The sequence below is a fragment of the Gleimia europaea ACS-120-V-Col10b genome (assembly GCF_000411155.1).
Taxonomy (GTDB): Bacteria; Actinomycetota; Actinomycetes; order Actinomycetales; family Actinomycetaceae; genus Gleimia; species Gleimia europaea_B.
This window is the reverse complement of the sequence record NZ_KE150267.1, coordinates 1-57,671: the sequence shown is the minus strand read 5'-3', so window position 1 is coordinate 57,671 and position 57,671 is coordinate 1. Positions and strand designations below refer to the sequence as shown.

Below are 57,671 nucleotides of genomic sequence, written 5' to 3'. Positions count from 1 at the left end.
GAGGACGGGGCTGAGCGACTCCATGCCCTCCACGTTGATGCCCTCGCTTATTAACTCCAACATCTGACCCGCGCCCGGGAGCTTCGCAATCGCCTCACGCGCGCGCTCGCGAACCTCGTCGGTCAGCAGAAGTTCGCGGGCGGCCGGCGCCCACAGCCCCTCCTTAGCTACGCCTACCGCGCGCTGATCGGCAATTGAGAAGTAGCGGACGTCATCGACCTCATCGCCAAACATTTCGATACGCGTCGGGTACGGATCAATGGGCGCAAAGACATCTAGTATTCCGCCGCGAACCGCCATTTCCCCGCGCTTTTGCACCACTTCTACGCGCTCGTAGCCCAAATTCATGAGGCGGGTAGTAAGGCTGTCAAAGTCAACGGTATCGCCCACATTGAGGCGCACCGGCTCTAAGTTGCCAAGGCCGGAAATAACCGGTTGCAAGAACGCGCGTAACGGCACAACCAAAACTCTGATTGCCCCGGTTCGTGAGCCAACTTCTCCCTCTGGATGTGCGAGGCGGCGCATAACCGCAACCCGGCGAGCCATGGTGTCTCGCTGCGGGCTGAGTCTCTCGTGCGGCAGTGTTTCCCAGCTGGGTAACACTTCCACGCCATCAATGTATCCGCGCAAGTGGGTGGCTAGTTCTTCGCCGTCCCGGCCGGTAGCGGTTACTACAACCAGCGGTTTCGCGCCCTCTTGTAGCGCGGCTTGAGCTAGCAGGGGAGCGCGCATTCCAGCCGAGGCGATGACCGTTGGGTTGCCCCCTTCGTTCAAGGCAAGAGCGGCAGCGGCAAGCGCCTCGTCATCTTCAAGTGCGCCAAGTAGCCCGCGAAGTTTTTTCAAAACAACTCCTTGCGTGCAGCCGGGCTAGGCCGTGTGTAGTTTTTGTTGTGCCTGTTCAAAACCGAGGGTAACTACGTCCTCGATCGCGTCCGCCGCCAAACGCACAGTGACAGCCCATTCGTCCAGGTCTTTCTTAGGAAAATCTGAAAGCACGAACGCAGCGGCGTCCATTCGTCCCGGTGGGCGTCCTACGCCAAACCGTAACCGGTTGTAATCCTTCGTACCGATCGACTGCGAAATGGAGCGTAGCCCGTTGTGTCCGCCCTCGCCGCCACCTCGTTTAAGGCGAAGAGTGTGCGGCTCGATGTCGAGTTCATCGTGCACAACCAGCAGATGATCGGGCTTTACCCCGTAAAACTGCATTAGCTTCGATACCGCATGGCCCGACAGGTTCATGTATGAGTCAGGATATGCAAGAATCGCGGCCGGGCCCGGCCTTCCTCCGGGCAGCATCCCAATGCGCGCATTCGCCACGTATGCTCCAGCGCGGTGTTTGCTAAACGATGCGCCGGCATAGTCAGCTACCGCATGGAGCACAATGCGGCCTGCGTTGTGCAGATTATTTTCGTACTTGGATCCCGGATTCCCCAGGCCAACAATGAGCCACTGATTCGCTGTTTCTTGCACGCCTCCACTCTACCAACTTGAAAAGAAGCGGATATGAAAGAGGTGGCGGGGCTTTACAAATGATCTGCCCCTGCCACCTCTGTTTCGCTAGGTGTTAGCTACGCTTTATGCGTGAAGCCCTGGTTGCCGCGATACCTACAGCTCCGAGGCCAGCCATTAGCGTGACCAGGCCGGCAATGCCAGCGCCCGTCTTGGCTAGTGGCTTGGCGAGCGGTTTGCTTGTGTTCTTGTTGCACTTGTCGTTCAGCATTGCCGTCCAAGACCACTCGGTCTTAGCATCTGGTGCGAACTTGAAGCCATCTACCGGCTCGGCCTTGACCGTGATCGTCTTGCCGTAGGGGTAGACGAACTTGCCCTCAGCGGTAGCCTTGAGTTCCTTACCGTCAACCGTGGCCGTGTACTCCACGCCCTGCATTTCCTTCACCGTCGCGTACGGTTTTGCTGTGCACGAGGATAGATCCGATGCTGAAGGGTTAATGAACTCCGGCGAAACCGGGGTTACAACCTTGTTGTCACCGGGAACCTCACCAGGAGCACCTGACTCAGACGGGGCCGGAGTAGGCTCAGCCTCGCTCGGCTTAGTTTGCTCTGGCTCAGTCGGCTGGGTTTGTTCCGGCTCAGTCGGTTCGGTCTGTTCCGGCTCGGTCGGCTTGGTTGGCTCAGTCTGTTCCGGTTCCGTCGGCTTGGTCGGCTCAGTCTGTTCCGGATCGTCCGGCTCAGGAACGGGGATTGCGAACGTAAGAGTCAGAGCCTCAGCCGTTGCTGCGGCTTCCAAATCCGGACCATTCTTAGCCTTCACTTCAAGCTCGGGAAGTTCCACCTTACCGGCGGCCAACTGCTCCTCAGTTAAAGGCTCAGTAGTAGACCACGTGGTGCTTTCACCCGGAAGCACGCGGGCCAGAGCGGGGCCAACATCCGTAAGCGCAACGTTGCCTGTGTTCGTAGCTGTAGTAGTAATCTTTACGAACCTCTCAACATCCCCAGCGGCATCTTCCTCGTTGAATGTCGCGCTAGCAGCCTCTGCCGTATTCTCAACGCCCGTTGCCTCCTCATCAACTGGAATGCCATTCTCGTCAACGATCATCGCGGTGCGCGTGACAGAAAGTGCAGGCTGACGCTTCTTCAGTTCAACGAGGTCAGAAACTACGGTTACGCTAGCCGTTTCAAGCCCGGAAGAGCTCATCTCCCACCTGCTCACCGGCTGAGCGAAACCATTCTCAACATCTTCTTGACTAATGATGTACTTGGGCGTACCACAGTTGTACGCTCCCTCAGGGGGAAGATTACGCCAACGGCAGTTGCCCGGACCGTCTGGAAGCAGCGGATTGAAGTTCTTTCCTTCAACCGGAATCACAGTGGTAACAACCGGAGATTGGGACTCCACCCGAAAGGTGTACGAAAGCGCTTCACCTACAGTGAAGGGGTTCTCCTCAACGTTTCGTTCCGGGCCAGTCATAGTGGACGTAACATTGAACTTTAGCTTCGGAGCATTCGCATTAGAAACCTTGACCAACAGGTCGCCGCGCACGCGAACGTCACCAGCCGTAAGCACCACATCGCCTCGCGTTTCAACAGCCGGCATGTTGTCTGCAACGTTTAGCTTTAGCGTGATATCAGCTTCCTCACCCGGTGCGATTGGGTGAAGTGCAACAGGCTCTGCGGTGATACCGTTAGCAAACTCAACGGTGGCGTTACCAGCAGGCAGTGGGCGCGTATCATCGTTGCGCACAGTGATGGTGATCTCTGTAGTATTTCCGGCTTCTGCCTCCACCTTCTTTTCATCTGGGAAGGTCATACAGAACGGCTTGAGCCACTCATCATCGATCGTGCCGTAACGAATCTGATTGGCCTTGCCTTCATAGACGAGGCCGAAACGCCCGTCTGCCAGCGCAACCATGTCAGAATACGAGGTCTCGCCCGTTTGGAACCTCTTTGCTACCGGCCAAGTCACGCCATTATCGCAGGAGTAGCGCACGGTGCCGTTCGTGCGGCTAGTTGCGTTAGCGTTAGAGAACAGCAGCTCTTTTGATGCCATCGAACCATCAAACACGTTTGGATTCTTCCGAATAATCGAAGCGTTGTTACGAGGATCCAGAAGCGTATTATCAAGAACTGGGTCAGACCAGGTTTGACCGCCATCTTCGGAGTAGCTGATCCAACGGCCAAAACCCTCGCCGAACTGGCGCGAGTTCATCATGAGACGGCCATCGGAGAGTTCCACGACCTTGTTCTCATCCATCCTGGAACCAACGGGCGTACCCATTTGCCAGGTGTCTCCGTGATCATCGGAGTACACGGAGTAGGCGCGAACAGATCCGTCGCTAAACTTGCCAACAAACTGTTGCACCAGACGCCCCTTGTAAGCGCCGCTCTTAATCTGAATACCGTGGCCAGAGGTGGCAAACTGTCCGGTAATTTCCGCTGGTTTTACCACGTTGGTGATGAGGCGATGCTCCCAGGTTGCACCATTGTCAGCAGACTTGGAAACTTCCGCGCTAATAACGTTACGGTCGTTATCATCGTTGCCGAGGCGAGAGCCCCAAAAGCCTTGATTCTTGGAGAAGACATGGAAGTTAAACAGAAGTTCCTTTTCCTCGTCATAAACGTAGGAGGGATCGGAATAACCAAGGATTGGGTAGGTTTCTTTACCGGCGCGGATCGCGGTTTGCGGCTCCCAGGAAGCCCCGCCATCCGTTGAACGCCGTTGCATGATGCTGTTTGGCCCCGGAGCGTCAGCTGACGTTGGACGCCCATCATAGGAGATCAAGATATCTCCGTTGCTCATCTGCACGATGGCGGGAATACGGTAGTTTGTAAACCCACCTACACCATTGGTTGCGATTACCTGTTCCCCCGCCAAAGCCTCAACCGGCGGAGTCGCGAAAGCCTGACCAACGCCGGTCAGGGCAATAGCTAGCGTGCACACAGATGCACCGAAAGTCGTTGTCCTCATCTTTGAAAACATGCTTCTCCTATGAACATTACGAACACACCCCATTAGGTCTGTTGTCAGACAAGCCTAACGCAACGTTCAGCTCTTTCGAAGGTTTTCCAAGATTTAATACAAGAATTCGAAAAAACGACCTCAGTGCATCCAGCGCCCCTTTTCGCTAAGGACTTTTCCTAGTTAGCCGGAGCCGAGGGCCTTGCGTGCAGGAAGTGTGGCTGATTGAAGTCTTCCTTCGCGAAACGTTTAGTGATCTCATCCATGATCGCACTTGCCTGATGCTTTCGAACCAGTGCGATCGCTGAGCCGCCAAATCCGCCGCCCGTCATGCGCGCCCCTACAGCCCCATACTCCAAAGCAGTTTCCACTGCGATGTCCAGTTCCGGAACTGTAACCTCGTAATCGGCGCGTAGCGATTCATGTGAGGCGGTCATAAGCGAACCAATCAGCCCTAAACGTTCATCTGTCAAAGCCCCGTCCTCAAGTAGCTCAACGAAGTCGAGCGTGCGCGCCGTTTCGGTAATGACATGGCGAGCGCGCTTCTGTTCCTCCTCGTTGAGCGCAGACAGATCCGTATCCCGGGTAAGGCTAGCGAGGTATTCCACGCCGAGCTTTTTTGCGGCGACCTCGCACGTTCCGCGACGGTTCGCATACTGGCCGTCTGCCAGGCGGTGCGGCGCCCGCGTGTCGATAACCAGCATCTCCAGACCAACGGATTCAAGATCGAAAGGAATGTGCCGAATAGAGGCATCTTTTGAATCCAGAAGGATCACTGCCCCGGCGCGGCACCGCATCGACGCGGCCTGATCCATGCCGCCAGTTGGAGCGCCAGCTATCTCGTTCTCAGCACTAATGCAGGCATCAACAAGTTCTTTGCGCCCCTTCGTGGTAGTCATCATCGAAATCCAGTTGTCCGTCTGCGCCATTAGCGCATCCCAAGCCACGGCAACAGCACATTCAAGCGCCGCAGAAGATGAAAGTCCCGCGCCAAATGGCACGCACGAATCGATTGCGAGATCAAGTCCCGGCATCTTGCCCCTCCCCTGTTGTTCGAGGGCCCAGGCCACGCCCACCACGTATGCCGGCCAGCCTTCAACAGGGTTCTTGGAATCGTGCGTATCAACTTCGTCAAGGTTCACCTCGCGCACGCCCTCCTCCTGTGCAGACACGAGGCGAACAATGCGGTCATCACGTTGACTTACCGCAGCATAGGTGCGGTGTGGCAGGGCCATGGGGAGAGCAAAACCACCGTTGTAGTCGGTGTGCTCACCAATCACATTCACGCGGCCAGGCGCCGAGTGGAGGGCCTCGGGGCTGTAACCGTAGGCGCTCTCGAAAAGCTCCGTAGCCTTACGCGTGCCCTCTTCGAGAGTCCATGACTCCATCACAATGTTGCTCATTTTTCGTAGACCTCTCGCAGACGATCTGCTATTTTCTCTGGCGTAGTGTCAGAAATCCACGCTCCCATGCCCGATTCGGAACCACCCAGGTACTTGAGTTTGCCGGGTGCGCGTTGGATCGAATGTAGCTGCATGTGCAGTCGCATGAGTTCGCGCTCCTCCCCCACGGGCGCCTGGTGCCAAGACATCACGTACGGGATTTCCAAGTAGGTCTTTTGGCCACCTTCCTCAATCTCGAAGAACTTGTTTCCCGCTTTCAGCATGCGGAGGTAAAGGTGGGCAAGCTCCTCGCGCTCCTCATCGGTCAGCTCGTACAGCGCTTTGACGTCGCGTTTGGGCATCAGATGCATTTCAATAGGCCATCGTGACGCTGCGGGCACGTACAGCACCCAATGTTCGCTTTCATCAACAATTCGGCGGCCGCTACGTAACTCGGCGGCAAGAACGTCGTTAAACAGGTCGCCACCCGTATTCTCGCGGTACTGCCTCGCCTGGCGGATCATGCTCGCCGTTCGTGGCGTGATGTAGGGGTAGGCATAGATCTGCCCGTGCGGGTGATGAAGGGTCACGCCGATCGCTTCGCCGTGGTTCTCAAAGCAGAAGACCTGTTTAATACCCTCTATCCGTTCGAGCTCCCGGGTGCGATCCGCCCAGGCTTCGATAACTGTGCGCATACGGCTCGGCCCCATATCCACGAGATTACGATTGAGGTCAGGGCCAAAACAGATAACTTCACAGCGGCCCGCAGCTGGCGCTACCTTCCACACGCTCTGCCCGTCCAGGTCACTAACCTCCACGGGTTCGCCCGGAATCTGCATGAGGGAGGGGAAACGGTTTTCAAACACTACAACGTCGTAGTCAGTATCAGGAATCTCTCCATCCTGATAGGCGGCACCCGGACGTGCCGGCGCGAGCGGATTCGCATCCGCCGGGGGTAGGAACGTGCGGTTCATACGGTGTGTGGCAATAACCACCCACTCACCAGTAAGCGGATCCAGGCGCATCGTTGGCCCGGTTACCGGCTTCTCGTTTCCGTCTTCATCTTTGACCGGTGCAAACCTGTTTTGCAGAGGCCTTGGATCATCCAACCGGCGAGTCTTTTCACCACTCACGTAAGGTTCTGAATCATCGAAATAGAAAAAGTCGCGACCATCAGCAAGCTTCGTAGCGGTCTTGCGAACGCGAGCAGCCATCAGTACTCCCAACCATACTTTCGGATTTATTTGCCTCCTAAAAGCCTACCTTCCAACAGGCTTTTCTGACGCTGTTCTTTGAGCTGTCTTTTCCTTTGCATTTGCCTACCAGGTATAGGTATTGCCATCATTTCAAGATATTCAGCGGCTTACCCGCACCCGTCCTCGCCCACAAAAATGAATAAGCCCATACGGTTGTGATAGTAATGATCCGTAAACAGGCGACTACGCGAGGCAAGGAATAAGCATGTACCTTCCCCCCTGCGGCCCCGATGAGGAACTCATCGGCATACTGGTAGCAGTTCCACAGCCGCTTGCAGACGAGATTGACGAGCTTCGCACCCGCCTCAACTTCGATACCGCGACTAGTACCGCACCGCACATCACCCTGGTGCCGCCCACGCCCGTGAAACAAGCTGACCGCGAGCGCATCATGAATCAGCTGGGCGAAGTCGCTGCGAAGCACGCGCCTTTCCGAATTTGCCTGCAGGGAGCGGGTTCGTTCCGTCCGGTGTCTGCGGTAGCGTTCATTAACGTTGTTGTTGGCGGCGCGGCTTTGGCCGTCCTCGAGGATGAGATTCGCGTTGCCACCGGCCTTGCGCCGGCGCGTTTTCCTTTCCACCCGCATGTGACCCTCGCCCACGTTGACCACGAAGAAACGTTGAGTGAGGCTGAGAGGCTTGCCGAGGGGTTTAAGGCCGAGTGGGTTGCCAGCGGGTTTAGGCTGGACCGCGTGGGCGCTGACGGCGTGTACCACTCCCAGGCGCTGTTTAGTTTTACTGCCGGCTAAATTCGGCGGCACGCACGGGCCGCGTGAGCGATTGGGCACATAACCGCAGTGGTAAGTGGATTTGGAAAAGCCGCGCGGCGTATTTTCGGGTAGTTTCAAGCTGTAGACGATTCCGCGCTGGATAGGACAAACAAAATATGGCGAAATCCGTGCTTGATCAGCCAGTAGAAGTTTTGGCACCCAGAGCTCCCGACGCTCCAAACCTTTACGGCCCTACTTTGCAAGAAGTGAAAGAGGCCAGCGGAATAGTGGCCAAAGTTAAGGGGCTCCTAGATTGGTACAACCATTCGCGGGTGGGGCGAGGCATGCGACGCTACACGCTGAAGCGCGGCAATCTTTTGGCAGGCGGCGTCTCTTACACCTCACTATTTTCCATTGCGGCTGCGCTGACCGTTGGCTGGACGATTTTCATGTACTTCCTGGGGGGCAATGATGAACTTCGCGAGGCCGTGTTACATTCCCTCGAGTCGGCAATGCCCGGCCTTATCGACGCTGGCGACGGCACCGGCATGATCGACCCGGATTCGCTTATTCAAACCAATATTTGGTCACTCACCGGCATTGTGGGCCTGTTGGTGTTGGTGTTTTCCGCCTCGAAAACCATGGACGCGCTGAAAATGTCCCTATGGTCAATGTTTGGAATCGTGCGCTTGCCAAGTAGTGCGATAGCAATCAAGATCCGGGACCTATTTGGATTCGCAATCCTCGGTATTGGAGTGGTGGCTACCGCTGCACTCGGCATTTTGATGAACACAGTTGGATCCTGGTTTATCGAGGCGTTGAGTATTGAGGGTGGCGCAGGACGCGCCCTTTTGAACTTGGCCACTCTCCTCGCGGCATTTATTGTGGATACACTCCTCGTAGTTGCTTTGGTGCGTGTCACTGCGGGCGTTCGCGTTCCTAGTCGCGACCTGTGGATTGGTGCGGGCGTTGCGGGCGTGGGCTCAGCAATCTTGCGTTACCTGGGCACAAGCGCGGTTGGTTCCGTGGCAGACAACCCGCTTCTGGCCGCTTCAGCAGCACTGGTCACCCTCATGCTGTGGGTAAACCTCATAGTGCGAATCCTCCTCATGGTTGCCGCGTGGATGGCAAACCCGTTCTACGCGGAGTTCCCGCAGGATCCGAACTACGTGCATGGCGATGGCACACCTAACTACGTCACCATGACAGAGCCGGATACCCTAGATTGGCCGCACAATCCCCTCACGGGAGACATAGCGTTCGATCCGCGTGAAAACCCGGAGTCTTACGAAACCGTCCTCATAGATGAAGTTTGGCATTCACCACGCGCCAAGTGGTTGCGTGCCCGCATTGAAAGTTCAGAGACGAAAGCACAAAAATACCGCGATGAGCTTTTAACTATGGGGCGGCGCCAACAGGTGGGCGAAAAGTAGGGCCCGCCACGGCACGAACCAAATAGGATCGCGTAAAAATGGACGCGCTGAGTTTTGAAAGTGAAACAATGACCTTCTCTCTAGCTTCGATCAACGTTAACGGGATTCGCGCTGCAGTTAAGCGCGGCATGAAAGATTCCCTCGCCGCCACAGCCCCCGATGTGATTGCACTGCAAGAAGTGCGCGCGACAAACGCGATCACCGATGGCCTGCTGGAAGATTGGGAGCTTATCAACTTCGAGTGCGAGATCAAAGGCCGCGCGGGTGTAACCATCGGGGTTCGCCGTGACTCGCACGTGAAACTCCTGGCTAAGACCGCGCGCTTTGGCGCCCACCCGCAGCAGGACGAGGCACTCGCGGTAGACACGGGTCGTTGGCTTGAAGTGGACGTGCAAGATGGGGATCAGACTGTGCGTATCGTCTCCGCGTACCTGCACTCGGGTGAAGTGGGAACGGAGAAGATGGATCAGAAGTATGCTCACCTCGACCTCGTTACGACCCGCATGAGCGAACTACAAGAACTTTCAAACGTGATTATCACGGGTGACCTCAACATCGTTCACACCGAGCTCGACATTAAGAACTGGAAGGGCAACCACAACAAGACAGCCGGCGTCCTCGACTCCGAAATCGCATACGTGGACCGTTGGATTGATTCGGGCTGGGTTGACGTAACGCGCCAGCTAACTGGCCCCGTCCAGGGGCCCTACACGTGGTGGTCTTACCGGGGTAAGGCATTCGACAATGATGCGGGTTGGCGTATCGACTACCACCTGGCCACCCCCGCTATGGCTGAGCGCGCTAAGAGCGTGCACGTAGACCGCGCGCCCGACTACGCCTCCCGGTACTCAGATCACGCTCCCCTGCGCATCATTTACAGCTAAGCGTCTAAGCTACGCATGAAAAAGTCGCCCCGCTTAGGGCGACTTTTTGTTTGGATTTACGAGGGCGCTACTTCCGCTACACCTAACAGCTAGAGCCTTTCAGCAGCCTCAACGACGTTGGCGAGCAAGAGCGCGCGGGTCATGGGCCCCACTCCCCCCGGGTTCGGAGACAGCGCCAAGGCAACCTCATCGACGCCATCCGCAACGTCACCGGCCAGACGTGCCTTGCCATCAACCTCGACGCGGGAGACTCCCACGTCAAGAACCACCGCACCCGGTTTCACCATGTCCGGGGTAATGATGCCCGCGGCACCGGTGGCGGCCACCACCACGTCGGCGCTCCGAACCTTACTGGCCAGGTCTCGCGTACCCGTGTGGCAGAGCGTGACGGTCGCGTTCACATATTTGCGGGTCAGCAAAAGGCCGATGGAGCGGCCCACGGTTACGCCGCGTCCCACCACAACCACGTCTTTCCCTGCCAGATCGATACCGGCCCGTTCCACGAGTTCGATAACAGCGCGCGGTGTACACGGTAGCGGCGAATCTATCTCTTCCGATACGCGAAGCACCAGGCGCCCCAGATTCATTGGGTGCAGGCCGTCCGCGTCTTTCGCCGGGTCAATTGCCTCCAAAATCCGGTTAGTGTCCACACCATTGGGTAGCGGTAGCTGCACGATATAGCCCGTACACGCATCGTCAGTGTTCAAGCGCTCAACGGCTGCCAGAATGTCAGCCTCCGTAGATTCACCGGGCAGATCCACGCGGATGGATTCGATCCCCACTTCCTGACAGTCGCGATGCTTGCCCGCAACGTAGGTATGCGAGGCGGGGTCATCACCCACCAGGATTGTGCCAAGCCCAGGCACAACTCCTCGAGCGCGCAGAGCTTCGACTCGTTCACGTAGTTCAGTTTTGATTTGCGAGGCGGTAGCTTTGCCGTCTAGGACTCTAGCTTTGCCTTCCCAGGGCGCCCTCACTTATCGAGACCTTCGTATAGTGGGAACGCGTCAGTAAGCGCCTTGACGCGGGCACGTAGGCCATCCACGTCCACGTCACCGCCCGACGCGCCCTGCACGAGGGTGGTAGCGATGATGTCCGCGACCTCCTCGAACTCCTTGGGGCCAAAGCCACGGGTAGCGAGTGCGGGTGTGCCAATACGCAGGCCCGAAGTGACTCGCGGCGGGCGCGGATCGAACGGCACAGCGTTACGGTTCACGGTAATACCAACCGCGTGTAGAAGGTCCTCACCCTGCTGTCCATCCAGCTTCGAATCACGCATATCAACGAGAACTAGGTGTACGTCGGTTCCACCGGTAACTAGTGAAATGCCGGCGTTCTTAACGTCTTCTTGGAGCAGCCGATCCGCGAGGATCTTCGCGCCTTCAAGCGTGCGTTGCTGACGCTCTTTAAACTCCTCGCTCTGTGCAATCTTCATAGCAACCGCCTTTGCGGCAATTACGTGCATGAGTGGGCCGCCCTGTTGTCCAGGGAACACCGCCGAGTTGATCTTTTTCCCGAGCTCCGCATCGCGCGACATGATCATGCCCGAACGCGGTCCGCCAATGGTCTTGTGCACCGTGGTGGATACAACGTCTGCAAACGGAACGGGGTTCGGGTGCAGTCCGGCAGCGACGAGGCCGGCGAAGTGCGCCATGTCTACCCACAGGTATGCTCCAACCTCGTCGGCAATTTCGCGGAACTTCGCGAAGTCGAGGACGCGCGGGTAAGCGGACCAGCCGGCGATGATTACCTTGGGCTGCACCTCGAGGGCGATCTGGCGAACCTCGTCCATCTCTATACGCATGGTCTCTTGGTTGACGTGGTAGAAGTGCGGCTCGTAAAGACGGCCCGAGAAGTTAATCTTCATGCCGTGAGTGAGGTGACCGCCGTGGTCGAGCGACAGGCCCAGAATACGGTCACCGGGCTGGGCTATGGCGGCGAGCACTGCCGCATTTGCCTGCGAGCCCGCGTGCGGCTGCACGTTCACGTAAGCGGCGCCAAATACCTCTTTCGCCCGCTCAATCGCGAGGTTTTCTGCGACGTCTACAAACTCGCAACCCCCGTAGTAGCGGCGGCCAGGATAACCTTCCGCATACTTGTTGGTGAGAACGGAACCCTGCGCTTCCAAAACTGCCTTGGGCACAAAGTTCTCCGAAGCGATCATTTCTAGGGTTTCGCGCTGGCGCCCCAGTTCATCATCAAGAACTTTTTGGATCTGTGGATCCACCCGCGCTAGGGACTGCAAGAGTTGAGATGTTGCCATGAGTTCTCCTATTTAGGTTTGTCTTCCAAACACCAAGTGTTTTGATGATCCTTGACCCAGGCGGGCGGCCGTTGAACCAGAAAGACGCTCCCCGGTGGTGGTCCACCTGCGCCAGTCGCGTCGTTTCAAACATAGCGCAAAACAGGCCTGGCCGGGGTACCCGTCCTATTTTCGAACACATTTGCACACAGCTATTTTGCTCCCGAGGGCGCGGCTACTCCAATGGTTCAAATCTGCGGCACAAGGAGGGCACTGCCGCCTACATCACCTTGGTTTTTTCGATCTCTTTGGTCATTTTGTCGATGCTGCCAGCAATAGCATGGCGGAACACGAGCCCAATGAGCAGGTTGGGAACGATGAATAGCAAGATCATTGCAAGGTTTTGTACAAAATCGCCCGCGTAAATGCCGGCCACTGCCGAACGCATCAGGTTGATCGCGTACGTTGCGGGCAACCACGGGCTGATGTTTTGGAACCACCGGGGCAACAGTTCAAGAGGGTAAGCGCCCCCAGCAGCAGAAATCTGGAGTACAAGCAAAACAACAGCTATTGCCTTGCCCCCATTGGAAAGCGATATCACGAGCGTGTAGACGATATTTGTAAAGACGGTGGAAATCACCCATCCCGCTAACATCAGTAGGAACGGGTGCGCGGGTTCAATCTCTACAATCACGATCAGGCCGCCCATCAGCAAGGTTGATTGAGCCATGCCGATCAGCCAGAACATGACGTAGCGCCCCAGGTATTCTTGCGCTCCGGTAAATACCGGTTTGCGGGCGTGCTTAACTGTTTTCTTCGGCTTCCGCCCCGAACGATCCTTATGTTCGCCCTCATCGTCCGCTTCGACCTCGCCAACCTCCTCAACCTGGCCAGGTTCTTGAGGCGTCTCAACTGCTTCGACCTCTTCACTGCTACGTTCAACGCTTTCCAAGTAGCGTTTACCTACGTTCTTAGACACGTCCGTGCGCAAGAACACGCCAGCTAGTAGCGCTCCTACCCACAGCGCGATCACGGTGAACAGCGGCGCTATGCCCACGCCAAAAGACGCCACCGGGAACACAGGAGTGCGTTGCACGGCTACGGGCGATGACAGCAAACGAGCAAAGCCCTGCGGATCAGTGCCTAGTGCTTTGGCGATTTCATTCGTATCGCCCCCTGAGCGGGCCTCGCGAACCTGCTGATTGGCATCGTTCAGACGTTTAACGCTTTCGCGCATGCTCTGCGCTGTTGTTGCAAGCGAGTCATGCGCTCGGCTCATGCCCGCGATGAGGCCTCCTGCACTATCTGACAGGTCCGATTGCACCACCTGCATGTGCGAACGGAAAATCGCCGCATCTTCTCCAGCCGATTCCAGGTTAGCTCGCAAACTGTCGATTTGCGGCTGCAGGTTTTTTGAGAAGCTATCGTGGGCTGCGCTAATAGCTCCCGTTGCTTCTGCAATGGCCTTGCGCGCTGCCTCGCGTGAACCTGAATCGCTAGACCTTCCTGCGCGCAAGTCTTTTGCGATCTGGCTGAGGCGGTCCGAAAGGCTTTGCTGGCGTGCAATCGCCGTATCAAGATCAGCAATCAGCTGGTCGCCTTCCGGCCCAAGAATTCGAGCGACCTCATCTCGAGTCTGTTTGAAACCCTCGATCTGTTTATCGAGCATTACCCGTAGCTGGTCAACTGCCTCCGCACTGCTTTGCGCGGTTGCATCAGCGGAGTTAAGCAATGTATCCAGGCGAGATTCCACTTTTTCAATATTAGAAGCGGCCTGATCCAAAGAGTCACTTAAGCCGGCAGAAATCGTGCCGAATGGATCCGCCGCTCCACTGCCCTTGTTGAGCGAAGAGCCAGTTGCCTGATCGAAAGAATCCTGCACCCCCGCAGCCAGATCGTTTACTCCAGTGGCAAGCGGGATCGTTGAACCAATCAGTGCAGACAACGAATCTACCGTGTCCGCGCCCGCACTCAACTGCGCGGACAGCGACTCCAGGCGGTTCCCCAGCCGATCCAACGCAGCCTGCGTCTCTGCATCATCCAGATACGTAGCAACGTCCTCGGCCATACCAACCGCCACCTCCGCTAATGCTTGCGAAAACGTCGTGTTGATCTGCGCGGTTACTCCCTGCGCTCCCTGCGTGGTGAGGTTTGCGGACAGCGGATTCTTCTTCTCATTGGTGTACAGCGTGATGTTGGCGGGTTTCGCCCCGCCCGCGTAAAACGTGAACATCGAAGTTGAAAAGTCTTCGGGTAGCACAATCGCCGCGTAATATTCGCCCGAGCGAGTGCCTTCCAATGCTCTGTCCTCACTGGTTAGCACCCAGTCAAGCTGGTCGTTAGTAGCAAGCTCTTTCATCACAATGTTGCCCACGTTCACCTTCACGCGTAGCACGTCGCTGGTATACCCCTTATCCGTGCTGGCCACCGCGATTTGGAGGCGATCAGAGTTAGCGAACGGGTCCCACGTTGCAAGCACGTTAAACCACGTGAAAAACAGGGGGACGGTAATGAGGATGACCACGAAGATCTTGGTCATTACCGAAGAGTTGATCTGACGCAGGTCATCGCGCGCAATAAACAGGGCCTGTTTCATTGGCGCGCCTCGCTTTCGGCCCGTTCCCGCTCCGCCTCGCTACGAGGCCGCGCCAGGCTGTCAAAAAGCTCATCTTCACTGAGGTGAGAGAGGTCGTTTGCGCGTTGCAAGGAACTTCGCAACCCCTCGGTGGCAACGAGGGCACCTATGATTACCAGGCCCCAAACGGCGACAAGGCCAAGCAGTGCTGATTTACTTGCAGCGGTCAGACTCGAAACCAGGCTGAGCGCAACGAATCCAAGGACGCCCACAACGGATAGACCGTTGATCAGCACGCGGTAATGCGAGTTGAATCGTTCTTGCCGGTAGGCAATCCGGTTAGAAAACTCCTTGCGGTTTGATAGAAGCGCAATGATGTTGCTGAGCCGGTAGACCGTTCCTTGCAATTGTACGTCTTCGTTAACTACCAGCTCAGTGCGAGCTAGTTCGTTGTAGAACAACTGCGTGAAGTAGCCCAGGTGACGCCGCCCCAGGAAGCCAAGAAGTAACGCCGACGTGCTCATGAGTAGCGGGATCGCCATGAGACGCCAGTAGTGCCCAGCGTAAAACCCACCAATCGTTTCTCGCATGGCGTCGATACCGTAAGAAAATGGTAGCAGTGGATACAGGCCACGGAAGAAGCCGGGCATGAGTTCGATGGGGTAAATGCCGGAGGCTCCCGGAATCTGCAAGACCACTAGCAGGATCGCTAGCGCGCGTCCCACGTGACTAAGCGCCGCAGCAAGCGCATAGATTATGGCGAAGTAGATCGGGCCAATCAGCGTGGCGGTTGCAATGAAAGCCAGAACGTTGGCTGTTTGCACGCCAATCATGAGGCTACCCACACTCACTATCAGCCCCTGCGCCATAGACAGCGCACCTGAAAGCATGAACCGACCCATGTACGCCGATCTCAAGGGAAGCCAGTCAAATCCTTCCTTATCAACTTCCACGCGGAAGATGATTACGAGGATGAGCCCACCAATCCACATCGAAAGGTTGATAAACAGAGCGGCCATTCCCGAACCGTACGAATTAACTTGAAAGACGGGTTGCTGGTCAAACTCCACGGGTGAAGCCAGGTAGCGTCCGATATTCTGCGCGTCCAGACCAATCACGGTTTGGAGCGTCCCCGTTTGGATGGCGGCGGCGAGTGTAGCCACGTCGGTTTGGGCAACTCGAACAGATCCTGCGAGTCCGCCCAGGTTCCCTTTAGCCTGTGCGAGTACCCCTTGGGTGGCACCGATTTGTTCTTCCACCCCATCAACGAGGGAGAACACCTGGGTTAGCGAAGCCCGCGTGGTAGTTATGGCTGAGTCAACGCCGCCCAGGCGTGCAGAAAGGTCAGTTACCTGTGTGGTCAGCTTGCTGACGGCCTCTCCGGCTAGATTTTGAGTCTGGTTAGTAACATCCTGGGTGGCTGCGATTGCGTCATTAAAAGATTTGACCAGCTCATCGAGATCCTTGGTGGCTGTGGCCGCATCCTTACCAGACTGGCTCACCTTGTTCAGCAGGTCTTGGGCATCATCAAGACGGGAGTTCAATTCCTGCGCCGCGTCTTGGGCGGCCGGGATTTGTTCAAGAATCTTCACGCGTTCGCGCACCGCGTCGAGCGAAGCATTTGCCCGCTCAATACCGCCTTGAAGTTGCGGTTGCATTTCGTTTAGCCGGGCCGTGGTATTCGACACCGCCGCTGATGCCGAAGCAGAAGACTGGTTTAACGCTTGCTGAGCGCTCGCGCTGGCTTTCCCCGCAGAGACGGCAAAATCTTGCGCATCAGATACTACGGTTTCCAAAACGGCCCGCGAGTCAGCTAGTGCCTCAGAAATATCAGCAAGGGCCGGATCGGCGGCCGCGAGCGCACTGCGCACATTCCCCATAGTTTGTAGCGAATCGGTTAGGGACACGCTGGCTGCGTCGAGGGTTGCCTGCGCCTGTCCCAGGTCTTCCTCAACGCCTCCTAAAGCGCCGAGCGCACTACTTTCTGCACTGTTGATGTTTGCAGAGACTTTGAGACTCCCGTCGCGCATGCCCTGCACGATAGCTTGCCCCACTTGCTCGCGAAATGTTGAGGTGATTTGAATGTCGAGTTCGTTGGCACCCGCGTCAGTTATTTTGGGCGCGATGGCGCCCTTCTTCTCGTTTACTAGATACTCGATTGTGGGCTGGTTACGTTCCCCAGAGAAAATCTCAACGAGGTCTTCGCTAAAGCTAGGGGGGATAACGAACGTGGCGTACACGTCGCCAGCTCTGATCCGGTCTGTAGCTACGGATTCGTCAAGGAATTGCCAGCCGAGCTGATCGTTGTGCGACAGTTCTTCAACTATCAGATCGCCAACATTGATTTTGCCGGTGAGCGCGGAGTTGGTTCCCTCATCGTTATTTACCACTGCAATCGGCAGATTGCCTGTAGCGGTGTACGGGTTCCAAAACGCCAGAATGTTGAGCCACGAATACAGCGCTGGCATGACGAGGATGCCGATCACGATTATGAGGGAGCGGGGGACAGCAAGAATGCGCTTGATGTCCCTGATGAATACCCGCCAGCTATCGTTCATCCACCCAATAATAGCCCGGCATCATTTGCGTTGCCGTTTGCAATTGCGTCTATTGGCTCACCCTTAAGCCGGTCTGCGCTCTAGTTGAATACGACGGTGCGCGTGCCGTTCAGTAGTACGCGGTGCTCGGAATGCCAGCGCACTGCCTGCGCGAGGACGCGGCGCTCCACGTCTTGCCCTTCAGCTACGAGGTCGCGGGTTGATTCGCGGTGTGTCACACGGGTCACATCCTGCTCGATGATCGGGCCTTCGTCGAGGTCAGCGGTCACGTAGTGCGCGGTTGCGCCAATCAGTTTCACGCCGCGATCGTGGGCTTGCGCGTACGGCCTCGCCCCCTTGAAAGACGGAAGGAACGAGTGATGGATGTTGATGACGTTGCCAGCAAGCTCGTTGCACAAGCTGTCAGACAGAATCTGCATGTAGCGGGCCAATACAACAAGTTCGATATTTTCGGCGCGAACGAGGTTCAAAAGCTCAGCCTCGGCAGCCGCCTTCGTGTCTTTCGTAACCGGAATACACAGGAACGGGATGCCGTAGAACTGCGCGACGGGTGCGAGATCAGGGTGGTTACCCACAATCGCCACGACGTCAATCGGCAAGTCCGCGTACCTCTGACGATAAAGCAGATCCGTGACGCAGTGCCCCTCTTTCGACACCATGATGATCGTGCGAAGAGGGCGGCCATACAGGTCAAGGTTCCAGGATGCGTCAAACTTCTTTGCAAACTCTTCCATACCCGCCTCAATGGGCGCACGCCCAGTAGGACATTCGAGTTCTACGCGCATGAAGAACAAGCCCGTATCTGGGTCGCCAAACTGTTGCGACTGGATGATGTTGCCCTGGTTCTCCACGATGATGTTAGAAACCGCGTGCACGATGCCCGGCCCGTCAGGGCACGAGATAGTGAGGATAAGTTTGGTGTCACTTACGTTTTCTTCAGCCATGCGTCCAACTTTAAACCAAAGCCAATACGGTTAATAACTTTGCATAGCAAAGGCGGCTCACAGGCTAGACCAAAGCGCCTAGCTGCGAGCCGCCTTTAGCGTTATCTGCTTACTTTACGAAGCCGAGGGCGCGCACGGCGTCACGCTCTTCTTCCAAAGCCTTAACGTTGCGTGCAATGCCAGCCTTCTGGCGATCGTCGAGCTCGAGGCCCTTAACGATCTCCCACTCGCCACCGGTAGAGGTTACCGGGAAGCCGTAGATGAGGCCTTCGGGTACGCCGTAGGATCCGTCAGATACGGAGCCGGAGGTTACCCAGTCGCCTTCCGGCGTACCGTTTACCCAGTCGTGCATGTGGTCGATCGCTGCGGAAGCTGCCGAAGCTGCCGAGGAAGCACCACGTGCCTCGATGATGGCTGCGCCGCGCTTTGCGACGGTGGGGACGAAGTAGTCGTCCAGCCAAGCCTCGTCAACCAAGTCCTTCGCCGGCTTGCCATCAACGCGAGCGTAGGTGACATCGGGGAACTGGTCTGCCGAGTGGTTACCCCAAACAACCATGTCCTTGATGAGGCGCGAAGGCACCTGCAGCTTGTGAGACAGCTGCGACATTGCGCGGTTGTGGTCAAGACGCATCATTGCGGTGAAACGCGAAGCCGGTACGTCCGGAGCTGCTGCCGAAGCAATCAGAGCGTTCGTGTTAGCCGGGTTGCCAACTACGAGCACGCGAACGTCATCAGCCGCGTTGTCGTTGATCGCCTTGCCCTGCGGGCCGAAGATACCACCGTTTGCCTCGAGCAGGTCGGCGCGCTCCATGCCCTTCGTGCGGGGGCGAGCGCCAACTAGGAACGCCGCGTTCGTGCCAGCAAACGCCTTGTTCGCGTCGTCAAAAATGTCAACGCCTTCGAGGAGGGGGAATGCTGCGTCGTCAAGCTCCATCGCGGTGCCTTCAGCGGCCTTCAGAGCCGGCGTGATTTCAAGAAGGTTCAGCTTTACAGGAACGTCCTTGCCAAAAACAGCGCCCGATGCGATGCGGAACAGCAGTGCGTAGCCGATGTTTCCAGCTGCGCCAGTGACGGTTACGATGCGAGCTTCTGTCATAGTGGAATTCTCCTTACGTTTTAGACAGATAGGGTCAAGTGACCCACCTCCCCTATCGTATCGCGCACGCCACCGAAGAGTTAACAAACGCCCCCGCTTTCAGTGCACCTTTGGGCGGCGAATGCGAGGGCGTTAGCGCAATTTACCGGTTACTTGTCGCGGTGTTCCAGGTAGTAGTTGATCAGCGACCTCGTGGACGGATCTTGCGCGTCAACCACTTCGCGGTCTCCCGCAACGGCTGGCGTTAGTTCACGTGCAAGCTCCTTACCAAGCTCAACGCCCCACTGGTCAAAGGAGTCGATACCCCAAATGATTCCTTGCACAAACGTGATGTGCTCGTACAGGGCTATCAGCTGCCCCAGAACCGAAGGAGTGAGCACCGGCGCCATAATCGAGGTTGTCGGCTTGTTACCCGCAAACACGCGGGCCGGCACAATGCGTTCGGGCGTGCCCTGGGCGCGAACCTCATCCGCAGTCTTTCCAAATGCCAACGCCTTGGTCTGGGCAAAGAAGTTGCCGAGGAAGAGGTCATGCATGTCCGCATCCTCGTCTCGCAGCGGCCACGCCGGGTTAGCAAACGCGATGAAGTCAGCGGGCACCAGGCGGGTGCCCTGGTGAATCAGCTGGTAGAACGCGTGCTGGCCGTTGGTGCCAGGTTCACCCCAGAACACCTCTCCAGTCTGGTAGTTTACGGGCTTGCCGTCCCACGTGACGCTCTTGCCATTGGATTCCATCGTAAGCTGTTGCAGGTACGCGGGGAAACGGTGCAGGTACTGCGAGTATGGGAGCACAGCGTGGGTGTGAGCGCCAAGAAAATTCGTGTACCACACGTTCAGCAAAGCCATGAGCACCGGAACGTTAGATTCCCATTGCTCGGTGCGGAAGTGCTCATCCATGTCGTGGAAGCCAGCCAAGAACTCCTCAAAAGCCTCCGGGCCAAGCACGATCGCTAGCGAAGTACCCACCGCAGAATCAACCGAGTAGCGGCCTCCAACCCAGTCCCAAAAACCGAACGCATTTTGCGGGTCGATGCCAAACTCTTCAACCTTATCCAGGGCCGTGGACACGGCGATGAAGTGCTTGCGCACCGCCTCGGCCTTTGATTTACCTTCAAGCGCGCCCGACTTTTCGAGGCCGTTTAGCAACCACTCGCGTACCACGCGCGCGTTCGTGAGCGTCTCCAGCGTGGTAAACGTCTTGGAAGCGACGATCACGAGTGTAGTTTCTGGATCCAGGTCCTTCGTCTTTTCGCCCGCATCCGTTGGATCAATATTTGAAATGTAGCGAGCTAAGAGCCCTTCCTTCGCATACGGCTTCAGTGCCTCGTAAGCCATGACGGGGCCTAGGTCAGAGCCCCCGATGCCGATGTTCACAACCGTTTCAATCGGCTTTCCGGTTACGCCAACCCACTCGCCAGAACGTACCTTTTCCGCGAAAGCATACACGCGATCCAAAACCTCATGCACGTCCTGCACCACGTTTTGCCCATCAACTTCAAGCGATGCTTCCTTAGGCAGCCGCAGCGCAGTGTGCAACACGGAACGATTCTCCGTTACGTTAATGCGCTCACCGCTAAACATGGCCTCCATGCGCTCTTGCAGGTTTGTCTGCTCAGCTAGATCTAGGAGCGCCTCGACAACCTCATCGGTCACAAGGTTCTTCGACATGTCCACGCGCAAATCAGCGGCGTCGAACGTGAATCGATCTACGCGACCGGGATCCTCGGCAAACCAGCCTCGCAGATCCGGGGCGAAATCCTTCGCAATAGCAGAAAGCTCACTCCATGCTTTCGTGGACGTGGGGTTCACTGGGGTTGTCATCGTCATTCCTTCTTTGGGTATTAACGCTTATGAAATCTAGTATGTCACGACATGGTCGGCGTCTTCGATAGGGATTTCCACGGGAATCACGTCCCCGCGCGGCATCGACACAACCGGGATGACGGTTGCGATAGACAGCCACCACTGGTCAAAGGGGCGCCGGTTCTTAGTGTCCAGGTGGTCCATCATGCGGCTGACTGGAAATGCTTGCATTTTGCCGCCGGCTTCGCCGATGTAGCACGCGTCATCACCGCCGCGCTCGAAAATTGCGTCCAGCACCTCGATTGCCTCGTACACGAGGCGGGTTGCAAGCAAACGGTCAAACGGGGACGGTGCGCCGCCCTGCTGCAGGTGTCCGAGGGCAGAGTGGCGCACGTCGTACAAGCCTTCTCCCTCGGATTCGAAAACGCGGGCGAGGAACTCGCGGTTGTACTCGGGATGGGCCTCCTCGTTTCGCACGACGAGGAACAGGCGCCGACCGGCGCGGAACGACTGTTTCAGGTAGGCAACGTCCTTGGAAATGTCGGCGAGCGTGGTAGGTTCTTCGTTCAAATACACTTTTTCGGCGCCACTAGCAATCGCCGCCATGAGAGCCAGGTAACCGCATTTGCGGCCCATCGTTTCCGCAACGAAGCAGCGCCGTGACGCCGCTGCAGACTCCTTGATTCGATCCAGCGCCCACACCGCGTTGTTGACCGCCGTGTCCGCACCGATGCTGAGCTCCGCGCCCGGCAAGTTGTTATCGATCGTGGCTGGCACTAGCACCATGGGGATGTTGAACGCCGGGTAGCGCCCGCGCTCTTGGAACATGTCGTAAATCGACAGGTACGCATTCATACCGCCAATCAGAAGCAACGCGTCGATTTTATGTTCCTCGATGGCGCGCCCAATCGCATAGTACTGATCAACGGTCGCCATGGTGCGGCGCGTGCCAAGCTCGGCCCCACCCTTGAACGCCCAGCCTTCAACGTCAGACCAGGTCAGCTCCCGCACATTTCCATTCATGAGGCCGGACATGGAGCCCTGCACGCCCAGAATTTGCATGCCCTTATCCAGACCGATGCGCACAGCGGCGCGCGCAGCGGTGTTCATGCCCGGAGCCAACCCGCCCATGTGCATAACAGCTACCCGCTTTGCTCCCTCGGGAATCGCGGTATTGCCCGGCGGCTCGGACAGAATCTGATTAATGCGCGTCATCTTCACAAAAGAGGCGCCCCTTGATTCGATGGCCTTATCGAACTCTTTGTTTGCCACAAGTTCGGCAACGTTGCGGGTGGCCTCTACCGATTCAACTAGCGGGATGCGCGTCAGCCGATTCTTGCGCACCCCAATGATGTTCGCTGGCGTGTCCGCCGTGGCTTTCAAAATCTCTTGCACCGCCCCGTAGCCCATGAGGGTTGGCATCCACCGGTCATACGCCGAGGGCGTGCCACCGCGCTGAACGTGCCCGAGGATCGTGATGCGCGGTTTTTCTCCCAGGCGCGCCTCAATAGCCTGCGCAACCTGCGCGGACGTGATCCGGTTGCCTTCCGAATCTTTTGCCCCCTCGGCGACAATCACGATGGACTCGCGCCTGCCGGCTTCGCGGCCTAAACGGAGCTTTTCCGACATGTCATCTTCCCAGCCGGGCGTGGGCGGATTTTCGGGTGTGAACACGTAGTCCGCGCCTCCCGCGACTGCTGACATGAGCGGCAGGTAGCCGCAGTGGCGTCCCATAACTTCAATGACGAACATGCGCTGGTGGGAGGCAGCCGTTGACGAGATGTCGTCAATCGCCTCCACGATGCGGTTTAGCGCCGAGTCCGTACCGATCGTCATGTCGGTGCCCACCATGTCGTTGTCGATCGAGCCGACAATCCCCACGATCATGAGGGCAGAGTGAGCGTTGGCCACCTCCGGCGTGATTTCGCCGGCCTCCAGCAGGCCCTGAACGTGGCCGGGCCATTCCTTGCGGAACTCGTTGGTTCCGGTCAGCGAGCCGTCACCACCGATCACCACTAGCCGGTCGATTCCCTTTTCCAACAGGTTCTTGCAGGCGCGGCGCCGCCCCTCATACTCGTAAAACTCGGGACTTCGGGCCGTACCGATCACGGTTCCACCCTCGTTCAGAATTGAGGAAACATCGGACCACGCCATTTCCTTGATTCGCTCGCCGCCTTCAACAGCGCCCTGCCAGCCCTCCAAAATTGCATACGGCGTGGCGCCCATTTCGAGGCTAGTGCGCACCACTGCGCGAACAGCCGCGTTCATTCCCTGAGCGTCACCTCCCGATGTCAGCACGCCTACGCGTTTCTTCAAATCAGGAGACGGTGTCATCTAGACCTCCAAACTAGAAACAAGACCACTCCTATTATCGACTGTTTGACACACATTTTGCCAAATGTTCAGCAAATCTCTGCAAAGGTCGGTAAAACGTGCAGCTTCGTAGAAGAACGCGGCTTCTGCGCCGGCTAATACAGGATTGAGATTGCGAGCAGCTCCGGGAATTGTCATTCGCTCCCTCAAACCAAAGTTTTCAAATGCGACAGTTCATTAAACTGCGGCGCCATTTCAGGGCGCCTTGGATGCTTAAACGGTGATTACACTGGTGATGGGGTTGTAGCCGCCGAGATTGTTAGCGCTAGACCCGCGATAACAGCGGACAAGAATAGGGCGTCAAACAGGGTGGAACGCGCCCGCAACCATGTGTAGTCCCGCGCCAGAATACGAATCACAAGCAATGCAACAAAAAACGCGACCACGCCCCACAGCGCTACCCGCACGCTCACCCACAGCGCCATTGCTGTCAGGCCCGCAATACAGGCCGCCACCAAGATGATTCCGGCCGCAATCACTGCTTTTTTACTCGACACGCCCTCCATCCTATCGGGTAGAGGGCGCGTCGATACGCAGTCTTAATGCTGTTGCGTGATTCTAGTGTGAGAAGTGGCGGTTGCCCGTGAAGTACATAGTGATCCCAGCTTCTTGGGCTGCCGCAATCACTTCCTCATCGCGGATGGAACCGCCCGGCTGTACCACGGCTTTCACACCCGCGTCGATCAAGAGTTGCAGGCCGTCAGCGAACGGGAAGAACGCGTCCGAGGCTGCCACGGCTCCCTCGCTGCGACGCGGCGCCTGCCCCACCTTGAGATCCGCACTCGACGCGCCACCGACTCCCGCCTCAACCTTCGCGGCATCACCAGTTTCACGGCCCCCGAGGGTATTCGCGCGCTCCACCGCCAAAGCACAAGAGTCCACGCGGTTAACCTGGCCCATTCCAACGCCCACCGACGCCTGATCTTTTACCAGCAAAATCGCGTTAGACCGCACCGCCCGAACCGTCTTCCACGCGAACTGTAAATCCGCAAGCGTCGCCGCATCAGCCGGGGCTCCCGACACTAGGTGCCAGTTCGCGGGGTCATCACCGGTTGCGTTCACATCGTCACGGTCCTGAGCTACGAGGCCTCCCGTGATTTGCTTAAACTCAACGGTTCCGCGCGAGGGCGCTTCAACCGTTAGGAGGCGAATGTTCTTCTTCTGAGAAAGGATCTCGAGAGCACCGTCTGCGAACGCCGGAGCCACTACAACCTCGGTGAAGATCGGAGCAACCTGCTTGGCCATCTCTACCGACACGGGACGGTTCACCGCGATTACGCCACCAAACGCGGACACTGGGTCACAAGCGTGCGCCTTGCGGTGAGCCTGCGCCACGTCCGCGCCAACGGCAATACCGCAGGGATTAGCGTGCTTAATGATTGCTACACAAGGCTCGTCGTGATCATATGCCGCTCGCAAGGCTGCATCCGCGTCCGTGTAGTTGTTGTAAGACATTGCCTTGCCGTGCAGCTGCTTTGCACGCGCCAGCCCGCCAGTCTCCGTACGACCTGCAAAGCCGGCACCAGCGTTCACATACACACCGCCGCGCTGGTGCGGGTTTTCGCCGTAACGAAGCGTGTCCAGACGCTCCCATGTACCTGCCAAGAACCCGGGAAGCGGCGTCTCATCGTCCTCGCCGGCGCTGTCTTGGTCAACCTGTTGCGCGAACCAGGTAGCAACCGTCGCGTCATAGGTTGCCGTGTGGGCAAACGCCTGCGCAGCCAAACGGCGACGCTGTTCGTCCGTGAAACCGCCGGCCTTCACCGCCTCGATCACCTCACCGTAACGGGAAGGATCAATCACCACCGCAACAGAGGCATGATTTTTCGCCGCCGCGCGCACCATCGTTGGGCCGCCAATATCGATCTGTTCGATTGCCTCTGCAAACGTGGCACCCGACGCGATCGTCTGCGCAAACGGATACAGGTTCACAACCACGAGGTCAAACGGATCAACCCCCAGTTCTGACAGCTCCTCCACGTGATCCGGCTTTGTCCGATCAGCCAAAATACCCGCGTGAATCCGCGGATGTAGAGTCTTTACCCGCCCTCCCAAGCACTCCGGAAAACCCGTCACTTTCTCAACGGGAGTAACCGCAACTCCGGCCTCTTCGATCAAACGGGCAGTTGAACCCGTCGAAACAACTTCCACCCCATTGTCTGCCAGAGCCTTCGCCAGCTCCACTACGTTCGACTTATCGAAAACAGAAACAAGGGCACGTTTAATTGCAGACATCATTCCTATCCAATCCTGCCCCACACCCAGGCGGGCGGCGTTGAAGGCACTGCCAGGCCGCTCCCCGGTGGTGATCCACCTGCGCCAGTCACGGCCACCTTCAGTGTAATGAACCTGCTCTCACAGGTTAAGGAATGTCCAGGAAATGAGGCTCTAGCCTACCTCCACCCAGCGGCCTGTCGTAGTCCAACCCTCGCGCATCATTTTGCCAACAGTGTCAACCAGTTGACGACGTTCAGCTACCTGAATACGCTCCAGAAGCTCAGCGAGAGTATCACCTGCCTCTACGGGGACAACGCACTGAGCGATCACGCGGCCCGTATCCATGCCCGGATCCACAAAAAATAGGGTTGCGCCCGTGTATTTGACGCCGTAAGCGAGGGCGTCTGCGGGACCGCGAACACCGGCAAACGAGGGTAGCAGCGAGTTGTGTGTGTTAACCACCCGGCCATCGAAAGTATTCAAAAACTCTGGGCCAAGTAGCTTCAAGAAACCGGCCGAAACCACGAGGTCGGGGTCAAAGTCTTCCACCGCCTCGGTTATCGCCGTGTCCCATTCTTCACGGCTGGCGTAGTCGCTCACGCGTTCAACAAATGTGGGGATGCCGGCCTCTTCAGCTCGTGCCAGGCCTTTAATTCCGGGTCGATCCGAGCCGACGGCCACCACCTCGCACCCATATCCCGGGTCTTCACACGCGTCAATCAGCGCCTGCAGGTTTGTACCCGAGCCGGAGATAAGCACTACTAGGCGCGCGGCCTTCACTCCTGCGGATGACTGCGACGGCGAGTATTGTGTGCCCGCTGCGGGAACTCGCTCCCCCGTGGTCTGCGTTGGCATGGCGTGGACGGGCGGGGATACCTTGAGGCCCGATGCCGCGATACCTGCTTGCGCTGCGCTCATGTTAGCGCCCGCCGCTTTGATGGGAGATTCTGCGGAAGTCGTCACTGTTGCTCCTTGAGGGCGATAATCCGATAACTAGTTTCAAATCCTCAACTGGTTTCGTCAAACGCGGTCTCACTTTGTCGCGTTCTGGCCGCCTGGAACTTCCTCATCCAAATCTGCCTCGGAGTTCTCCATTTGCGAGGAAGGGGCTGGCTGATCATTTTGTTCCTGCGGCTGCCCCGTTTCAGTCTGGTTCTTCGGCTCAACTTCCTCCGTTGCATCTAGCTCCGGGTTCGCAAGATCGGCGTTCTTCTTTCGGCTTATCTTCTTGGCGGCCGAACGCGTCACGCGGGACATGTCAGCTCCTGCCTGCGCGTACTTAGCCAGGAAGAACGGGTGTGCCAGCGAGTACACTAGCGCGGCACTAATGCCAACCTCTAGCGCAGCGAACGCAACGGCGTATACCAGGCGCGGCCCCAAAATCCCCATGCGAGCAACGCCCAGACTTCCCACGGACAGGCCCATCCATACCGCGACCAGCACTAGGACGGTAAGCACATACATGGAGGCGTGTACCAGGTGATCGGCAAGATCCTCTTCCTGCCTCCACTTCACTGCGGCCACACCAAGCAAAATACCGAGCGTGATGGGGATGAGTACCACCCAAATTCCCACTGCGGTTTGCGGAATACCACCCAGAATCGGAATCGCGGGAATCGCCGCTACATCTGCGCGCGAAGGCGTAACGATAGTGTCAGAAGCCGTGTAAAAGCCCGGCCCCATTAGCCAAGACGCGGCCCAGCCGGCCACGTTGGGAAGGTAAAGAGCCTGCGTGCTCCAGATGATCACAGAGTCTAAAACCGAAGCGTTAAGTAGCTCCGCTATGCCTTTTACACGATTCCATCCGGCAACAATGCCCACAAGGCCAGTCACTATTCCCACCAGGAAGAGTCCAACAAAGCCAATTACGCCATCGTTGAAGCCGCGCAGGTACGGGCCCACACCCGGTTTGGATGCAATATCCAACTCCTGCGATTTCAGTGACCACACCCATGCGACTGTCGCCACGCAGACGCTTCCAAGGATCAGTTGCAGGAGAGATGCGCTCGTTTTGTTAAACGCTGCCGAGACAAGCACGACCACGAGGTAGGCGGGTATAAATAGTGCTGAACCACGCCAGCTTGCCGTGTTCACCCTCGCTAATCCTGCTCTGGCGAGCACCACATGCAGAACTGTCAGCCCCAGCGGAATCAGCCGGTAGCTGGCGCCGGCGATCTTGACGCTGGCACCATATGACATCGCCCAAAAATCACTGCCCACCGAGATTGCAGAGTTCCAATCGGCTTCCATCATCCACGGGTTTGACGCGTTAACGAGGAAGCTAACCAGCGCCACCGCGGCGATCAGCGCCCACGAGAAGAACGCTGTTTCGAGGGCCGCAAGTAGTATCTGCGGCCAGCCTGTGGGTGGGCGCACCACAATGACTCTGCGTTCCATGGGCACGCGCGCGACCGTTGCAGAATCATCGGCTCGTTCCGCCGTTTCGTCCTCTACCTCTTGCGAGGTTTGAGCGAACTGTTCTTCTTCAACCGGCGCGCCCGCATCACCGTCGATTTCGATTTGCGAGGACGTCGCTTCCAGCTCGTCTAGGAGATTTTTCTCGATAAGGGCAAGCTCCACGTCGGTAAGACGCTCGGTTGGAAGTTCGTGTGGCGTCCGAGGATCTGCTGCGCGTCGGTTCTGGCGACTGCGAGCCTGCGCAATGGCGCGCCGTAAATCTTCGGCGTCCCGCCGCGGGGTTGACACACCGGTCTCGTAGTCGCGGCGACGCTGCTGCAAAACCCGCTCGCGAACCTTATCGGCATGCGCCTTGCGAGCTAACTTGCGCTCGTTAGCTTCCCGTTCTTTCTTGCTCGGTCGGTGCGCGTGCTCGCGCTCGCTTCGATCCCCTGTGTTTTCTCGCATCGTTTCTATCTTGGTTCAAACCTCCGGCTTTATCGCAGCGAATTGCCGGTGTGTCCACCAAACGCGACACTGCTATCGCGTGGGAGCAACACAAAAGGGCGGCCCCACGTCGTTGAACTGTCACCCTGAGCGCAGATATTGTGGCGGACGCATGGCGCCCTCAAAGCATCACTGATCCGCTGGATCCATACGGCAGCTCTATCGGAACTATCAATTCGCAACTTCCGGACTACCTCCGGCTAACTGCTGGTGGACAAATAGCCATTGCTGGTCTGGAATGGATGGGAGCCCGGCTTTGCGATCCGAACACCGCATCTTTCCTAACCCAGGATCCTGTCGCCGCACCGCCGGCTACGCTTTGGGCGGCAAACGCATATAACTACGCGGCTAATACGCCACTAAATCTAACCGACCCTTACGGTCTGAGTCCGATTACAGATAGCGACATCAGTGCACTAACCGCGTATAACGACAACCGAAATAGGGGCATCGGTGGGTTTGCTGCGGACAATTGGGAATACGCCCTTGCGGGAGCAGCGATTATTGGTGGAGTTGCCCTTGCAGCCACGGGTGTAGGCGGAATCCTGGTGGCTGGCGCCCGGGCTGGAGGCTTGGTTAGTGGTGGAACATCCTTGCTTACGCAGAAAATCTCCAACAAGCCTATCGACTGGAAGAAGGTAGGAATTGCTACGACTGTTGGAGCAGTCACCGGCTTTGTTTCTATGGGCGTTTCGAACCTAATTGGCGCCAAGATGGCCCAGGCATCCCCAGCAGCTCAAAAAGCCCTGCTCACGCATGGGAATGTAGACAAGGTGCGTTCGGCTGGGACAGGACTCTGGTCCCGAATGAATGGAACGTCAGCAATCCAGCAGGCAGTGAAGAAAGAGGCTAAAAATAGCCTCAATATGGCCACAGATAACTTCACAAGGAAACTGCTAGGCGATATGGCTGGTGAAGTTGTGAGCTCCAATGCAGGATACGCAACAGAAACACTAATAGACGCAAACAAGAATTTCACTGTTGAAGGGTTGGCAACAAGTAACGCAAAGAGTCTAGTCAATGCGGCTACAAAAGCGCATGCAAGTGCTCTCACGTTTGGCGTCAATCCTATGCCTTTAGATCCGAATACAGCCTCCCTTGGCGAGAAGGTGGGTCGAGGCGTATTCAAGAGTGCTGTTGACACCACGCAACGATCGTTTGTTGATTTTGTTGGTCACAACATTAAGAATGCTACTGAAAAAGATAGCGTGGATGGGGTCACTATGGGCGTTGACCATTCTGTCAATTTGGCTCAAGGGATCGCGTCAGGCTTTAAAGACGGACTAGGAAAATAGGAGGAAATTATTCAATGGTTGAGCCGATGAAGTTCGGGCCAGACGAGAACATAGTATCTCCGTATACTACGAACTTGCCGCTCCTGTTGCGGAAGATGAGCAAGTACCCCAAACAGCCGCGAGTGTTCAGTCAGGCACTAATTTTACTGGGTGTAGGAATACCGGGATCACTCATAATGACTCTGATAATCCTAGTCATGACACCCGCCTACTTCCGAGGCACCAACGACGACCTCGCCTCGGTCATCGCACCAATCGTAATGGCCCTGTTTATGTACACACTGACAGCTATAGGGCTGTTCCGCCGCTACGGGGTAGATGAGGACAAAGTCTGGTCAAAATTCGGACACATCTATTACAAGGAAGTCCGCTTCGACGAAATCACCGACATCAAACTCAGTGTTGCCAATCAGCGCTACAAGCTCTACAAAGGTGACAAGAAAATCAACCTGGACTACACGCGCTTTGATTACACGCTGGCCTTCATCCGGATAATGGAAGAACTCCAACACCGCCGCTTCGCACTCTCCGGAGTATCACCAGATGACCCCAGCTGGGAAGACGAAGCCCAAATGACACGAAATGACCTAGCCTGGAAGGCCTATGACAATCAGCGCAAATACTACAATTCTCATCCGGAGGATCTCGCAAAGTTAAACGCGCTAGTCCAACCACCGAGGACGTAGTTGCGACAAGTACGGACAAAGCAGTACGAAATGCAACTAACAGTTTCTGGTCACAGTTGAACGGTAGATCTCAATACCACGCTGCAGCGGAAATAGCGGCACGAAATTCTTCCGATGTTGCGCTAGCCAACGCTGCAAGAAGTGTCGTGGGTAGCGCATCGGGTGAAATGGTTGGAGCCAATGCAGGATATGTAACCGAAGTATTGGTTGACGAAAATAAGAACTTCTCGTGGGGAGGCTGGGGAACCGCGAATGCAGTGGGTGCGGTCAATGCAGGCACTGCCATGACTAGTGAAATTTTCAAGGCAGGTATGCTCCCCGAAGATGTTTCTCTACGACCATTCCCTGGTCTAGAAGGCAAGGTTGCAGAAAATTCCGTCAAAGTTGGAGCAGAGACCTTCAAATATGTAAATGATGAAATAGTCAGCTACGGTGCGCAAGAAAAGTAACTAGAGCAACAGAGGCGTTAGACGCCGCCAATAGAAAGATCATTCAATGATTGAGCCAATGCAGTTTGGGCCCGAACTCAACATTCCCTATCAGAATTATGGAAAGTCTCTACCGCGCTCTTTGCGGAAGATGAGCAAACACCCGCAACAGCCGAGAGTGTTCAACCAGGCAGCGATCCTGGCTGGCGTAGGAATTCCGGGAACCATCGTGATGTTGATCATTATTTCGGTTATGACGCCACGCTACTTTCGCGGAGAACACGACGATCCCTACGCTGTTTTCGTGCCGATCCTAACTATGCTTCTTACGCTATGGATGGCCTCGATGGGATTGTTTCGTCGCTACGGAGTGGACCAGGAAAAGCTATGGTCTAAGTTCGGGCAAATATACTACAAGGAAGTCCGTTTCGATGAAGTCAGGGCCTTTGGTGTGCAACCTGTAAATGCGCGCTACAAGATCTACGACGCTGACAAGAAGATCAACCTGGACTATAACCGCTTCGATTACACACTGGCGTTCATACGCCTACTCGAAGAACTCCAACATCGCCGGTTTGAACTGGACGGAGTGTCCCCAGAGGATCCCAACTGGGAAGACGTAGCGCAACTAACACGGAATGACCTTGCCTGGAGTGCTTACGACAACCACCGCAAATACTACGACTCCCATCCGCAAGACCTAGCAAAGCTAAATGCTCTTGTGCTACCACCAGTGAATGCACAAGTTCACGACGAAATTAGGTGATGTTTCCGCCCAACAACGGAGACACTTCGCACTTTGAGAGAAACCAACAGATGATCGCCCCAGCACATTTTGAGACCGACCCTAACGCGCCCCAGTCACAAGGGGACGAATCCCGATCGGGTAAGTCACGCAAAAAGAATCTACGACCTGACGAACCACGTGTTTACCACCGAGCTCTGGCGATGCTGCTCTACGGAATTCCCGTTGGCATCGTCATGACGCTGCCCACTGTGGGATTTGCATATTCATATGCCGGTGGCTTTAACGACTCGTTGGCGAGTTTCATAGTGCCCGGCTTGCTTGCACTTTCCGCGCTCGTAGCTATAGCAATGGGATTGTTCCACCGATACGGTGTCGACGATGAAAAGGTGTGGTCCAAGTTTGGCCACATCTACTCTACGGAAGTTCGCTTCGACGAAATCGAGCGTGTAAATCACGGTGTAACTCTCTTCGAGCTCTATTCACCTGATACGAAGGTCACGTTCAAATACGAACGATTCGACTACACTCCCGCCTTCATACACATTCTTGAAGAACTTCAACACCGTCGCTTCGCTATCTCCGATACTCTTCCTGAAGATCCCGCCTGGGAAGACGCAGCACAAAACTTGAGAAACATGCTGGGCTGGTGGATCTACACGAACCACCAAGGACACTACGACGCTCACCCAGAAGATCTAGCGCACCTAAACTCGCTGATGTTACCTCCAGCCCACTGACACAACCGCCGCCCCCCCAACACCGCATTACCACGAACTCAACACCCCAAGCCAGCCGCCTAAAAGTCGTGGCTGACCGTCTTGCCTGAAATACTGGCGTCATGTTGATTTCTACAGTGCGTGACCAGGTTGCCGAGGGAATACGAAGCAAAGTTGCCGGCCCCGACAGGCAAGAACGTGCCGACTTGATTTGGCGTGCACCCGGGGAACGTTGGTTTTCAAACGATGATCCCATCGTGAAAGTCCACGGCGCTCCCACCATGTACGTTGGCGGAATTCGCGCCCTCCTGCTGCAAAGCTTGCATCCCCTAGCAATGGCAGGAGTTGCTGGCCATTCTGGTTATCAGGACGATCCGTGGGGACGCCTGCAACGCACCGCAGAGTATGTTGTGACCACGACATTTGCACGCAAAGTGGACGTGGAGAAGATGATTGCACATGTGAGGCGCATGCACTCCTACGTTAAGGGCGAGCTCCCCGACGGCCGGCCATACGCGGCATCTGATCCTCACTTGCTCACTTGGGTTCACTGCGCGGAAATCGAGTCGTTCCTCATCGCGTACCAGAAGCTCAGCCCGCAGCCACTCACTCCCCCAGAATGCGACACGTACGTTGCCCAAACCGCGATTTCCGCGAAGATGCTGGGAGTAACAAATCCGCCGATGAACGTCAAGGAACTCTACGCAACGTTGGCGTCCTACGGTCCCGAACTCGAGTTCTCCCCAGCTGCAGCCGACGTCATCGACCTCCTGATCGACAATCCGCCGTTGCCGCCCCCAATGAAGTGGGGTTACGACATGCTTAAGGTAGGCGCGATCGCGCTACTCCCTCAATCTGCCAGGACGCTCCTCGGACTTGCGGACTCTAACGATCCGTCGCAAGTTAGCATTCAAGACGCGCTGTGGCGGCGCCCCATGGTGCGCTTCGCCACAGCGGCACTACGTCGAATGATGGGAGAAATCAGGCTTCCGAAGGAAATTAACGAGGGCGTGGCTCGCAATTCCTCTAAGTGAATCCGCGGATCTGCAATCTAACACTAAAAGTAGTTCCCGTGCACGAAAGGTGCACGGGAACTAACTATCTATTCAGTTGTGTTACGACCAACTTCAGGAGTTGATGCGCCTGCTCCAAACTGCAACGCCACCTGCTGCTAGAAGCAGTCCAGCGATTGCAACTAGGCCGGCGGTCTCAACACCGGTCTTGGCTAGGTCACCCGGATTGCCGGCCGTCGTCTCAGAGACGTCAGGATTCGCTCCTGGTGCACTGGGCACGGTGGGTTCGCCCGGTTCGAAAGGCGTGCCCGGCTCGCCCGGCACTTCCGGTTCACCAGGTTGGCCCGGTTCCTCGGGATCGACCGGCTCACCCGGCTCTTCCGGATCCGTCGGGCAATCCCCTGCAGATTCGGGAGCAATGGGAACTGCACGCAGCGCAGCCGAGGTAAATCCATCTGCGAAGAACCATGCGTACCTGTTGCCGTCGATGCAATCAGATTCGGCGTAGCCTTCGTTGTTCAGGTTCGGCATGCCGCCGGGACGTTCATAGTGGACAACGCGCGGGCTGTCGGTGCCGTCAAAGAAGATTTCGGCGATAACGCCCTCGTAGCCGTCATCGGACAGGATGCGCAGGGTATTGCGGCTGTAATCAAGCCCCATAGCGCCACCGATGAAGGAGTCGTAGGAGGTCAGCAGGGTCGCGTTCGATCCTGCAACAAATGGTGTAACTTCGCCTTGTTCCTTGAGAGAGAAGGCATAAACGTGGCCGTTATCTTCCAGTGCGACTACAAAGACGCCGTCAGCGACCGCGTTCGGGTAGTTTGCGGGATCGTAAGCTTCGCCCGTGTTCTCGTCGAATAGGCGGCCCTTGGCTTCGGCGTTCGGGATCCACTCGATAGCTTCGATACCCATGTTTGCGCTGACTTCAGGAAGCAGGTCGGTGATGTGCCACTCGGCGGATGCGACCACGTCCGGGCCTTCCGCGTCCTTGATGAAGCGGGCGCGCTTGCCGTCTTCCCAGCCGTCTGCAAACTGAACGGTTCCGTCGGCCTGCGGGACGAGCTTCCAGAACTTACCCGTTCCGTTATCTACCGCCCACAGGAATCCGTCGGCGTAGTCAAGGCCGGAGGAGTCCTCCAGGAACGTTGGAGCCTCATCAACTACGACCGGCGGCTCACCAGTCGAGTAGTACTGAAGCAGGTCCGGAATACCATCACAGGCGTTTCGTTCACCCGGCGTGGCTTCACGCGTCTGCGCAAAGTCACCAGTCATGTCCGGGCAGCGACCGTAGGTGTGGTCTGCGTGTTCGGTCCAGCTGTACTCTTCAACCAGCATGTCACCGTCAAAGACTCGCACGGAATCCGCGCCACCCAGACCGAAACCGGGGTCGCCACAGGCGTTGAGCTGCCCCTTCGTGGTGATTGCGACGTCAACGAACTCGCCGGTGCCGTCAGGGCAGCGAGACCAGTTTTCGTTGGCGTTAACTTCGTAGGTGTAGGAATCGACAAGCTCTTCACCGTTGAATAGGCGGGCCGTGTCGCCCTTGCCGAATCCGAACGTGAAGTCGGTGCCTTCAACTAGGACCTTGAATTCACCGGGAGCGATCGAACCGCTCATGTCCGCCTCGCCCGGGCGATCCTTGTCATCATGGAGTGACCAGCCGGTCAGGTCCACAGTTTCGGTTCCAGCGTTGTACAGCTCAATGGAGTCGTTAGTTCCAGGAACCAGCGCGTCTCCGTAAACAATCTCGTTGATGACAACCATGCAACAGTGATGCCCTAGGAAGGAGAAAGTTAAAACGACGTTAACGTTAGCTATCCGGAAGCCTCCAACCACCTTTGCGGCGAATTTTCATCCTCGAGGGCGAGGCTGGGATGCTCTACGGAACGGAATCTAACAAGAAATTGGGTTTCTGCGATGAATTGTTAATAAAGCACCCTCTTAATCTGTCAAGGAATGTCCCAATACCCAATTCATTGTTAGATTAGAGGAGTGCTAATCTAACAATTCTGTCAGGTAGGTTGCTATGACTCCGACATTAGAAGGTTTTGATCATCGTCGAACCGAATTGAACTCATCTATCGACTCAATCTTGTCGACCGCTCGCGATGGCCGCGTGACAAAGACGAAAGAAACCCAAAGCATCGACTTCAAAGAAGAAGCTGGACGCCGAAACGGACCTTCAATAGAACCAGGCCAAAACAAGAATTCAGATGCTGCAACTAAGCTTGCCGATGAAGTCGCGTGCATGGCGAATTCGCCGGAAGGCGGCGCGCTACTCCTTGGCATAGAAGACCGTAGCGGAATGATCATTGGAACGGAGCTAGACATTGATTGGCTCCGACAGAGCATTTACAGCAGGGTTGACATTGCTCCCGACATCATTGAGAAGAGGGCCGAAGGACAAAGGATTCTTGCAGTTTTTGTAGCTCCTTCGCCCGAACCTGTGGAAGACACAAGCGGACGTCTCAGATGGAGAGTTGGTGACGCGTGCGAGCCTGTGGACAGATCTGAATGGTGGCAATATCAACGCTCACAAGCGGCGTACGACCCTATGGCAAAGTCAACCACCATTTCGATCGATCAGGTCAGGGATGGGGCTATAGCCTACGTAAGACGTCAAGATACCGAGTTCGCAGAATACACAAAAGAGGACCTTCTACGCAGAATCGGAGCCGTCGATGCTACAGGAAAGCTGTCCCAAGCCGGTGTCTTACTATTCACCAGTCTCAGGCAAACCGTGGTTGAGTTTACCGTTTTCGATGTTCACGGTGGTCAGGTGCGCAACCGTGTGGCTCCTGCTCCGGAAGGATCAGGATTGGAACAGCTTGAACAAATTGAGAATGCACTATCGGTTATTAACAGAAACCACACCGTGTCGACGGGATTATCGGATCAGCCTGTCTCCGAGATTCCTCGCTCCGCTGTTCGCGAATCACTACTAAACGCAATGATTCACCGCGACTGGAATCGCAGTGAGTCTATTGACATCCGCTGGATCGAACTTGACTCAACTATGATCGTGCGTAGTCCTGGCGGATTCCCTCCCAATATCAACTCCGGTAACGTACTAAGCAATCGAGCTGCCCGTTATCCTGCATTAGCTGACCTTTACCGCGCGATCAGGCTTGTTGATAAACAAGGTGTTGGTGTTGACCGCATGTACCAGTCAATGATTGCAATTGGTCATCGGCCTCCCACAATTGAGGAGGTTGCCGGTCCGTTTGTAGAAACCACCTTGGTCGGTGGCAAGCCGGTAATCCCTGTATTGGAGTTGATGAGCAAGATTGTCCCACTAGGCCGGCAACGGGATTACCGGATCGCAATTATCTTGTACCTGCTGTTCAGGAGGCCATTTGTCACCGTAGACACAGTGGCAAAAGGTCTCCAATCTGGAAATGATGCCGCCATATCTGCGCTTGAAGCGTCACTTCAAACGACAGTGGATGGGTTACCCCTAATCACCGAGCACAATGGTTCGTGGATTCTTGGTGAAAATGCGAGAGCCATTCTTAAGCAGACGCCTACTTCCGTTACAAGACCCGCGTCATATCTCTCGACTGACCCCGCAGAGATGGAGAACGCTGCTCTCCTTTGGCTTGATGAGATGGGAAGCATCGCAACCAGTGATCTGATGGCACTCACAGGCGTTTCGCGAGGAACGGCAAAGAATCGCTTAGACGACATGGCATCACGAGAAATCATTCGTACAGTTGGAGCTGGAAGGTCGACGCATTATCGCCCTAAAGACTTGAAGAAATCTGTCAAGAAATCAGCAACTACCAATAAATTGTTAGATTAGAGGGGTGCTAATCTAACAATTTTTCCCGAAAGCCGGATTCCTTGACAGTTTTGCGCGCTCTGAAGTAGCAAATCAGCGTTAACCACCACTATTTCCGCGACGACCGAAACCGGGACGGTCTTTACGTGCGGGTAGGCGGATCCACCCGACTGGCGGTAGTTGTTGAGGGCGAGGATGTGCTCGTCCTCGGGCTGTATCGGCGTTCCGTCAGGGAAGGTGCGCAGATCAATGCGCTCGCCGACGGGCTTGGAAATGTCGATGTGGTAGTTAACTCCGGAGAGCACGTCGTAGGTGTAGTCCGGTAGACCGCGAGTCATCCCTTCGTACTGTGCGTTGGTGACGGTTGACCAATCTTCGACCTCGGCGCCCTCATCTTGCTGGATGTAGAAACGTGCGGACCATTCGAGATAGTCGCGAAGTTGCTCGCCGGTGAACTTAATTCCGAACAGGGTGTTGTCGTACACGTAAATGGAGGCCATGTCGGCGATGGTTACGTCGCCCTTGTCGAACACTGCGGTGCGCGAGAACGGGGAAACTTCCGCGATGATCGGCAGGCCTTCGTATTCGGTGCCTTCGAGGGCGCGGGGGCGGAAACGGCACTCTCGACTGATGGAGCTGTCTCTACAGTCGGCGATGACGTGGTTGTGGACTGGTCTGTGGTTATTCCTGCCGGTGAAACCAAGAACGTGCTGGTGAAGATTTCGCCTAGCACGAAGGCCGTTGTGTTGGCTCCGCCGTATCGGGGGTTGAAGGACCGTGGTGCTGATCTGCTTGCACGAAGTGGTGAGGGCTCTGACCTTTACGTGTTCCTAAGCAGAGCCCTGTCCGACCTCGACGGGCTAACGTTTTCGCACGAAAACGATTCGGATCTGCGTTTTATTGGGGCGGGGGAGCCCTGGCTTTCGACGCTGTTTGGTCGCGATTCGCTGATCACTGCGGGCTTCTTGAACAGTGTTGATCCTGCGTTGGCAATGGAGACGCTCAAGCTACTTGCAAGCTTGCAGGGCAAGGAAGTTCGCGTGGAAACCGCGGAGCAGCCGGGCAAGATTTTGCATGAGGTGCGCAGCGAACCTTTGAATCTCGAGACCTCTTCCGGACCGCTGGTTTTGCCGCCGGTTTGTTACGGAACGATCGATGCGACTCCGCTGTGGATTAGCACGCTACATAATGCGTGGAAGGCGGGCGCCAACGAGGGGGACGTAGCTGAGCTTATGCCGAATTTGCGCTTGGCGCTGGCCTGGATGCGCGATTACGGAGACGCCGACGGTGACGGGTTCCTGGAGTATCTAGATGAGACCGGCCGCGGCCTCGCAAATCAGGGCTGGAAGGACAGCGGGGATTCGGTGCGCTGGCACGACGGATCTTTGGCGGACGGTCCGATCGCGCTGTGTGAGGTGCAGGGTTACACGCATCGTGCGGCGTTAGATGGTGCGGAAATTTTGGAGGCGTTCGGCGAAGATGGTGAGTCCTGGCGCGCTTGGGCGGCTGATTTGAAGACCCGTTTCCGCGAGCAGTTCTGGGTTGAAAATGACGGCTTCCGTTATCCCGCGATCGCGTTGGATGCGTCGAAGAGGGCGGTGGATTCGCTGACTTCGAATATTGGGCACCTGCTTGGGTCGGGTCTGCTAGATGAGCGCGAAGTGGGTGACGTGATGAGGACGTTGATAAGTCCGGAAATGTTCTCTGGGTATGGCATTCACACGGCGTCCACGACGAATGCCGGTTTCTGGCCGTACAGGTACCACGTGGGGTCGGTGTGGCCGCATGACACGGCGATGATTATCCGCGGAATGTGGCGTGAAGGTCGCAAGGAGGAAGCGCAGGAAGTTGCGCGCGGATTGATGGAGGCCGCCCGTCGCTTTGACTGGTGTCTGCCGGAACTGTTTGCCGGAGTCAAGCGGGACGCTTACGCGAAGCCACTCCCCTACCCGGCGTCTTGCAGGCCGCAGGCGTGGGCAGCGGCTTCGGCTGTTGTCGTTGCTCAGGTTTTGACGGGGAACTAACGCTTCCATCTAGTGCAAAACTAAGGAATAAATCCTGGGTTGCCCTGACGAAGGCTCAGGCAACCCAGGATTTTTGTCGGTCTACATTCCGGGGAGAGGTCGATTCACTCCGTCCGGCACGCCAAAATCTTGGTCGAATGAGACGTTGTTTGGTGGGTCTTCAATGATGAGGCGAATTCCAGTCTCTTGGAGCATCGTGAAAGTGTCAGTAACCTTCACGCCCATCGCTTTGCAAGCGTCCGGAATCATGACTCTCTTCTTTGATTGTGGTGCTGATTTTTCGTGGGTGACCACGACAAGATCATGTGCCGCGGCATAAGCAACGAGCATGAAATCAGTCGGATTATTCTGGGCTACTTGGAGTGCCTCCTGGGGATAGCCATGTGTTACCGCCCAATTGTTTACCTCACAAAACTTTTCTAGAGTGACCGATTCACTAGTTGATCGAAAATACTGTTTGCGTTCCCTGACCCAAAGCGAAAGATCGTCTTCACGACCAATGAGTTCGTCGCTCGCATCTTGGATGCTAAGAATACGACCACTCTTGAAATGAAAATCTAACCACGCCCAGAACCCAGGTGCGAAATCGAATCCGTAATATCGATCCTTCGCCTCGATAAATACATTTGAATCCAAGAGGAACATCAGGATCCCTCGATCATATTGGCGAAGTTCTCAAACGTAGAGTGTCTCTTTATTCCGAGTAACTCATATGCGTCTCGGTAGGGTAGGTATCCAGAGCGCGCGCTTTGCACAACCGCACTGGAAAATCGCTCGCCCAAACGACCGCGTTGGGTGTAGTAATAATTTCCGCCTGAGCTCTTGCTCCTTTTCTCTTCCATAAACGCCTGGAGGCGTTCCATCTCATTGGCGTAGCGTTCTTGAAAATGTTCCCAGGATAGCAAGTCGGCATCGTAGAGACGTTTTAGAACTACCAGGGTGCTAACTTTGAATTTCTTAGCCAGACGGTCTTGTTCTTCTTCGGAAACAATTCCCTTGAACTCCTGCTTTAGAGTGTCCATAGGCACGAGAACTTCAGCAGCGACTCGGTTGCACCACAATTCTTCATCAGTACTGGTATCCGCTGTGATTGAAGCATCAGATACTGCGCTGTGTCCGAGCCAGATATGTGCAAGTTCGTGAATGAGCGTAAATATTTGTGCAGACTTCGTGTCCGCACCGTTAACGAAAATTAGTGGTGCAATCGGATCGGCGATTGCGAATCCGCGGAATTCCTCCGGGTCGAGGCTCCGGCTTGTGTTGCTGCCAACGATTCCGCTGACCATGACCAATACGCCCAGATCTTCAATCTTTCTTACGAGGGCACGAAAAGCTTCAGACCAAGTCACATAGGCAGAACGTGCTTGCATGTCGAAGTCCAAGATTTCACGGATCTGTCGCACGATTTTTTCGGGTCGGGTAGACAGTCTCGCTGTGCCAACAAATGAGAGCTCTGGGAAGCCTGCATCTACTGCGTAGACCTTGTACCAGCCTTGTCGATTCTGGCATATGTAGATGGTGTCGAGGAGATTTGCGGACGGCCTGGGAACTTTCTTGTTCCCCATAGTTCGCATGTCTGGAAGTGGCAAGGATTCTTTCGGTGGCTCAGACAAGAACAAAGATCCCAGAGGCGTATAGGTAGCGCCGGCAAATTTCTGAATTTGATTGAAGGTTGGTTTAGTTTCCTGTTCTACCCATTCATAGAAGTATGGAGCGCGTTCCTCAATTTCTTCTTCGCTCCACCCAGCACGTTCGACAGCCCAGAAGAACAGCTCAGGGGCTATATCCACTCCAGCTGTCATTGTCCCCACCTCCTTCGGACAGGACCGTGCTTTATGGCTGAACAATATCAATCGAACCTGAGAATGAAGCGGTTTCCGGGTTATAGGACAAATTGTGTTGCTGGGGGTTAGTCCCAGGTGTTGTTGTATGGGGTGGTGTGGTGTAGTTCGTTCCATGCGATGGCGTCTCTGAAGCGTCCTGGGTTTTGTTCCTACCTGTTTTTGAGAGGATTGGAACATGTCGAAGAGGTATTCACAAGAATTTAAGGACCGTGCGGTGCGGATGGTTGCCGATCGCCTTGCTGATGGCCGGTCGTGTACGCAGTGGAGAGCAATTAACGAGATTGCCCCTGGATTGGGGATTTCAGTTGAGTCGATGCGTCGCTGGTACGAACAGTCTCTGATCGACTCTGGGCAACGCCAGGGCTTAACTCGTGAGGAACACGAGGAAATCAAACGGCTCAAACGTGAGAACGCGCAGCTACGGCGGGCGAACGAGATTTTGAAGCTTGCTTCGGCTTTTTCGCACGAGAACTCGACCACCCCGGGAGTTAATGATCGCTTTCATTGACCAGTACCGCGATCACTACTCAGTCGAGTTCGTGTGCCGGGTCCTTTGCGAACACCTCGAAGGAGGGTTTATCACTCCTCGGGGGTAGCGGGCCGCTAAGAGCCGGCCTGCGAGCACCAGGAGCATACGAGACCAGATCCTGATAGAAGAACTCAAGTCGATTCACGCTGAGAATTATGGGGTGTATGGGCTGCGTAAGCTCTGGCACGCAGCCAATCGGGCAGGCTGGGATATTGGCCGTGACCAGGTGGCTCGGCTCATGAAAATCGCTGGAATTAGTGGGATACGCCGTGGACGTAGACCTGTGACAACTCGGCCAGCACCAGTTCCCGATACTCGCCCCGACCTAGTACAGCGGCAGTTCAAGGCTGTGGGTCCGAACCGGTTGTGGGTCGCCGATATCACCTATGTCCGTACCCTGTCCGGGTTCGTCTACACGGCCTTCGTCACCGATGTTTTCAGTCGTAAGATCGTTGGCTGGGCGACCCGCTCCTCGATGACAACAGAGGCGTTACCGTTGGAGGCGCTCGAGCAGGCAATCATGAACGCCAGACAAGACCTATCCAATCTTGTTCACCATTTTGATCATGGATCTCAGTACACGAGCATCACCTACAGCGAGAAACTCACTGACTACGGAATCAAACCCTCAACCGGCAGCGTTGGCGATTCCTACGATAACGCCCTAGCCGAGACCGTCAACGGGCTTTACAAGACCGAGCTGATCTACTCCCAAACCTGGAGGTCATGTACCGAAATCGAATGGGCAACCCTGAACTGGATCCACTGGTGGAACAACGAGCGCCTACACCAGGCCCTGGACTACACCACCCCTGAGGAGGCCATCACCAACTACAACCAACACCGGGCAGCCGAACTGGCCCCCATATAAGAAACGGAACAAAACCCAGGACGCTTCAATGCTCCTGATAAGCACGCTGGGCTCAAACGTGAGATCAAGACCGTGTTTGACCAATCCCACGCACGCTATGGTCACCGTCGCGTCAGGTTAGCTTTGAAACGTCAAGGCATTTGCGTATCTAGAAAACTGGTAGCCAAACTAATGAAACAAGAACACCTAGCGTGCCAGGTGCGTAAGAAGAAGCGTTACAACTCTTACAGATCCAACCAATCCAACGCGGCTGGCAACGTTCTTAATCGTGATTTCACAGCTACCAAGCCGAACCAGAAATGGGTCTCAGACGTCACTGAGTTCACAGTAGGGAACCAAAAACTGTACTTGTCACCAATCATTGACCTGTACGACCACAGCGTCATCTCCTACTCGATTAGCGCCTCACCAAACCTAGAACTCACCAACTCTAGCCTGCGCAAAGCCTTACACCAGGCGCAGCCAGGACCGGGCATGATCATGCATACGGATCAAGGATTCCAATACCAACACCACAGTTGGAAAGCCCTATTAGCCAACTACAACGCTACTCAATCCATGTCCAGAAAAGGTAACTGCCATGACAACGCAATGGTAGAAAACTTCTTCGCCCACCTCAAAGCAGAACTGTTCTACCAACAAGCGTTCACCAACACCGAAGACCTAGCCAATCAAATACAGGACTACATCCACTGGTACAACAACCAACGCATCCAACAACGACTCGAGGGCATGACCCCGAACGAATATCGCAATCATGCCCTCGTAGCCTAAGAACCCCTACTATTAAACTGTCTAACTTTCAGGGGACAGTTCACAACGACGTGGGGCCGCCCTTAGCGCTTATCGCTTAACCCAGGAGGATTTCGCGAGCGAGGTTAGCGGTTTCGGTAGGCGTCTTGCCTACGCGCACGCCCACTGCCTCGAGCGCTTCCTTCTTGGCGTCGGCAGTACCGGACGAGCCGGTGACGATCGCACCGGCGTGCCCCATAGTTTTGCCCTCCGGAGCGGTAAAGCCCGCAACGTAGCCAACTACAGGCTTGGTTACGTTTGCCTTGATGTACTCGGCTGCGCGTTCTTCCGCGTCGCCACCGATCTCACCAATCATGACGATCAGCTCGGTGTCGGGATCTTCTTCGAAGGCCTTGAGAGCATCAATGTGCGTAGTTCCGATTACCGGGTCGCCACCGATACCGATGCAGGTGGTGAATCCGATGTCGGAAAGCTCGTACATCATCTGGTAGGTGAGCGTGCCCGACTTAGAGACAAGGCCGATGCGGCCGGGACCCGTGATGTCAGCGGGCGTGATACCCACGTTGGACTTTGCGGGCGAGATGATGCCGGGGCAGTTCGGGCCAATCAGTTGAACGCCCTTGGCTTCAGCAGCTTGGCGGAACTCCACGGAGTCCTGAACGGGAATGCCCTCCGTGATGACCACGACGAGACGCATACCTGCGTCTACGGCTTCGAGCACGGCGCCCTTGGCAAAACGTGGGGGCACGAAAACTACAGAGACGTCCGCTCCAGTTGCTTCCTTAGCCTCGGCAACGGTTCCAAAAACAGGGACCTCAACCTGGCCGGCCTCAACCTTGTCGGCCATGGGGCCGTATGGCGTGATGTCGAACGTCTGTGTTTGTCCAGCCTTGCGTGGGTTCACGCCGCCCACGACTTTGGTGCCAGAAGACAGCATGCGCGTGGTGTGCTTGGTGCCTTCTGAACCCGTCATGCCCTGGACGATAATCAGATCATTTTCATCTAGAAAGATAGCCATCTTTTCGGTCCTTTCAGGCTTTCGCGAGTTCAGCGGCCTTGGCGGCAGCGCCGTCCATGGTCTCAATCATGGTTACGAGGGGGTGGTTGGCTTCGGCCAAAATAGCGCGGCCTTCTTCAACCTTGTTGCCGTCCAGGCGCACCACAATCGGCTTCGTTGCAGCGTCGCCTAGCAGCTCGAGGGCGCCGATGATGCCTTTGGCAACCTCATCGCACGCGGTGATGCCACCGAATACATTTACCAGGCAGGAACGCACCTGTTCGTCACCGAGGATGACGTCGAGTCCCTTAGCCATAACCTCTGCGGAAGCACCGCCACCGATGTCGAGGAAGTTCGCGGGACGCGTGCCGTATTTCTCGCCGGCATATGCGACGACGTCAAGGGTAGACATCACGAGGCCTGCGCCGTTTCCAATAATGCCCACCTCACCTTCGAGGCGAACGTAGTTCAGGCCCTCTGCCTTGGCCCTGGCCTCGCGCGAGTCCTGCACCGAAGTGTCCTTCAGGGCCTCGTGTTCGGGGTGCCGGAATGCGGCATTGTCATCGAGCGAGACCTTGCCGTCAAGGGCGATGATCGACCCGCCTTCAACCTTGACCAGCGGGTTCACCTCAACGAGAGTCGCATCTTCTTGCTTGTAGACGTCCCAAAGTTTCACGAGGACGGGAGCAAGCGCATCATGTTCATCAGCAGTAAAGCCGGCCTCGGTAAGGATTTCACGCGCTTTCGCATCATCGATACCAACCGCGGCGTCCAACCCCACTTTAGCGAGGGCCTCGGGACGCTCTTTCGCGAGGGTCTCGATGTCCATGCCGCCTTCACGCGAGCACATGGCCAGGTGGCGGCGGTTAGCACGGTCAAGAAGGATGGAAAAGTAGTACTCTTCTTTGATCGCGGCGCCCTCGGCGATCATGACTCGGTGGACGGTGTGACCTTTAATGTCCATGCCGAGGATTTCCTCGGCTTTTTCGCGGGCCTGCGCGGGCGAGTGCGCGAGTTTCACGCCGCCTGCTTTACCGCGTCCGCCGACCTTAACCTGGGCTTTGACAACTACAGTGTCGCCTCCCAGTTCGGTAGCTGCTACTTCTGCTTCGTCTGGGGTGGTGGCGACGATGCCACGGAGAACTGGTACACCGTGCGCTTCAAAGAGGTCGCGCGCCTGGTATTCGTATAGATCCACGCCCTTGCCTTTCGTCTGGATCGTATGGTCCTCGGTTGCGAAATCTGAAGAAGAGCTTCAATCATAAGAAGCTCGACATCGAGACATCTTGATATTAGGTTAGCGTCTTACGGCCAAAATTGCGTCACTAATGGCGTGAATCTCACTTTCGAATGTCAAGTTCGAGATTTGCGCCATCAGCTGGCCAAGGCTTGCTCAGAGTTTCTTTAGCGGTGCGTAACGAAGCAGTAATCTGCGCGGTTTTCCTTCCCCAAAATCAACGTGCGCCACCTGCGACGCTCCGTCACCTTCCAGGCGGATCACCACTCCCTCACCGTACGAGGCATGTTGTACCCGGTCTCCCGCTGCCAGCTGAATCGCAGGGGCTGCGTTTTTCTTCACTTTGCCCTGGCCCAGTTTGGTGGGTTTGAACTTCTCACCGGCTTCCTTGACGCGACTAACTGCGTCGCTATCAAAACGGGAGTTTACGCGCGAGGATCGTTTGCCAGAGTACGAACCGCAGTAGCGGCCCGACCCAAAGGCGGGGCTGAAGTCTGAATCAGAGTAGCTGGAACCAGAAGCGTAGCTCGTCCCGTAGTCAGATCCGTAGCCGCCGGAGCGGTAGCTGTCCATCTGGGTGCGTTCCCGCCTAATTTCTAGCACTTCACCAGGGATGTCATCTAGGAAGCGCGAGGGAGGCAGATCCACGGGTGTCCCCCATGCAGACCGAACGGCCGCGCGGGTTAGGTAAAGACGCTTGCGGGCACGCGTGATCGCAACGTATGCGAGGCGACGCTCCTCTGATAGTTCGGTCTCGTCCGCGAGGCTGCGCTGGTGCGGAAATGTGCCATCTTCGAGGCCGGTGACAAACACAATGGGAAATTCGAGACCCTTTGCGGTGTGCACAGTCATGAGGGTGACTTCCCCACTGCTTGCACCGCCTGTGAGGTCTGCGGAGTCTGGCACCTGGTCAGCGTCTGCCACGAGGGATACCCGCTCAAGGAAGTCCACTAACCCGCCCTCGGGATTCACCTGGGCGAAGTCTTCGGCCACGGAGTGCAGTTCCGCCAGGTTCTCAACGCGGGAGGCATCTTGCGGGTCATTAGACTCGCGCAGCTCCTTGAGGTAGCCGGTAGCTTCCATGACGTCGTCAAGCATGGAGCTAATGGGGGATCCTGCTTCTACCGCACAGCGCATGGTTTCGAGCAGTCCCCAGAATCCCGCAGCCGCGTTGAGTGCCCTCGGGCTGGCCCCCGTAACTAGGTTGCCGCCACCTTCTGCGCGGGCCTTTTCAACGTGAGCTTCCCAAGCCCCCTCGGGCAGGTCCACCCCCTCACCTTCCCCGCGCGGGCAATCTTTTGCGATCCAGTTGTCCCGAAGCGCCCCTCCAAAGTTGGTGTCGTGCATGTCGGTGTGCGCGATGAAAGCCCCCTCGGCCTTGTCGCCGATGCCACGTCGGGGCGTGTTGATGATGCGGCGTAGCGAGACAGTGTCGTCAGGGTTCGCGATCGCCTGGAGGTAGGCAATCGCATCTTTGATTTCTTTGCGCTCGTAGAACTTGGTGCCACCCACCACGCGATATGGAATACCGGCGCGAACAAGTGATTCTTCCAAGGCACGCGACTGGGCGTTGGTGCGGTAGAAGACCGCCACGTCGCCGTACTTGTAGGTGCCAATCAGGTTGTCGATTTCACCGATGATGAAGCGCGCTTCGTCGTGTTCGGACTCGGCAGCGTCGTAGATAATGTTGTCCCCAGCACCCAAGTCGGTCCACAGAGCTTTGGCGCGCCGTCCACTGTTCTTTGAAATGACGGCGTTCGCAGCCGAAAGGATGTTTTGCGTGGATCGGTAGTTTTGTTCCAGAACCACAGTGTGTGCGTTCTTGAAGTCTTTTTCGAACTCTTCGATGTTACGGATGGTGGCGCCCCGGAATGCGTAAATCGACTGGTCGGAGTCACCAACCACCGTCAGCTCACCCTGCGGCATGTCCGTTCCGTCGCCGATCAGTGCACGGATGAGGACGTATTGGGCGTGGTTAGTATCTTGGTATTCATCGACGAGGACGTGGCGGAATCGCCTGTGGTAGTGCTCAGCAACGGCCTTGTTCTCTTTGAGAAGTTGGACGGTGCGCATGATGAGGTCATCAAAATCGAGGGCGTTTGATTCGCGCAGGCGCTTTTGATAGTCGCGGTAAACGTTGGCAACGGTTTGCGAAACCGGATCGCTGGGCGCGATTTCAGCGTATCGTCCGGGCGTGATGAGATCGTTTTTGAGGTCGGAAATACGCGATTGAAGCATTTTGACACTGAATCGTTTGGTGTCGATGTTTTGGGAACGCGCAACCATGGTGATGAGACGGTTCGAGTCTTGCTGGTCGTAGATGGTGAACGAGGAGCGCAGGCCCGCCGCCTGGTATTGCTCGCGCAGAATGCGCACGCACGCGGAGTGGAAGGTGAATACCCACATGCGGCGCGCTTCGGGGCCGATGAGGCCTACTACGCGCTCGCGCATTTCGGCCGCAGCCTTGTTGGTGAATGTGATTGCGAGGATTTCACTGGCGCGCGCCCGCCGGGTGCGCAACAGGTATGCGATGCGATGAGTGAGAACGCGGGTCTTGCCAGAACCTGCTCCTGCCACCACGAGTAGCGGCCCACCCTCGTAAACGACAGCTTCATACTGCTGCGGGTTGAGGCCATCCGTGAGGTCGCTGGTGTCTACGGGCACTGGCTCGTCCCAGAGCGTTCCCGGCGTGTCCCCCGAGGCTTCTAGCTCGTCCCCCGGGCCTGCTAGTGGGGGCAGGCCGGGTAGTGCGGTGTAGGAGTGTGCAGGTTCGTTAAAGCTTCGCATCGCGCTTTCCAACTTGTCGGCTATTTGGGCGGGTCAGCCGCCCGCATTAACTGTACACACTGCCACGGACATGAAGTTAGCGGGACGCCCTCACACGATGTTTCTTGCCGCCGCCCAACGCGCGAGTTCGTTGCGGTTTGAGAGCTGGAGTTTACGAAGCACAGACGAAACGTGAGTTTCCACAGTTTTTACGGAGATGAACAGTTCGCCGGCAACTTCTTTGTAGGTAAATCCACGAGCTATTAGGCGCATGACTTCGCGTTCGCGCGCGGAAAGCAGGTCGAGTTCCTCATCGGTGGTCGCGATTTCGCGAGTTCCAAATGCGTCGAGGACGAAGCCGGCGAGGCGCGGTGAGAACGCGGCGTCACCAGCGCCAACACGGATGATGGCTCCCACGAGGTCTTTGGTGGAAATAGATTTGGTTACGTAGCCGCGAGCGCCTGCGCGTATGGTTGCAACGACATCCTCGGGCGAGTCTGATACGGAAAGAGCCAGGTAACGCACTTTGGGAAGGTCGGTGGTGGCGCGCGGAATTTCAGCCCCGCCTCCACCCCCTCCACCGGGAAGGTGAACGTCGAGGAGGACAACGTCGGGTTGGAGTTCGCGCACGAGGGCGATGCCGCTGTCTACGTCTTCAGCTTCACCGATAACACTGACTTGCTCGGGATATTTAGATAGTTCGTGGCGCACGCCCGCACGTACGAGGGGGTGGTCGTCAATGATTATTACGTTTAGTGTCACGGTTTCATCTTTTCACTTCGAGGAACGCTGATGTGAATTTCGGTTCCGGGGTTTAGGGTGCGGATTTCTACTCGGCCGCCAGCGCGTTCGGTTCTGGCGATGATGGAGTCACGCACGCCGTGCCGATCGGGCGGCATGTTGGCAAGGTCGAAGCCGGGGCCTGCGTCTTTGATGTAGATATCGTATTGGTCGCCTAGTTCGGCGTAGATCTGGATGGGTGGCGCCCCGTGGCGCGCGGCGTTTTTTGCAGCTTCTGTGGCGGCAGCAATGGCGGCCTGTTCGTTAGGGCCGGGCACGGCGTCACCAACGGCTACCGTTTCGATTTCCACGCCGTACAGTTCTTCAACGGCCTCGATTGAAGTTTCGAGCAAACGCCGGACCGATGTGGTGGTCTGTTCGGCTCCCGTATAGAGCCACGCCCTCAGTTCCCGTTCCTGTTTGAGGGCCAGAGAGCGCACGCTGGCGGGATTGTCCGCGTTGTTTTTGATGAGGGTGAGAGTTTGCAGGACGGAGTCATGCAGGTGCGCAGCAATGTCGGCGCGTTCGGTTTCGCGGGCGCGGGCCACTTGGGTGGCAGAGAGTTCTCTCGTCATGCGCACGACTAGCGGTGAGAATGCGAGCGCGAGGACAACGATGAGCGCTAGGCCGAGGATGAGGCCGGGAAACAGGCCGACACCTCCTCCAAGGAGGAGGAGGGTGACGCCAGCGAGGACGGCTACTACGCCCGTTCCGGTAAGGCCAAGCACCATGGGGTTTTTCCAGTCTTGGACGCTGGATGATTGCACCCAGATGAGGGCGATGCCGGCGAGGAGGAGAGCAGTTGCGATCCAATCATTGCTCAGGTGGATCCATCCGGATTGGACGGCGTAGAAGATCGCTGCGGCAAGAAGGAGGACGAGGGCGTAGGCAACGCCGTTGCGGGCGCTACTGGCCGGCGCCTCGCGGTGCTCTTTTACCGGGCGGGCGATGCGGGCCGCGCGGTATTTGCGTTCTTCACTCACTTTGGGTGTGAGCGCCCACAGCCATATGTACAGTACCGGGCTACCTAGCGGCACGAGTAGCACAAAGACAAGGCGCACAATGGCGACGGATACGCGCAAATGCACAGACAGGCCGGAGGCTATACCCGCCACCCACGGCTTGGGTCTACCCCCAACGCTTCGCGGGGTGCGTTCAAGTGGCTGCCTCACTGTAGCCGGCCAGTTTTGTTGTTGCGGGTTACTCACATTCTCATAGTGCCAAAAAACAGGCGCATTTGCGCTTCCCTACCCTAGATTCAGGGTGAAATCAGGGCCTTCCCTGATACCGCAAGGCGGTGGCGTGGGCGATTATTGAATCATGAGTTACAACTATCAGCCTCCGCGCCCGCCCTACGAGCCAGATGGGCGAGGCCGGCAGGGCTTTTTCAATTCGATCCGTAGCTGGCGTATCCGCCGCGAACCTGATCGCTGGATCGGAGGCGTGGCTTCTGGCATTTCAGTTATTACTGGCCTGGATGCCAACCTGATTCGCGGCTTGATGTTCATTTTTGCGATCTTGAATCCGCGCGTCATGTTGTTCGCGTATGCGACGCTGTGGGCGCTGGTCCCAGAGCGCGCTGATGGTCGCATCCATCTTGAAGAGTTCGTCCAAGCGCGTTTCGATATTGCGCATTTGGGCGTGGCGGCGCTGGCCATTTTCGGTTTTTTCTGGCCTATTTCTATCGAATATAAAACGAGTAATGGCTGGATAGGAAGTTTATATGGTGCAGGCGGTTCCATTGTGACGCTTTTTTTGGTGGCAGCGGCTGTCCTGATCATTATTTTGATTAGTAAACGCAAACAGCGGGAGGGATTCGATGGCCAGTACGGGCCGCGCCCGCCCCACAGCGAGCCACGCGTACCCCACGATGACGGCTTCCGATTTAACGGGAACGGATACGCACCCCAACCAAACTCTAGCCGCCAAGATGTGAACACCCCGGGGAATCTAGCTGCTCCGACGCAGGAGGGCCGGAACCACCCCAACGGTCCTGCCCCCACTAACGCTGCGTTCGTAGCACCCCAGCCGGTTTGGAACTCAAATCAGCCGGGCGCGCCATTGGGCGGCCCCGCGCCAAGACCAGCTCCCTACGCTCCGTATGATCGGCCGTCGCCACTGCCGCCATATCCGACGCGAGTGCCCCCGCAGGGCCCCGGCGTGGCAACGTTCCTTGGAATCACGGGGTCTCTGTTCCTCGTCACGGCACTCGGGTGGTTGATGTGGCGGATGAATTTCTTTGTAAACCCGGGCATTATCGCTACCTCGGTGGTTGGCTTCGCTTTCATAATCACGGGCATGGTTTTAGGGGTGCGCGCGCTGAAAGGCAAGCAGGGCACGTGGCTCACCGCTCTTTCAATAGCGGTCACGGTGCTGGCCCCCGTATTCATGTTGGCTGTTGGCGCAACCTTTTTTTCTGCAGATCTGTAGGAGTGAAGCATGAGCGAAAACCAGAACATTCCTGACGAGGATAAGACCACTTCTTTTGAGGTAGACCGCACTGCCCAAATGCCCACTTCTGAGGGCGAGGATGCCGGCGCAACCGAGCTTCTTCCAGAGCTTAACTTTGATCCAGCGGATCAGCCCAGCGCATTTGATCCGCGAGTGACCGGCGAGTCCGATGGGCCCCAGGCTCCCGTTTCCTCACCTGCAGACGCGGAAACGGGAGCTGCTGAAACTCCCTCGGCCGGGCCAACACAGGCCGAGCCTGCCCCTGACGAGGCACCTAATTCCGCCCCCCTCCCCAGAGAATCGGCGAGCCAACACGACCCGTTTGCAAATGCTGGTTTCACCCCACAAAAACAGGGTATCCAACCACCCGTTAAGGATGAGGATGCGGAACATTCCGTGAAGTTCGGCCTGCTCACGTGGGCGCTCACACTGATTGCCGTTGGGGCGCTGATCACCTCGATGCCGTGGTGGCACCTGTTCAACTGGCCGATGATAGGAACGGTAGGGCTAACGGTGATGGGCCTCATCATGCTAATCACTGCGGCCATAGCGGGATTGAAAGAAAAGAAGTCCAAAATGTGGTGATTTTCCACTCGATTACCCCTTCCTTGAAGGATACCCCCACGGGTACACGATATGATGAGTCGTAAACCCGTGGGGGTATCTTTCGTATCGATTGACAGGTTGTAAAAATGACTTCAGTTCAGGTAAGCGAAGAAGATCGCCGCGCGGTTCGAAACCGCCTATCTCGCGCGCGCGGCCAGATTGAGGCCATCATCCGCCAGCTTGAGGAAGATAAGCCGTGCCTAGAGATTTTGCCGCAAATGATCGCGGCGTCCAAAGCGGTTGACAGAGCTACGTACGCGATGGTTCTGGCAGCCATCCAGTCTTGTGCTGCGAGTGATGGTAGCGGGGTGGAGGATCATCCCGATGCCGAGGAACTTCGCAAAATCTTCTTGTCCCTTGCGTAGTTTGCGCAGTGTTTCAGTTTTAGGAGTGTCATGAAGCTTGTAGTTGTTGGCGGCGTTGCCGGCGGCATGTCCGCTGCGGCAAGGGCCCGCCGTATTGATGAGCGCGCTGAGATTGTGGTTTTTGAGGCCGGCGAGTACGTCTCGTTTGCCAACTGCGGCCTCCCTTATCATTTAGCCGGAGAGATTGAACAGCGCAATGCGCTCTTGCTGCACACGCCCGAGTCTCTGGCCCGCCGCTCAAACTTGGATGTGCGAATCGAAACGCGGGTGACCAAGATCAACCGCGAGGCGAAGACGGTGACGGCCGTGGGTCCTGACGGCGAGTATGAGGAGGCTTACGACAAGCTGATTCTGGCCCCCGGTTCGCTCGCGGCCACTCCCCCGATTGCGGGCATTGACCACCCGGCGGTTTCAACGCTACGCACTATCCCGGAAATGGATAAGGTCATCAACTTGGCCGAGGAGGGCCTGGCGAAATCTAATGAGAGCCGCGCGGCCAAAGCGGTTGTGATTGGGGCAGGCTTTATTGGTTTGGAAGCTGTGGAGGCGCTGGTTCACCGCGGGTTTGAGGTGGAGTTGGTGGAGTTCGCCAGCCACGTCTTGCCCATGATGGACGGCGATTTGGCTGTGGTGTTGCATCGCGAGCTTCGCGCGAACGGGGTTGGCCTGCATCTTGGTGTGGGGGCCTCGAAGTTCGAGGATGGCGATGGCTACCCCGTAAAGGTCACTTTGTCTGATGGCAAGCAGTTGCAGGCTGACGTGGTAGTAACCGCGATGGGGGTGCGCCCAAACTCTCAGCTGGCTAAAGATGCGGGCCTGGAGTTGGGTGAGCGCGGCGGCATCTTGACCGATGCGAACCAGGTGACCTCGGATCCGGACATTCTTGCGGTTGGAGACGCCGTCGAAGTACAGTGGGCGGATGGTAGCGTAGCTCCCGTAATGCTGGCAGGACCGGCAAATCGTCAGGGTAGGCGCGCAGCTGACGTGGCGCTGGGCCGCAAGCCGATTAGGCAGGCTCCCGTGCTGGGCACGGCCGGTATTCGCCTATTCAATTACGTTGCAGCGTTCACGGGTGCAAGCTCAGAAAAGCTTGATCGTATGGGTATCAAGCACACCACGGTCCGCATCCACGCTGCCAACCACGCGGGATACTACCCGGGTTCAACGCCAATTCACCTGAACGCAAACTTCGCTCCCGACGGGCGCCTGCTGGGCGCCGCAGCTGTCAGCAAAGACGGGGCGGAACGCCGCATAGACGTGCTCGCCACCGCGATTCGGGCGGGAATGACAGCGGAGGATCTTGCGGAACTGGAGCTCACCTACGCTCCTCCGATCGGTGCCGCTAAGGATCCAATCAACATTCTTGGTTTCGTAGCGCGTAACACGCTTGAGGGGAACGCTCCGATCTGGGACTTTTCAGATTTTGAGCAGGTGAAGGCAGACGAGCTTATTTTGGATGTGCGTCCAACTCACACGATTACCCCGGATCGTGTGATTCGCGAGGCTGTGGCTATCCCCATTTTTGAGCTTCGCGGCCGTCTGGACGAGTTGCGTGAGCTTGCAGGAGGGCGCGCGATTGCGGTGCACTGTAAGACCGGCCTGAACGCTTACTTGGCTGAGCGTATCCTTACCCAGGAGGGCTTCAAAGTTCGTAATCTGACGGGCGGCTATGACTCGTTTGATCTGGCAAACGAGGCGGCGCAGACCAAGAAGTAAACCTACCCGCGCCCTGCCTTGATAGTCGGCGGCCGTTTCAGTGCAGATAGCGGTAATGGTGCGGATCCTGATTGTGTCGGATCCGCACCATTGCTATCGCCGCTATTACTCTTTTAGCCACTACTGTGGCGGCCAACCTCTAGGCTATTTTTTGCCTTGAAGCTATTTGCTCCCTGTTGCTACTTGTTGGTTAGGCCCGCGTAGCGTTCGAGTTCTTCCTCAATGACGGAATCATCGAGCTTTTGGAACACAGGCTTCGGCTTACCGATCACGGTTCCCGGCACAACGTTGTGGCGCCTCCACTCGGGGAAGCCACTGTAGTCGCCGGTGATGATCGGGTAATGCAGATCCGAGCCGTCCTCGGCCTTAACATCAAGATCGGTAACCTCTTCAATGCGTGGCATGGGTGCTATCTCGCCCGTGCCACCCATGACTGCGTCAACAGCGTTTGCGGAGGTCGGTAGGAACGGGGAGAGCATGAGGTTCAGGTCGGCAACTGCCTGCGCGAGCGTCCATAAAATCGCGCGCAGACGCGGCATTTGTTCTTCGGTCTTCAGCTTGAACGGCTCGGTGTCCGCAACGTACTTGTTGGCTTCCCCAACTAGGGCCATGATTTCGCGGATAGCGGCCTTTTGATGGTGGTGACCGATCTTGTCTCCAACGGTTTCAAAGCCGGCTTCGATCTTGTCGAGGAGGTCGCGGTCGACCTGTTCCAGTTCACCGGGCTGGGGAATCTCACCGAACCGTTTGGCGATCATGGAGGCCGTGCGGTTCACCAGGTTGCCCCAACCGGCCACGAGTTCAGAGTTGGTGCGGCGCACGAACTCCGCCCACGTGAAGTCAGCGTCGGAGGTTTCTGGTCCGGCTGCGCTAATGAAGTAGCGCAGAGCGTCAGCCTGGTAGCGCTGAAGCATGTCGCGCACGTAGATCACGATGCCGCGCGACGAGGCGAACTTCTTGCCCTCCATCGTGAGGAACTCGGAAGACACCACCTCGGTGGGCAGATTGAGTTTGCCAAGGTCACCGGGTTGGCCTCCCTTATCGCCCGCACCGTTGTAGCCAAGGAGTTCAGCTGGCCAGATCTGGGAGTGGAACACGATGTTGTCTTTGCCCATGAAGTAGTAAGACAGCGCGTCAGGGTCGTTCCACCATTTGCGCCAAGCTTCGGGCTCGCCAATGCGGCGCGCCCACTCGATGGATGCCGACAGGTAGCCAACTACCGCGTCAAACCAAACGTAAAGGCGTTTGGAGGGTTGGTCTTCCCAACCTGGCACGGGAATACCCCAGTCGATGTCGCGCGTCATGGCGCGCGGGCGGATGTCTTCAAGGAAGTTCTGCGAAAACTTGATGACGTTGGGACGCCAGCGTCCCGACTCTTCGCGATCATCCAGCCACGCCGATAGCGCTTTAGCGAGAGCGGGAAGATCGAGGAAGTAGTGGTCTGTTTCTACAAACTTCGGGGTTTCCCCATTGATTCGCGACTTCGGATTAATGAGGTCGGTGGGATCCAGCTGATTGCCGCAGTTGTCGCACTGGTCGCCGCGCGCTCCGGGATCACCACAAATCGGGCAGGTGCCTTCAATGTAGCGGTCAGGTAGCGTGCGCCCCGTGGAGGGCGATACTGCGCCGTGCGTGCGCTGGACAAGCATGTAGCCGTTGTCGCGCACTACTTCAAACATGGCTTGCACTACCTGGTAATGGTTGCCGGTGGTGGTGCGGGTGAAGAGGTCGTATGACAGGCCAAGAGCCACGAGGTCTTCAACGATTAGGCGGTTATTCTTGTCAGCTAGTTCCCGTGGGGTAAGTCCTTGCTCGTCTGCGGCAACAAGGATCGGCGTACCGTGCTCGTCGGTGCCAGAGACCATGAGTACGTCGTGGCCACGCATCCGCATGTAGCGGGAGAATACGTCGGAGGGAACTCCGAAGCCTGCTACGTGTCCGATGTGACGAGGGCCGTTTGCATACGGCCATGCTACTGCTGACAGAATTCGACTCATGGCTCTACTTTAGTGCTTTTGCAGGGCGTGGTTCCACCTAGTCGCTTGTCTCAAGGCCGCGCGGCCGGCTCCTGCTACTGGCGGAGCGTTGGCGGCGCTTGAACTCAAATGGTCTACTCTGGCCGGCGCGCAAGCGCTGCCCGGTAGAGCTCGTTTTTACGAACTCCTGTTTCTTCGGAAACTAGTTTGGCAGCGGCTTTTAGCTTCATGCCACCTTCGGTGAGCGCGATGACTTTAGCAACGTAGTCTTCAGCGTCCTTGTCGCTAGGATCTGCGCCGGCCACAACGAGCGTTAGTTCACCTTTGACGTCGTCGCGGGTTGCGTAGATTAGATGATTGAGGTCGCCGCGAATAATCTCTTCGTGGGTTTTGGTGAGTTCTCGACACAGCACTGCTTTACGTGCGCCTCCGAACATGTTGGCCATGTCAGTGAGGTTTTCGTGGATGCGCTTTGGGGAGTCAAAGAACACCATGGTGCGCGGTTCTTCTTTAAGCTCTTCCAAGCGACGTGCCCTCTCGCCCTGTTTACGAGGAATGAAGCCTTCAAAGGTGAACCTGTCGGTAGGTAGGCCAGAGATGCTGAGTGCGGTGAGTACAGCGGACGGGCCGGGCAGCGCGGAAACAGGGATGCCCCGTTTGGCTGCTTCCGTTACTACGCGGTATCCGGGATCCGAGATGGTAGGCATGCCAGCGTCTGACACGATGAGTACGCGCTCACCGTCTTCAGCTCGGTGTAGCAACTTCTCTACGCGTTCGTTTTCATTGTGTTCATGCAAGGACTTAATGTCGCCATTGATACGCACACCTAAACGTGAGGCGAGTTTAAGTAGTCTGCGGGTGTCCTCCGCAGCTACCAGGTCCGCTTCTGCAAGAGCACGAATAAGTCTGGCAGACGCATCGTTGGTGTCTCCGATGGGTGTGGCGGCTAGCAGGATTGAGCCTGATCGTTGCACGGGGGCATTGTCTGTGTCCACGCGTCTATCATGTCAAACTTTTTGTTAGCCGTCATGACGATGTTTGATACAGCGCCGTAACCAAGTATTTTGCTGGTGTTTACTTATGTATGGATTAACGCTGGCGTGTGTGTTTTTGGGTGTGTTTTGGGGCCCTCACCGTGTTGGTGGGGCCCCAAAATGTTTTTATGTGTGGTTGCGGTGGTTTCCTACTCTCCCACACCCTACCAGGTGCAGTACCATCGGCGTTCACGGGCTTAGCTTCCAGGTTCGGTATGGAATACTGGGCGTTTCCCCGTGGCTATGACCACCGCAAAAATATCAGC

Annotated in this window: 43 protein-coding genes, 1 rRNA gene, 2 pseudogenes and 2 riboswitches (1 of these 48 running past the window's edge); of the genes and pseudogenes, 17 read left to right on the top strand and 29 right to left on the bottom strand. The window is 56.6% G+C overall.

The window, feature by feature from the left end:
• The 5 genes from mfd to galT all read right to left on the bottom strand — a co-directional run.
• Nucleotides 1-843, bottom strand: partial view of a transcription-repair coupling factor gene (gene mfd, locus HMPREF9238_RS07330; RefSeq protein ID WP_016444823.1) — the beginning only. The gene continues 2,751 nt to the left of window position 1, outside the view; 843 of the gene's 3,594 nt are visible here — the first part of the coding sequence; the start codon lies at nt 841-843; its stop codon lies off the left edge, out of view.
• Between the two features lie 24 nt (nt 844-867).
• Nucleotides 868-1,470: an aminoacyl-tRNA hydrolase gene (pth, locus tag HMPREF9238_RS07325; RefSeq protein ID WP_016444822.1), complete on the bottom strand. Its 603-nt coding sequence runs from the start codon at nt 1,468-1,470 to the stop codon at nt 868-870.
• A 94-nt stretch (nt 1,471-1,564) separates the two neighbouring features.
• A complete protein-coding gene (locus HMPREF9238_RS07320) occupies nt 1,565-4,435 on the bottom strand; it encodes an exo-alpha-sialidase (protein WP_016444821.1) in 2,871 nt (956 codons plus the stop codon).
• Nucleotides 4,436-4,593: 158 nt separating this feature from the next.
• A complete protein-coding gene (galK, locus tag HMPREF9238_RS07315) occupies nt 4,594-5,817 on the bottom strand; it encodes a galactokinase (RefSeq protein ID WP_016444820.1) in 1,224 nt (407 codons plus the stop codon).
• The gene (gene galT, locus HMPREF9238_RS07310) at nt 5,814-7,010 is read right to left on the bottom strand and encodes a galactose-1-phosphate uridylyltransferase (RefSeq protein ID WP_016444819.1); all 1,197 of its coding nucleotides are present in this window, start codon (nt 7,008-7,010) and stop codon (nt 5,814-5,816) included. The genes galK and galT overlap by 4 nt, the downstream gene beginning before the upstream one ends.
• A 247-nt stretch (nt 7,011-7,257) precedes the next feature.
• Between galT and HMPREF9238_RS07305 the strand changes: the two genes are divergently transcribed.
• The 3 genes from HMPREF9238_RS07305 (at nt 7,258) to HMPREF9238_RS07295 (ending at nt 10,078) form a co-directional block, all read left to right on the top strand.
• On the top strand, nt 7,258-7,800 hold the full coding sequence (locus HMPREF9238_RS07305; protein ID WP_016444818.1) for a 2'-5' RNA ligase family protein: 543 nt from the start codon (nt 7,258-7,260) through the stop codon (nt 7,798-7,800).
• Between the two features lie 149 nt (nt 7,801-7,949).
• Nucleotides 7,950-9,194 (top strand): YihY/virulence factor BrkB family protein, encoded by a 1,245-nt coding sequence (locus HMPREF9238_RS07300; protein ID WP_198009504.1) that lies wholly within the window; start codon nt 7,950-7,952, stop codon nt 9,192-9,194.
• A 68-nt stretch (nt 9,195-9,262) separates the two neighbouring features.
• Nucleotides 9,263-10,078 carry an exodeoxyribonuclease III gene (locus HMPREF9238_RS07295; protein ID WP_040316836.1) on the top strand — a complete coding sequence of 272 codons (816 nt, stop codon included), beginning with the start codon at nt 9,263-9,265 and terminating at the stop codon, nt 10,076-10,078.
• Between the two features lie 89 nt (nt 10,079-10,167).
• Here the strand turns inward: HMPREF9238_RS07295 and HMPREF9238_RS07290 are convergent, their stop codons facing one another.
• From HMPREF9238_RS07290 to HMPREF9238_RS07235, 12 genes are all read right to left on the bottom strand, one after another.
• The gene (locus tag HMPREF9238_RS07290; RefSeq protein WP_016444815.1) at nt 10,168-11,055 is read right to left on the bottom strand and encodes a bifunctional methylenetetrahydrofolate dehydrogenase/methenyltetrahydrofolate cyclohydrolase; all 888 of its coding nucleotides are present in this window, start codon (nt 11,053-11,055) and stop codon (nt 10,168-10,170) included.
• The gene (gene glyA / locus HMPREF9238_RS07285; protein ID WP_016444814.1) at nt 11,052-12,341 is read right to left on the bottom strand and encodes a serine hydroxymethyltransferase; all 1,290 of its coding nucleotides are present in this window, start codon (nt 12,339-12,341) and stop codon (nt 11,052-11,054) included. Before glyA ends, HMPREF9238_RS07290 begins: the two co-directional genes overlap by 4 nt.
• Nucleotides 12,342-12,388: 47 nt before the next feature.
• A riboswitch (ZMP/ZTP riboswitch) is annotated at nt 12,389-12,470 on the bottom strand.
• Nucleotides 12,471-12,600: 130 nt separating this feature from the next.
• Nucleotides 12,601-14,916, bottom strand: a complete 2,316-nt coding sequence (locus tag HMPREF9238_RS07280) for a YhgE/Pip domain-containing protein (protein ID WP_016444813.1) — start codon at nt 14,914-14,916, stop codon at nt 12,601-12,603.
• A complete protein-coding gene (locus tag HMPREF9238_RS07275; RefSeq protein WP_016444812.1) occupies nt 14,913-17,453 on the bottom strand; it encodes a YhgE/Pip domain-containing protein in 2,541 nt (846 codons plus the stop codon). The genes HMPREF9238_RS07280 and HMPREF9238_RS07275 overlap by 4 nt, the downstream gene beginning before the upstream one ends.
• A gap of 80 nt (nt 17,454-17,533) precedes the next feature.
• Nucleotides 17,534-18,397, bottom strand: coding sequence for a formyltetrahydrofolate deformylase (purU, locus tag HMPREF9238_RS07270; RefSeq protein ID WP_016444811.1), 864 nt, complete (start codon nt 18,395-18,397; stop codon nt 17,534-17,536).
• 109 nt (nt 18,398-18,506) lie between these two features.
• Nucleotides 18,507-19,493, bottom strand: a complete 987-nt coding sequence (locus HMPREF9238_RS07265) for a malate dehydrogenase (RefSeq protein WP_016444810.1) — start codon at nt 19,491-19,493, stop codon at nt 18,507-18,509.
• A gap of 149 nt (nt 19,494-19,642) precedes the next feature.
• The gene (pgi, locus tag HMPREF9238_RS07260) at nt 19,643-21,313 is read right to left on the bottom strand and encodes a glucose-6-phosphate isomerase (protein WP_016444809.1); all 1,671 of its coding nucleotides are present in this window, start codon (nt 21,311-21,313) and stop codon (nt 19,643-19,645) included.
• Between the two features lie 36 nt (nt 21,314-21,349).
• Nucleotides 21,350-23,629, bottom strand: a complete 2,280-nt coding sequence (locus HMPREF9238_RS07255) for a 6-phosphofructokinase (RefSeq protein WP_016444808.1) — start codon at nt 23,627-23,629, stop codon at nt 21,350-21,352.
• A gap of 263 nt (nt 23,630-23,892) precedes the next feature.
• Nucleotides 23,893-24,165 (bottom strand): hypothetical protein, encoded by a 273-nt coding sequence (locus HMPREF9238_RS07250; protein ID WP_016444806.1) that lies wholly within the window; start codon nt 24,163-24,165, stop codon nt 23,893-23,895.
• Nucleotides 24,166-24,226: 61 nt separating this feature from the next.
• Nucleotides 24,227-25,906: a bifunctional phosphoribosylaminoimidazolecarboxamide formyltransferase/IMP cyclohydrolase gene (gene purH / locus HMPREF9238_RS07245; protein WP_016444805.1), complete on the bottom strand. Its 1,680-nt coding sequence runs from the start codon at nt 25,904-25,906 to the stop codon at nt 24,227-24,229.
• A gap of 14 nt (nt 25,907-25,920) precedes the next feature.
• Nucleotides 25,921-26,005: riboswitch (ZMP/ZTP riboswitch) on the bottom strand.
• A 51-nt stretch (nt 26,006-26,056) separates the two neighbouring features.
• Nucleotides 26,057-26,848: a phosphoribosylglycinamide formyltransferase gene (purN, locus tag HMPREF9238_RS07240; protein WP_016444804.1), complete on the bottom strand. Its 792-nt coding sequence runs from the start codon at nt 26,846-26,848 to the stop codon at nt 26,057-26,059.
• Nucleotides 26,849-26,917: 69 nt separating this feature from the next.
• Nucleotides 26,918-28,750: a cell division protein PerM gene (locus tag HMPREF9238_RS07235; protein ID WP_016444803.1), complete on the bottom strand. Its 1,833-nt coding sequence runs from the start codon at nt 28,748-28,750 to the stop codon at nt 26,918-26,920.
• 140 nt (nt 28,751-28,890) lie between these two features.
• Here HMPREF9238_RS07235 and HMPREF9238_RS08685 point away from each other — a divergent pair, with 140 nt between their 5' ends.
• The 6 genes from HMPREF9238_RS08685 to HMPREF9238_RS07205 all read left to right on the top strand — a co-directional run bounded on the left by HMPREF9238_RS08685 (nt 28,891) and on the right by HMPREF9238_RS07205 (nt 33,696).
• Nucleotides 28,891-30,084 carry an RHS repeat-associated core domain-containing protein gene (locus HMPREF9238_RS08685; protein ID WP_016444802.1) on the top strand — a complete coding sequence of 398 codons (1,194 nt, stop codon included), beginning with the start codon at nt 28,891-28,893 and terminating at the stop codon, nt 30,082-30,084.
• A 176-nt stretch (nt 30,085-30,260) separates the two neighbouring features.
• Nucleotides 30,261-30,770 (top strand): hypothetical protein, encoded by a 510-nt coding sequence (locus HMPREF9238_RS07225; protein ID WP_232217639.1) that lies wholly within the window; start codon nt 30,261-30,263, stop codon nt 30,768-30,770.
• Nucleotides 30,771-30,916: 146 nt separating this feature from the next.
• Nucleotides 30,917-31,219 (top strand): hypothetical protein, encoded by a 303-nt coding sequence (locus tag HMPREF9238_RS07220; RefSeq protein ID WP_016444800.1) that lies wholly within the window; start codon nt 30,917-30,919, stop codon nt 31,217-31,219.
• A 46-nt stretch (nt 31,220-31,265) separates the two neighbouring features.
• A complete protein-coding gene (locus HMPREF9238_RS07215; RefSeq protein WP_016444799.1) occupies nt 31,266-31,964 on the top strand; it encodes a hypothetical protein in 699 nt (232 codons plus the stop codon).
• 182 nt (nt 31,965-32,146) lie between these two features.
• On the top strand, nt 32,147-32,683 hold the full coding sequence (locus HMPREF9238_RS08680; protein ID WP_156824463.1) for a hypothetical protein: 537 nt from the start codon (nt 32,147-32,149) through the stop codon (nt 32,681-32,683).
• 101 nt (nt 32,684-32,784) lie between these two features.
• The gene (locus HMPREF9238_RS07205) at nt 32,785-33,696 is read left to right on the top strand and encodes an oxygenase MpaB family protein (protein ID WP_016444797.1); all 912 of its coding nucleotides are present in this window, start codon (nt 32,785-32,787) and stop codon (nt 33,694-33,696) included.
• A gap of 93 nt (nt 33,697-33,789) precedes the next feature.
• Here HMPREF9238_RS07205 and HMPREF9238_RS07200 read toward each other — a convergent pair whose 3' ends face one another.
• Nucleotides 33,790-35,439, bottom strand: coding sequence for a lamin tail domain-containing protein (locus HMPREF9238_RS07200; protein ID WP_016444796.1), 1,650 nt, complete (start codon nt 35,437-35,439; stop codon nt 33,790-33,792).
• A 352-nt stretch (nt 35,440-35,791) separates the two neighbouring features.
• Here HMPREF9238_RS07200 and HMPREF9238_RS07195 point away from each other — a divergent pair, with 352 nt between their 5' ends.
• Nucleotides 35,792-37,477 carry a DUF5635 domain-containing protein gene (locus HMPREF9238_RS07195; protein WP_232217638.1) on the top strand — a complete coding sequence of 562 codons (1,686 nt, stop codon included), beginning with the start codon at nt 35,792-35,794 and terminating at the stop codon, nt 37,475-37,477.
• On the opposite strand, the gene HMPREF9238_RS08920 is transcribed toward HMPREF9238_RS07195, so the two are convergent.
• Nucleotides 37,474-38,022 carry a 5'-nucleotidase C-terminal domain-containing protein gene (locus HMPREF9238_RS08920; protein WP_286127809.1) on the bottom strand — a complete coding sequence of 183 codons (549 nt, stop codon included), beginning with the start codon at nt 38,020-38,022 and terminating at the stop codon, nt 37,474-37,476. The genes HMPREF9238_RS07195 and HMPREF9238_RS08920 overlap by 4 nt on opposite strands.
• A gap of 99 nt (nt 38,023-38,121) precedes the next feature.
• On the opposite strand from HMPREF9238_RS08920, the gene HMPREF9238_RS08915 reads away from it, so the two are divergent.
• A complete protein-coding gene (locus tag HMPREF9238_RS08915; RefSeq protein ID WP_156824462.1) occupies nt 38,122-39,480 on the top strand; it encodes an amylo-alpha-1,6-glucosidase in 1,359 nt (452 codons plus the stop codon).
• Between the two features lie 81 nt (nt 39,481-39,561).
• On the opposite strand, the gene HMPREF9238_RS07180 is transcribed toward HMPREF9238_RS08915, so the two are convergent.
• Nucleotides 39,562-40,125: a DUF4411 family protein gene (locus HMPREF9238_RS07180; protein WP_016444792.1), complete on the bottom strand. Its 564-nt coding sequence runs from the start codon at nt 40,123-40,125 to the stop codon at nt 39,562-39,564.
• Nucleotides 40,125-41,282, bottom strand: a complete 1,158-nt coding sequence (locus tag HMPREF9238_RS07175; protein ID WP_016444791.1) for an ImmA/IrrE family metallo-endopeptidase — start codon at nt 41,280-41,282, stop codon at nt 40,125-40,127. The genes HMPREF9238_RS07180 and HMPREF9238_RS07175 overlap by 1 nt, the downstream gene beginning before the upstream one ends.
• A gap of 217 nt (nt 41,283-41,499) precedes the next feature.
• Here HMPREF9238_RS07175 and HMPREF9238_RS07165 point away from each other — a divergent pair.
• Nucleotides 41,500-42,724: pseudogene (locus HMPREF9238_RS07165) on the top strand (IS3 family transposase).
• Between the two features lie 48 nt (nt 42,725-42,772).
• Nucleotides 42,773-43,498, top strand: a pseudogene (locus HMPREF9238_RS07160) (IS3 family transposase); the annotation flags it as partial.
• A gap of 76 nt (nt 43,499-43,574) precedes the next feature.
• Here the strand turns inward: HMPREF9238_RS07160 and sucD are convergent.
• From sucD to HMPREF9238_RS07135, 5 genes are all read right to left on the bottom strand, one after another.
• Entirely contained in the window at nt 43,575-44,495 is a 921-nt protein-coding gene (sucD, locus tag HMPREF9238_RS07155; protein ID WP_016444787.1) for a succinate--CoA ligase subunit alpha, read from the bottom strand.
• Between the two features lie 13 nt (nt 44,496-44,508).
• Nucleotides 44,509-45,672 (bottom strand): ADP-forming succinate--CoA ligase subunit beta, encoded by a 1,164-nt coding sequence (gene sucC, locus HMPREF9238_RS07150; RefSeq protein WP_016444786.1) that lies wholly within the window; start codon nt 45,670-45,672, stop codon nt 44,509-44,511.
• Nucleotides 45,673-45,867: 195 nt separating this feature from the next.
• Nucleotides 45,868-48,498, bottom strand: a complete 2,631-nt coding sequence (locus HMPREF9238_RS07145) for an ATP-dependent helicase (RefSeq protein ID WP_016444785.1) — start codon at nt 48,496-48,498, stop codon at nt 45,868-45,870.
• A gap of 90 nt (nt 48,499-48,588) precedes the next feature.
• Nucleotides 48,589-49,239 (bottom strand): LuxR C-terminal-related transcriptional regulator, encoded by a 651-nt coding sequence (locus HMPREF9238_RS07140; RefSeq protein WP_016444784.1) that lies wholly within the window; start codon nt 49,237-49,239, stop codon nt 48,589-48,591.
• Nucleotides 49,236-50,429 carry an ATP-binding protein gene (locus HMPREF9238_RS07135; protein ID WP_016444783.1) on the bottom strand — a complete coding sequence of 398 codons (1,194 nt, stop codon included), beginning with the start codon at nt 50,427-50,429 and terminating at the stop codon, nt 49,236-49,238. Before HMPREF9238_RS07135 ends, HMPREF9238_RS07140 begins: the two co-directional genes overlap by 4 nt.
• A 148-nt stretch (nt 50,430-50,577) precedes the next feature.
• Here HMPREF9238_RS07135 and HMPREF9238_RS07130 point away from each other — a divergent pair, with 148 nt between their 5' ends.
• From HMPREF9238_RS07130 to HMPREF9238_RS07115, 4 genes are all read left to right on the top strand, one after another.
• Nucleotides 50,578-51,687 (top strand): PspC domain-containing protein, encoded by a 1,110-nt coding sequence (locus HMPREF9238_RS07130; protein ID WP_016444782.1) that lies wholly within the window; start codon nt 50,578-50,580, stop codon nt 51,685-51,687.
• Nucleotides 51,688-51,696: 9 nt separating this feature from the next.
• Nucleotides 51,697-52,293: a hypothetical protein gene (locus HMPREF9238_RS07125; protein ID WP_016444781.1), complete on the top strand. Its 597-nt coding sequence runs from the start codon at nt 51,697-51,699 to the stop codon at nt 52,291-52,293.
• Between the two features lie 107 nt (nt 52,294-52,400).
• Nucleotides 52,401-52,679, top strand: a complete 279-nt coding sequence (locus HMPREF9238_RS07120) for a metal-sensitive transcriptional regulator (protein ID WP_016444780.1) — start codon at nt 52,401-52,403, stop codon at nt 52,677-52,679.
• A 30-nt stretch (nt 52,680-52,709) separates the two neighbouring features.
• On the top strand, nt 52,710-54,395 hold the full coding sequence (locus tag HMPREF9238_RS07115) for an FAD-dependent oxidoreductase (RefSeq protein ID WP_016444779.1): 1,686 nt from the start codon (nt 52,710-52,712) through the stop codon (nt 54,393-54,395).
• Nucleotides 54,396-54,574: 179 nt separating this feature from the next.
• Here HMPREF9238_RS07115 and metG read toward each other — a convergent pair whose 3' ends face one another.
• The 3 genes from metG to rrf all read right to left on the bottom strand — a co-directional run bounded on the left by metG (nt 54,575) and on the right by rrf (nt 57,660).
• On the bottom strand, nt 54,575-56,392 hold the full coding sequence (gene metG / locus HMPREF9238_RS07110) for a methionine--tRNA ligase (RefSeq protein WP_016444778.1): 1,818 nt from the start codon (nt 56,390-56,392) through the stop codon (nt 54,575-54,577).
• 113 nt (nt 56,393-56,505) lie between these two features.
• Nucleotides 56,506-57,366 carry a 16S rRNA (cytidine(1402)-2'-O)-methyltransferase gene (rsmI, locus tag HMPREF9238_RS07105; protein ID WP_016444777.1) on the bottom strand — a complete coding sequence of 287 codons (861 nt, stop codon included), beginning with the start codon at nt 57,364-57,366 and terminating at the stop codon, nt 56,506-56,508.
• Nucleotides 57,367-57,541: 175 nt separating this feature from the next.
• A 5S ribosomal RNA gene (rrf, locus tag HMPREF9238_RS07100) occupies nt 57,542-57,660 on the bottom strand.
• Nucleotides 57,661-57,671: the final 11 nt, after the last annotated feature.

Coding starts and splice junctions, on each gene's coding strand:
- HMPREF9238_RS07255 (WP_016444808.1), bottom strand. CDS start 23,629: ATGACACCGTCTCCTGATTTGAAGAAACGCGTAGGCGTGCTGACATCG.
- HMPREF9238_RS07280 (WP_016444813.1), bottom strand. CDS start 14,916: ATGAAACAGGCCCTGTTTATTGCGCGCGATGACCTGCGTCAGATCAAC.
- HMPREF9238_RS07225 (WP_232217639.1), top strand. CDS start 30,261: ATGACTCTGATAATCCTAGTCATGACACCCGCCTACTTCCGAGGCACC.
- sucD (WP_016444787.1), bottom strand. CDS start 44,495: ATGGCTATCTTTCTAGATGAAAATGATCTGATTATCGTCCAGGGCATG.
- metG (WP_016444778.1), bottom strand. CDS start 56,392: ATGAGTCGAATTCTGTCAGCAGTAGCATGGCCGTATGCAAACGGCCCT.
- HMPREF9238_RS07125 (WP_016444781.1), top strand. CDS start 51,697: ATGAGCGAAAACCAGAACATTCCTGACGAGGATAAGACCACTTCTTTT.
- HMPREF9238_RS07295 (WP_040316836.1), top strand. CDS start 9,263: ATGACCTTCTCTCTAGCTTCGATCAACGTTAACGGGATTCGCGCTGCA.
- HMPREF9238_RS07235 (WP_016444803.1), bottom strand. CDS start 28,750: ATGCGAGAAAACACAGGGGATCGAAGCGAGCGCGAGCACGCGCACCGA.
- HMPREF9238_RS07115 (WP_016444779.1), top strand. CDS start 52,710: ATGAAGCTTGTAGTTGTTGGCGGCGTTGCCGGCGGCATGTCCGCTGCG.
- galT (WP_016444819.1), bottom strand. CDS start 7,010: ATGGCTGCTCGCGTTCGCAAGACCGCTACGAAGCTTGCTGATGGTCGC.
- HMPREF9238_RS07130 (WP_016444782.1), top strand. CDS start 50,578: ATGAGTTACAACTATCAGCCTCCGCGCCCGCCCTACGAGCCAGATGGG.
- purH (WP_016444805.1), bottom strand. CDS start 25,906: ATGATGTCTGCAATTAAACGTGCCCTTGTTTCTGTTTTCGATAAGTCG.
- HMPREF9238_RS07265 (WP_016444810.1), bottom strand. CDS start 19,493: ATGACAGAAGCTCGCATCGTAACCGTCACTGGCGCAGCTGGAAACATC.
- HMPREF9238_RS07145 (WP_016444785.1), bottom strand. CDS start 48,498: ATGCGAAGCTTTAACGAACCTGCACACTCCTACACCGCACTACCCGGC.
- purU (WP_016444811.1), bottom strand. CDS start 18,397: ATGGCTGAAGAAAACGTAAGTGACACCAAACTTATCCTCACTATCTCG.
- HMPREF9238_RS07305 (WP_016444818.1), top strand. CDS start 7,258: ATGTACCTTCCCCCCTGCGGCCCCGATGAGGAACTCATCGGCATACTG.
- HMPREF9238_RS07200 (WP_016444796.1), bottom strand. CDS start 35,439: ATGGTTGTCATCAACGAGATTGTTTACGGAGACGCGCTGGTTCCTGGA.
- glyA (WP_016444814.1), bottom strand. CDS start 12,341: ATGGCAACATCTCAACTCTTGCAGTCCCTAGCGCGGGTGGATCCACAG.
- HMPREF9238_RS08680 (WP_156824463.1), top strand. CDS start 32,147: ATGCTGCTCTACGGAATTCCCGTTGGCATCGTCATGACGCTGCCCACT.
- HMPREF9238_RS07320 (WP_016444821.1), bottom strand. CDS start 4,435: ATGTTTTCAAAGATGAGGACAACGACTTTCGGTGCATCTGTGTGCACG.
- HMPREF9238_RS07175 (WP_016444791.1), bottom strand. CDS start 41,282: ATGACAGCTGGAGTGGATATAGCCCCTGAGCTGTTCTTCTGGGCTGTC.
- HMPREF9238_RS07275 (WP_016444812.1), bottom strand. CDS start 17,453: ATGAACGATAGCTGGCGGGTATTCATCAGGGACATCAAGCGCATTCTT.
- HMPREF9238_RS07180 (WP_016444792.1), bottom strand. CDS start 40,125: ATGTTCCTCTTGGATTCAAATGTATTTATCGAGGCGAAGGATCGATAT.
- HMPREF9238_RS07205 (WP_016444797.1), top strand. CDS start 32,785: ATGTTGATTTCTACAGTGCGTGACCAGGTTGCCGAGGGAATACGAAGC.
- HMPREF9238_RS07215 (WP_016444799.1), top strand. CDS start 31,266: ATGATTGAGCCAATGCAGTTTGGGCCCGAACTCAACATTCCCTATCAG.
- HMPREF9238_RS07120 (WP_016444780.1), top strand. CDS start 52,401: ATGACTTCAGTTCAGGTAAGCGAAGAAGATCGCCGCGCGGTTCGAAAC.
- pgi (WP_016444809.1), bottom strand. CDS start 21,313: ATGACAACCCCAGTGAACCCCACGTCCACGAAAGCATGGAGTGAGCTT.
- galK (WP_016444820.1), bottom strand. CDS start 5,817: ATGAGCAACATTGTGATGGAGTCATGGACTCTCGAAGAGGGCACGCGT.